This is a genomic window from Bacteroidota bacterium, from assembly GCA_039714315.1.
GTDB lineage: Bacteria > Bacteroidota > Bacteroidia > Flavobacteriales > JADGDT01 > JADGDT01.
This window is the reverse complement of record JBDLJM010000004.1, coordinates 1-57,671: the sequence shown is the minus strand read 5'-3', so window position 1 is coordinate 57,671 and position 57,671 is coordinate 1. Positions and strand designations below refer to the sequence as shown.

General features: G+C 35.9%; 47 protein-coding genes and 3 tRNA genes (1 of these 50 running past the window's edge). 30 read left to right on the top strand and 20 right to left on the bottom strand.

What is annotated here, in order from left to right:
- The 6 genes from ABFR62_01335 to ABFR62_01310 form a co-directional block, all read left to right on the top strand.
- Positions 1 to 638: the 3' portion of a SusF/SusE family outer membrane protein gene (locus ABFR62_01335; GenBank protein MEN8137053.1), read on the top strand. 847 nt of this gene lie to the left of the window's left edge; the window shows 638 of its 1,485 coding nt (coding positions 848-1,485); the start codon falls outside the window, past its left edge; it ends in the stop codon at positions 636 to 638.
- A 601-nt stretch (positions 639 to 1,239) separates the two neighbouring features.
- A complete protein-coding gene (locus tag ABFR62_01330; GenBank protein ID MEN8137052.1) occupies positions 1,240 to 1,866 on the top strand; it encodes a hypothetical protein in 627 nt (208 codons plus the stop codon).
- Between the two features lie 175 nt (positions 1,867 to 2,041).
- Positions 2,042 to 2,668: a hypothetical protein gene (locus tag ABFR62_01325; GenBank protein MEN8137051.1), complete on the top strand. Its 627-nt coding sequence runs from the start codon at positions 2,042 to 2,044 to the stop codon at positions 2,666 to 2,668.
- A gap of 231 nt (positions 2,669 to 2,899) precedes the next feature.
- Positions 2,900 to 4,690: a long-chain fatty acid--CoA ligase gene (locus ABFR62_01320; protein MEN8137050.1), complete on the top strand. Its 1,791-nt coding sequence runs from the start codon at positions 2,900 to 2,902 to the stop codon at positions 4,688 to 4,690.
- 415 nt (positions 4,691 to 5,105) lie between these two features.
- Positions 5,106 to 5,762 carry a fructose-6-phosphate aldolase gene (gene fsa / locus ABFR62_01315; protein ID MEN8137049.1) on the top strand — a complete coding sequence of 219 codons (657 nt, stop codon included), beginning with the start codon at positions 5,106 to 5,108 and terminating at the stop codon, positions 5,760 to 5,762.
- A 172-nt stretch (positions 5,763 to 5,934) separates the two neighbouring features.
- Positions 5,935 to 6,558, top strand: coding sequence for an L-threonylcarbamoyladenylate synthase (locus tag ABFR62_01310; protein ID MEN8137048.1), 624 nt, complete (start codon positions 5,935 to 5,937; stop codon positions 6,556 to 6,558).
- 23 nt (positions 6,559 to 6,581) lie between these two features.
- On the opposite strand, the gene ABFR62_01305 is transcribed toward ABFR62_01310, so the two are convergent.
- Positions 6,582 to 7,565: a phosphatase domain-containing protein gene (locus ABFR62_01305; protein MEN8137047.1), complete on the bottom strand. Its 984-nt coding sequence runs from the start codon at positions 7,563 to 7,565 to the stop codon at positions 6,582 to 6,584.
- A 151-nt stretch (positions 7,566 to 7,716) separates the two neighbouring features.
- Between ABFR62_01305 and ABFR62_01300 the strand changes: the two genes are divergently transcribed.
- Positions 7,717 to 8,586, top strand: coding sequence for a diacylglycerol kinase family protein (locus ABFR62_01300; protein MEN8137046.1), 870 nt, complete (start codon positions 7,717 to 7,719; stop codon positions 8,584 to 8,586).
- Between the two features lie 122 nt (positions 8,587 to 8,708).
- On the top strand, positions 8,709 to 10,346 hold the full coding sequence (locus ABFR62_01295; protein MEN8137045.1) for an ABC-F family ATP-binding cassette domain-containing protein: 1,638 nt from the start codon (positions 8,709 to 8,711) through the stop codon (positions 10,344 to 10,346).
- A gap of 98 nt (positions 10,347 to 10,444) precedes the next feature.
- On the opposite strand, the gene ABFR62_01290 is transcribed toward ABFR62_01295, so the two are convergent.
- The 9 genes from ABFR62_01290 to miaB all read right to left on the bottom strand — a co-directional run bounded on the left by ABFR62_01290 (position 10,445) and on the right by miaB (position 18,661).
- Positions 10,445 to 10,819, bottom strand: a complete 375-nt coding sequence (locus tag ABFR62_01290; GenBank protein ID MEN8137044.1) for a diacylglycerol kinase family protein — start codon at positions 10,817 to 10,819, stop codon at positions 10,445 to 10,447.
- A gap of 81 nt (positions 10,820 to 10,900) precedes the next feature.
- Positions 10,901 to 11,566 carry a porin family protein gene (locus tag ABFR62_01285; GenBank protein ID MEN8137043.1) on the bottom strand — a complete coding sequence of 222 codons (666 nt, stop codon included), beginning with the start codon at positions 11,564 to 11,566 and terminating at the stop codon, positions 10,901 to 10,903.
- Positions 11,567 to 11,893: 327 nt separating this feature from the next.
- The gene (gene groL, locus ABFR62_01280) at positions 11,894 to 13,528 is read right to left on the bottom strand and encodes a chaperonin GroEL (protein MEN8137042.1); all 1,635 of its coding nucleotides are present in this window, start codon (positions 13,526 to 13,528) and stop codon (positions 11,894 to 11,896) included.
- A gap of 89 nt (positions 13,529 to 13,617) precedes the next feature.
- On the bottom strand, positions 13,618 to 13,884 hold the full coding sequence (locus ABFR62_01275; GenBank protein ID MEN8137041.1) for a co-chaperone GroES: 267 nt from the start codon (positions 13,882 to 13,884) through the stop codon (positions 13,618 to 13,620).
- Positions 13,885 to 14,017: 133 nt separating this feature from the next.
- Positions 14,018 to 14,368, bottom strand: coding sequence for a preprotein translocase subunit SecG (gene secG / locus ABFR62_01270; protein MEN8137040.1), 351 nt, complete (start codon positions 14,366 to 14,368; stop codon positions 14,018 to 14,020).
- 33 nt (positions 14,369 to 14,401) lie between these two features.
- Positions 14,402 to 15,202: a hypothetical protein gene (locus tag ABFR62_01265; protein ID MEN8137039.1), complete on the bottom strand. Its 801-nt coding sequence runs from the start codon at positions 15,200 to 15,202 to the stop codon at positions 14,402 to 14,404.
- Complete coding sequence (locus ABFR62_01260; protein MEN8137038.1) at positions 15,202 to 15,726, bottom strand: LptE family protein; 525 nt, start codon at positions 15,724 to 15,726, stop codon at positions 15,202 to 15,204. Before ABFR62_01260 ends, ABFR62_01265 begins: the two co-directional genes overlap by 1 nt.
- A gap of 131 nt (positions 15,727 to 15,857) precedes the next feature.
- Positions 15,858 to 17,126 carry a sigma-54 dependent transcriptional regulator gene (locus tag ABFR62_01255; protein MEN8137037.1) on the bottom strand — a complete coding sequence of 423 codons (1,269 nt, stop codon included), beginning with the start codon at positions 17,124 to 17,126 and terminating at the stop codon, positions 15,858 to 15,860.
- Positions 17,127 to 17,215: 89 nt separating this feature from the next.
- Complete coding sequence (gene miaB / locus ABFR62_01250) at positions 17,216 to 18,661, bottom strand: tRNA (N6-isopentenyl adenosine(37)-C2)-methylthiotransferase MiaB (GenBank protein ID MEN8137036.1); 1,446 nt, start codon at positions 18,659 to 18,661, stop codon at positions 17,216 to 17,218.
- 590 nt (positions 18,662 to 19,251) lie between these two features.
- Between miaB and topA the strand changes: the two genes are divergently transcribed.
- The 14 genes from topA to der all read left to right on the top strand — a co-directional run bounded on the left by topA (position 19,252) and on the right by der (position 35,067).
- Positions 19,252 to 21,621: a type I DNA topoisomerase gene (gene topA / locus ABFR62_01245; GenBank protein MEN8137035.1), complete on the top strand. Its 2,370-nt coding sequence runs from the start codon at positions 19,252 to 19,254 to the stop codon at positions 21,619 to 21,621.
- Positions 21,621 to 22,784 carry a formimidoylglutamase gene (locus ABFR62_01240; protein MEN8137034.1) on the top strand — a complete coding sequence of 388 codons (1,164 nt, stop codon included), beginning with the start codon at positions 21,621 to 21,623 and terminating at the stop codon, positions 22,782 to 22,784. Before topA ends, ABFR62_01240 begins: the two co-directional genes overlap by 1 nt.
- A 74-nt stretch (positions 22,785 to 22,858) precedes the next feature.
- A complete protein-coding gene (locus tag ABFR62_01235; protein ID MEN8137033.1) occupies positions 22,859 to 23,797 on the top strand; it encodes a PorP/SprF family type IX secretion system membrane protein in 939 nt (312 codons plus the stop codon).
- Positions 23,798 to 23,890: 93 nt separating this feature from the next.
- Positions 23,891 to 25,237 carry a gliding motility lipoprotein GldK gene (gene gldK / locus ABFR62_01230; GenBank protein ID MEN8137032.1) on the top strand — a complete coding sequence of 449 codons (1,347 nt, stop codon included), beginning with the start codon at positions 23,891 to 23,893 and terminating at the stop codon, positions 25,235 to 25,237.
- 56 nt (positions 25,238 to 25,293) lie between these two features.
- The gene (gene gldL, locus ABFR62_01225; GenBank protein ID MEN8137031.1) at positions 25,294 to 26,115 is read left to right on the top strand and encodes a gliding motility protein GldL; all 822 of its coding nucleotides are present in this window, start codon (positions 25,294 to 25,296) and stop codon (positions 26,113 to 26,115) included.
- A 21-nt stretch (positions 26,116 to 26,136) separates the two neighbouring features.
- Entirely contained in the window at positions 26,137 to 27,720 is a 1,584-nt protein-coding gene (gldM, locus tag ABFR62_01220; protein ID MEN8137030.1) for a gliding motility protein GldM, read from the top strand.
- Between the two features lie 34 nt (positions 27,721 to 27,754).
- The gene (gldN, locus tag ABFR62_01215; protein MEN8137029.1) at positions 27,755 to 28,654 is read left to right on the top strand and encodes a gliding motility protein GldN; all 900 of its coding nucleotides are present in this window, start codon (positions 27,755 to 27,757) and stop codon (positions 28,652 to 28,654) included.
- A gap of 109 nt (positions 28,655 to 28,763) precedes the next feature.
- A complete protein-coding gene (locus tag ABFR62_01210) occupies positions 28,764 to 30,707 on the top strand; it encodes an ABC-F family ATP-binding cassette domain-containing protein (GenBank protein ID MEN8137028.1) in 1,944 nt (647 codons plus the stop codon).
- 115 nt (positions 30,708 to 30,822) lie between these two features.
- On the top strand, positions 30,823 to 32,178 hold the full coding sequence (locus tag ABFR62_01205) for an FAD/NAD(P)-binding oxidoreductase (protein ID MEN8137027.1): 1,356 nt from the start codon (positions 30,823 to 30,825) through the stop codon (positions 32,176 to 32,178).
- Between the two features lie 106 nt (positions 32,179 to 32,284).
- A tRNA-Met gene (locus ABFR62_01200) sits at positions 32,285 to 32,357 on the top strand.
- Positions 32,358 to 32,446: 89 nt separating this feature from the next.
- Positions 32,447 to 32,519, top strand: a tRNA-Met gene (locus tag ABFR62_01195).
- A gap of 89 nt (positions 32,520 to 32,608) precedes the next feature.
- Positions 32,609 to 32,681 (top strand) — tRNA-Met (locus tag ABFR62_01190).
- A 129-nt stretch (positions 32,682 to 32,810) separates the two neighbouring features.
- Positions 32,811 to 33,692: a GTPase Era gene (era, locus tag ABFR62_01185; GenBank protein ID MEN8137026.1), complete on the top strand. Its 882-nt coding sequence runs from the start codon at positions 32,811 to 32,813 to the stop codon at positions 33,690 to 33,692.
- Positions 33,693 to 33,759: 67 nt separating this feature from the next.
- On the top strand, positions 33,760 to 35,067 hold the full coding sequence (der, locus tag ABFR62_01180) for a ribosome biogenesis GTPase Der (protein MEN8137025.1): 1,308 nt from the start codon (positions 33,760 to 33,762) through the stop codon (positions 35,065 to 35,067).
- A 14-nt stretch (positions 35,068 to 35,081) separates the two neighbouring features.
- Here the strand turns inward: der and ABFR62_01175 are convergent, their stop codons facing one another.
- The 7 genes from ABFR62_01175 to ABFR62_01145 all read right to left on the bottom strand — a co-directional run bounded on the left by ABFR62_01175 (position 35,082) and on the right by ABFR62_01145 (position 42,780).
- Entirely contained in the window at positions 35,082 to 35,789 is a 708-nt protein-coding gene (locus ABFR62_01175) for a DUF6089 family protein (GenBank protein ID MEN8137024.1), read from the bottom strand.
- A gap of 98 nt (positions 35,790 to 35,887) precedes the next feature.
- Complete coding sequence (locus ABFR62_01170; GenBank protein ID MEN8137023.1) at positions 35,888 to 36,574, bottom strand: DUF6089 family protein; 687 nt, start codon at positions 36,572 to 36,574, stop codon at positions 35,888 to 35,890.
- A gap of 116 nt (positions 36,575 to 36,690) precedes the next feature.
- The gene (pyrF, locus tag ABFR62_01165) at positions 36,691 to 37,503 is read right to left on the bottom strand and encodes an orotidine-5'-phosphate decarboxylase (GenBank protein ID MEN8137022.1); all 813 of its coding nucleotides are present in this window, start codon (positions 37,501 to 37,503) and stop codon (positions 36,691 to 36,693) included.
- A gap of 66 nt (positions 37,504 to 37,569) precedes the next feature.
- Entirely contained in the window at positions 37,570 to 38,649 is a 1,080-nt protein-coding gene (gene prfA, locus ABFR62_01160) for a peptide chain release factor 1 (protein MEN8137021.1), read from the bottom strand.
- A 119-nt stretch (positions 38,650 to 38,768) separates the two neighbouring features.
- Positions 38,769 to 39,944 carry an AIR synthase related protein gene (locus ABFR62_01155; GenBank protein MEN8137020.1) on the bottom strand — a complete coding sequence of 392 codons (1,176 nt, stop codon included), beginning with the start codon at positions 39,942 to 39,944 and terminating at the stop codon, positions 38,769 to 38,771.
- Between the two features lie 93 nt (positions 39,945 to 40,037).
- Complete coding sequence (locus ABFR62_01150) at positions 40,038 to 42,266, bottom strand: TonB-dependent receptor (GenBank protein ID MEN8137019.1); 2,229 nt, start codon at positions 42,264 to 42,266, stop codon at positions 40,038 to 40,040.
- 58 nt (positions 42,267 to 42,324) lie between these two features.
- Positions 42,325 to 42,780, bottom strand: coding sequence for a thioesterase family protein (locus tag ABFR62_01145; protein ID MEN8137018.1), 456 nt, complete (start codon positions 42,778 to 42,780; stop codon positions 42,325 to 42,327).
- Positions 42,781 to 42,901: 121 nt separating this feature from the next.
- On the opposite strand from ABFR62_01145, the gene ABFR62_01140 reads away from it, so the two are divergent.
- The 3 genes from ABFR62_01140 to ABFR62_01130 all read left to right on the top strand — a co-directional run bounded on the left by ABFR62_01140 (position 42,902) and on the right by ABFR62_01130 (position 46,829).
- Positions 42,902 to 43,849, top strand: a complete 948-nt coding sequence (locus ABFR62_01140) for a tRNA-dihydrouridine synthase family protein (protein MEN8137017.1) — start codon at positions 42,902 to 42,904, stop codon at positions 43,847 to 43,849.
- 128 nt (positions 43,850 to 43,977) lie between these two features.
- Entirely contained in the window at positions 43,978 to 45,951 is a 1,974-nt protein-coding gene (gene pulA / locus ABFR62_01135) for a type I pullulanase (GenBank protein ID MEN8137016.1), read from the top strand.
- 32 nt (positions 45,952 to 45,983) lie between these two features.
- The gene (locus tag ABFR62_01130; GenBank protein ID MEN8137015.1) at positions 45,984 to 46,829 is read left to right on the top strand and encodes an endonuclease/exonuclease/phosphatase family protein; all 846 of its coding nucleotides are present in this window, start codon (positions 45,984 to 45,986) and stop codon (positions 46,827 to 46,829) included.
- Between the two features lie 112 nt (positions 46,830 to 46,941).
- On the opposite strand, the gene ABFR62_01125 is transcribed toward ABFR62_01130, so the two are convergent.
- Together ABFR62_01125 and ABFR62_01120 are read right to left on the bottom strand one after the other, a co-directional pair.
- Positions 46,942 to 47,496, bottom strand: a complete 555-nt coding sequence (locus tag ABFR62_01125; protein ID MEN8137014.1) for an acetate uptake transporter — start codon at positions 47,494 to 47,496, stop codon at positions 46,942 to 46,944.
- A 185-nt stretch (positions 47,497 to 47,681) separates the two neighbouring features.
- Positions 47,682 to 49,190, bottom strand: coding sequence for an MFS transporter (locus ABFR62_01120; protein ID MEN8137013.1), 1,509 nt, complete (start codon positions 49,188 to 49,190; stop codon positions 47,682 to 47,684).
- A 127-nt stretch (positions 49,191 to 49,317) separates the two neighbouring features.
- Between ABFR62_01120 and ABFR62_01115 the strand changes: the two genes are divergently transcribed.
- The 5 genes from ABFR62_01115 to ABFR62_01095 all read left to right on the top strand — a co-directional run bounded on the left by ABFR62_01115 (position 49,318) and on the right by ABFR62_01095 (position 56,977).
- A complete protein-coding gene (locus ABFR62_01115) occupies positions 49,318 to 50,796 on the top strand; it encodes an acetyl-CoA carboxylase biotin carboxylase subunit (protein MEN8137012.1) in 1,479 nt (492 codons plus the stop codon).
- Positions 50,772 to 51,473, top strand: a complete 702-nt coding sequence (locus tag ABFR62_01110) for a DUF4294 domain-containing protein (GenBank protein ID MEN8137011.1) — start codon at positions 50,772 to 50,774, stop codon at positions 51,471 to 51,473. Before ABFR62_01115 ends, ABFR62_01110 begins: the two co-directional genes overlap by 25 nt.
- A gap of 96 nt (positions 51,474 to 51,569) precedes the next feature.
- On the top strand, positions 51,570 to 52,043 hold the full coding sequence (locus tag ABFR62_01105) for a DUF6495 family protein (protein ID MEN8137010.1): 474 nt from the start codon (positions 51,570 to 51,572) through the stop codon (positions 52,041 to 52,043).
- A 420-nt stretch (positions 52,044 to 52,463) separates the two neighbouring features.
- Positions 52,464 to 53,045, top strand: a complete 582-nt coding sequence (locus tag ABFR62_01100) for a TlpA disulfide reductase family protein (protein MEN8137009.1) — start codon at positions 52,464 to 52,466, stop codon at positions 53,043 to 53,045.
- A 551-nt stretch (positions 53,046 to 53,596) separates the two neighbouring features.
- Positions 53,597 to 56,977: a methylmalonyl-CoA mutase family protein gene (locus ABFR62_01095; protein ID MEN8137008.1), complete on the top strand. Its 3,381-nt coding sequence runs from the start codon at positions 53,597 to 53,599 to the stop codon at positions 56,975 to 56,977.
- A gap of 141 nt (positions 56,978 to 57,118) precedes the next feature.
- Here ABFR62_01095 and ABFR62_01090 read toward each other — a convergent pair.
- On the bottom strand, positions 57,119 to 57,671 hold a 553-nt coding region (locus ABFR62_01090), incomplete at its 5' end, for a DUF1349 domain-containing protein (GenBank protein ID MEN8137007.1).

Below are 57,671 nucleotides of genomic sequence, written 5' to 3'. Positions count from 1 at the left end.
TCCCTGATGTATTATATATGACAGGTGGTTCTGTTGGTTCTGGCGCATGGGGCTGGGCAGATGGACAATATATCGAAATGATTCCTGTACATAGTAATCCTCATTTATTTTATTCTATTCAGTGGGTTGATCCTGAGGCAACTGATCCAGGATTTAAATTCTCACCTGAATTAGATTGGGGTCCTTCATTTGGTATTGATCTTGCTGCTGGTGAAACTGATGGTGTTTATGGAAAAGGAGGAGACAATGGTACAGTTGCAGAAGCTGGTTACTATTCAATAGTTGTAAACCTTGAAACTGAAACTATTGAAATTAATGCTCCAAATATTCACGGTATTGGTGATGCTTTCGGTGGATGGGATGCTGCTCAGGAAGCTACTAAATTTACAGTTGACAATTCTGCTAAGGTGATTACTTCACCTTCACTAGTTGCTGATGCTAATGTACGTATGCATGTTGCTGCTGCTACTTTAACTAATGCTGATGGAAATGCAGTAGACTGGTGGCAAGCTGAATTTAATGTGATTGACGGAGTGATTGAGTACAGAGGTGCCGGTGATGACCAGGCTGCTGTAGCTGGGTCAACAGGTCAGGTTGTTACTCTTGATTTTGTTAACGGTACAGGTACAATTCAATAATATATTGAATCAAAATAATGAATAAGAAGGAAATGTAAACTACTTCTCATTCTCTGTAGGAAGCCCCGAATTTATTTCGGGGCTTTTTTCTTTATGAAAAGTTAAATTTTTAGAAAAGTTTAATATGTTCTGTAGTAGTAGATTAACATTAAATTATGACTACGGAAACTGTTTGTCTTATCGTGATTGCTTAACTTTGCTATTGGCAATGAAACCTTTATTACCTGATAATCTTCAAATCTGCTTAGGCATTAAGCGCTTAATCTTCATTTAAAGGTAGTGTGCTTAGTATAAATAATTCGTTTACATTATAGTACTAATACCCGCCTTGTTATTATTAATTTACCGATAATGCATTTGTGAATAACACATTTTAGGATGCTGATTTTTTTCAGTTTCTGATAAATTACCCTCTCACCTTTTAGTTTTATTAAATATTTAATTAGAGTTCTAGAATAGAATTTATGTCTCTAACATGTATTATCTGGTAATTTAATATGTTTAATAAATGATCTACTATAATATAATCTTTTGATATTGTTTTAGTAGGAGCAGATTCCGAAAAGCTAAAGAGTAGGAAGTTATTTTAATCTTGTAAAAAATGAAAACTTTAATTTTTAGAATGCTTGTATCTATAATAGTTATAAGTGTTTGCTCTTGTTCGAAGGATGACACTAAGGAACTGGAAGTATATCCTGATGAGGTTGTAGAACTCGTATCATCTACTATTTTAGAGGAATTGGAAGGATTGAAAATGACTATTAACAGAGGAGATGATCCTCCTGCGATAGAAGGTACTTATATAATTGGTCCTTGTGAATTTGATTGTAGTAATTTGGTTGAAAATATGGATGGTTGCTATCTACCTGATATAAAGGTTAGTTTTTATAATCATGTTGTTGGAGATAAATCTCTGGTTATTAGTCATAATTATTGCTTTGATAGTAATTATGAAGGAGGAAAATGTGATTCAAGCAAAGATACCTATATCATGGGAGAGGGGCGTAATTTCACTGTGTTTTCGCGTATTACAATGCATAAGGAAGTTAATCCGGCAGTCTTTGTATGTGTCATATCCGGAACAATAATAGAAGAAGGGATAGTTGATACTAAGGTAGCACGCTTCATGTATGACGATTTGGGTGACCCTTTGGGCAGTATGATGGAAGTAGGAAAAGGTATTATTTTCTTTGATTCTGACGGATTATCAGAAAGAATAGTTAATTGACGATTCTTAGTATTTATGCTATTGGTGTTGTACACTCAGTAGTACTGTGTTTACTGAGAATTAGATATTGTAATATCTCATTTCATGATAAGTCTAAATTATTAATTATAAAAAAATAGTAAAAAGCAGATACCGAAAAGCTAAAGAGTAGGTTAATACATAAAACCTTACTAAAATGAAAAAGTTAATTCAAATATTGTTTATTCCGATTCTGATAATTGGAATGAGTTTAGTGTCATGTACCAAAGATTCGGATGTAGTTGGAGGTTCTTCAGATGATCCGGAATACCCTCGCGAAGTAACTGATATTGTTCCTTTAGATTTTATACACAAAATGAAAGCTAATAATATGCACATTTTTAAAGGAGAGAACCCTCCTATGATAGAAGGTACATATAGAATTAGTCCGGTAGTACTGGAGTGTAGTAATGTAGAGGCTGACGTTGCGGGATGTGCATTCAATGATGTTGAAGTTACATTTAGTCAACAGGATAATATGCATTTAGCAGTAGATGTTAGCTATAAATGCGGGGATGTAACAGTAACATGTGCAGAAGCAAGTGTTATAGGCGATGAATTTAATTTCACTGTTTTTACGAAGATAACTATGTCTGTTGGTAATTCTCCGGCAGATTATGTTTGTTCTATTTCCGGTGAAATGGTTAATGGCGGCATATCAGGTTTGTATATAGCGCGATTTATGCACGATGATTATGGCGATCCGCTTGATTGCTTGATTGAATGTGGTAAGGGAAGAGTTCTTTATGATTTTGACGGATTCTCTGAAAGAGTAAGTGATTAAACCGAAACAATAGATCTAAATCAATTATAGCATATTATGTGTATAAATAAGCCCCGCACAATTGTGGGGCTTTTTGTTTAAATTAAATTATTGTTGAATTTTAGATAGTTGAATTATTAATCTTGCAATTTTTTAACATTAAAATTGATCGTTGTATATATAAAGGAGTTAAAATTTTATTTTTTTATTAAAAATCATTAAGTTTAATGACTAATTCATAATACTGATAAGATGGAAAATAAGATCTCTAGAATATTCCAGCTGGATAAAATAATTGCAGAACATAATTTAGATACTGTAATTGCAGGTAAAGAGAATGGCAAATGGCGTAAATACGGAGCACAGGAGTTTCGTGAAGTATCTACAAACATAGCCTATGGTTTGCTTGATTTGGGTATTGGCAAAGGAGATGTAGTTTCTGTTATTTCAGCAAACAGGAGCGAATGGATGTTAGTAGATATGGGGATTGCCAAAATTGGAGCGGTAAATGCGCCAATTTATCCGAACATCAATACAGAAGAATATGAATATATTATAAATGATTGTCAGTCGCAGGTGCTATTTGTTGGAGATCAGGAGATTTATGATAAAATAAAGGATATTCCTAAAGCTAACCCTCAGGTGAAAGCCGTGTATTCGTTCGATGACCTCGAAGGAGTTGAGTCGTGGAAAAAACTTGTGGAAAGAGGAGAGAATGCTGTTCTTCCGTCGAAAGTAAAAGATATTCAGATAGAAGTTAAAGAGGATGATTTATTTACTCTTATCTATACTTCCGGAACCACCGGAAAGCCAAAAGGAGTGATGTTGTCGCACAAAAATATTATTCACCAGTTAGCTGCTATTTCCGGAGGTTTTCCGAACGAGTTAGGTTGGAGAGCATTGAGTTTTTTGCCGCTTTGCCATGTTTTCGAAAGAGCTGTTTCGTACTATTATCTTTTTAATGGAATTAGTATTTGGTATGCCGAAAGTATCGAATTGGTTGGTGAAAATATGAAAGAAGTACAGCCTCATATGTTTACAACTGTTCCCCGTCTTTTGGAAAAAGTTTATGATAAAATTACCTCAAAAGGAGGTGAATTGAGCGGAATTACAAGATCATTGTTTTTTTGGGCTCTTAACCTTGGCTTAAAGCATGAGATGAATGGTAAAAACGGATGGTTCTATGAATTTCAGTTAAAACTTGCCAATAAGATTATTTTCAATAAGTGGCGTGAAGCTCTTGGCGGAAATATGGTTCAGATATTTGTTGGTGCTGCAGCTCTGCAGCCGCGTTTGGCTAAAGTATTTACCGCTGCAGAAATACCTGTTTATGAAGGGTATGGCTTGTCTGAAACTTCGCCTGTAGTAGCAGTGAATTTACCTAGTGATAACGGAAAATATTATGGTACTGTTGGGCCGCTTTTACCGGGAGTAGAAGTGAAAATAGCACCTGAGGAGGGGAAAGAAGAAGGAGAAGGAGAAATATTGGTTAAAGGAGCAAATGTGATGATGGGCTACTTTAATCTTCCTGAAAAAACTGCTGAAGTAATGGAGGATGGTTGGTTCCATACCGGAGATATTGGGAAAATGGTTGAAAGCAGGTTCCTTAAAATTACCGACCGTAAGAAAGAAATTTTCAAGACATCGGGAGGTAAGTATGTAGCTCCACAGGTGATGGAGAATAAATTCAAAGAATCAATCTTTATAGAGCAGGTTATGATAGTAGGAGAAGGACAAAAACATCCGGCTGCCTTTATAGTACCTTCATTTGTTACTTTACATGAGTGGTGTAGACGACATAATATTGGCTATACTTCAGATTCGGAGATGATTCAGGATCATAGAGTAATAAAAAAGTTTGAAGAGGAAGTAGATAAATACAACCAGGGATTTGCCGGTTATGAAAGAGTTAAAAAGTTTGAACTTTTCCCTAGTACATGGGGTGTAGATTCCGGAGAACTTACGGCTACTCTAAAGCTTAAAAGAAAGCCTATTATTGAAAAATATAAAGAACAATACAATAAAATATACAATATTGAATAAGTTGAGTTAAGAGATATTTTATCAAATTTTATTTTTACCCCGGGTAGATAGTTTAGAAACACTGCCCGGGGTAAATTGTTTTTAAAGTCAGGTAAAAATAAAGAGAGAGAATGTTATTATACCAAATGAATTTCAGAATGCTCTATTGAAATCAAAGTGTTTTCGGTTTTAAAAAGATAAAATTGAAAACCTGCCTGCCGTCAGTCAGGGACAAAGAATTGCGAAGCACATCATGAGGGCAATTGAAAATTGACTCTCCCGAATAATTTACAGGGCATTTTGATGTGCATTTGGTATTAATTGTTATTTTAGCCTGTCATTTCAAAAAATCTAATTAATTATTGATAATTACAATTATTAAAGATTAGTTTGAAATGAATAATTCAAAAATAATAACCAAACAAAATAAATTAAGATGAAGTTTTTCATAGACACAGCCAACTTAGAGCAAATAAAAGAAGCTGAAGAATTAGGGGTATTAGACGGTGTTACTACAAATCCTTCATTGATGGCGAAAGAAGGTATTACAGGAGCTGATAATATTATAAATCACTACAAGCAAATTTGCGAAATTGTAGATGGTGATGTTAGTGCTGAGGTAATTGCTACCGACTTTGAAGGTATGATTAGGGAAGGAGAGGAGCTGGCAAACCTTCATCCAAATATCGTAGTTAAAGTTCCAATGATTAAGGAAGGAATCAGAGCAATCAAATATTTTAGCTCGAAAGGAATAAGAACTAACTGTACATTGGTTTTTTCTGTAGGTCAGGCACTTTTAGCGGCAAAAGCGGGAGCAACTTATGTTTCGCCATTTATCGGTAGATTAGATGATATTTCAACAGATGGGTTACACCTGATTGAAGAAATCAGAATGGTTTATGATAACTATGGTTATGAAACTCAGATATTAGCTGCTTCTGTTCGTCATACAATGCATATTATTGAGTGTGCAAAAATTGGATCAGATGTTATAACTGCTCCGATAGGTGCAATTGTAGGTTTATTGAAGCATCCTTTAACTGATAGCGGTTTGGCTCAGTTTTTAGCGGATTATAGCAAAGGAAATAAATAAATGATATAGAAGAGTGCCGAAAGGCACTCTTTTTTACTTTTATCCAATTATTTTTTTAGATAGAAAAAAATTAATCCTCCTATAATTTTAATCTGTAATTGGTTTTAGTATTTTTTTGGTAAATTAGTGATGTTGTTACTGAAAAGGCGGGTAAACAAACTAACAAATTTTTATGGCTGAAATCGTTAAAATATATCCTGAAAACCCTAACCAACGGGAAATTGAAAAGGTTGTAAATGTATTGCGCAAAGGAGGAGTGATAATTTACCCTACTGATACAATTTATGGTTTAGGTTGCGATATTACCAAAAATAAAGCTATGGAGAGAGTTGCCCGGATTAGAGGTGTAAAACTTGCCAAATCAAATTTCTCTTTTGTATGTCACGATCTTAGTCATTTATCAGACTATACTAAACAAATAGATAATAGCACTTACAAACTTCTAAAAAGAACTCTTCCGGGGCCTTTTACTTATATTTTAGATGGGAATAATAACCTTCCGAAGGTCTTTAAAGCCAAAAAAACAGTTGGTATTCGTGTTCCTGATAATAATATTGCAAGGGAACTTGTAAGAGAGTTGGGCAATCCAATAGTTTCTACATCTATACACGATGAAGATGAGATTATTGAATATACAACAGACCCTGAACTGATAGCCGAAAAGTATGATAAGCTTGTAGATATAGTAATCGACGGAGGATATGGTATGAATGTGGCTTCAACAATTGTTGATTTAACAGGCGGAGAGATAGAGATTGTAAGGGAAGGTTTGGGAGATGTAGAGCTGCTTTATTAGAGGAAGTTTCTAATGGTCACATTTTAAAATTCAATAGTTTCTATAAAGTTTTTTACAGGTTTGTTTTCTGAGTAGTGCAGGAATGGAATTCCAGTTTTTTTCAGTTCATTTTCATATTTTATTAAAGTCTCTCTTCGTTTCGAATTAGTAATGTCTCTAATTAATACTGCAATTATTCGGTTTGGGTAAGTTGATGCAATTAGTCTGTAGATTTCCGGATCACCCTGACCGCTATCACCAACTAAAATGAATTTTTTCGTAGGGAATAACTCCAGGATATTTATTATACGCCCTATTTTATGTCTGTATTTAATTTCAAACTCTTTGTGATACCTCACTCTGAATATATTTTTGTAGTTCTTTATACGCTTTAAAAAAACAGGTCCGTTTGGAAGGTTATTTATCCTTAGCATCCATTTTATTAACAGATACAGGTTTGTTTCGGAGTTGGAAACATAAAAAAACTGACACCCCTTTGAATCAAGCGTTTCGAATAGTTCTTTTGTTTCTGTAACTATTTTTCTTGAATATGCATTTTTTAAGCCCACCAAGGCAGTTTTTTTTAGTTTGTTTGTTGAGTGGGAAACAATAATAGTATCGTCAATATCACTTAATACACCTGTTTCAAATTCTTTGTTATTGATTAGCAATGAGGACAGGCCAATGTCTCTGTTTATGTATATTTGGGAATTTCCAAGAAAGAATTTTACTTCATTTAATTTTTCAATATTTGTATCTCCAATTTCAATATCTATGTTGAAGTAACCGTATTTATCAAGGTGGGCTAAGTATTTGTTGTTATTTAGGATTATTTCTAAAACTCTATTTGTTTTTTTTATCTTAACAGGAGTGTATAGTTGGAAAGTCCTTTTTAAGTTTCTCCAAATACTATCTGTAGGTTTACTAATATTTCCCGAACCTGAAACATGAAGAATCTGTCCTTCGAAATATATTTTATCGGCAGTTCTTATGCCTTGAAATGGAAATATGTAAGGAGTTCTAGCCACTTATTGATAAGTTTTTTATCAAATTTACAAAAACTATAACAAGTAAAAAGCTTGTGATGTTGTATTTTTAAATATAGATATAGGCAAAAAAAAGTATCAGAATAATATATTAAATAATTAACTTGTAAACTGTGAAATATAAAATGTTGAAATGAAAATACTTTTTTTCATAAATCCAATATCAGGCGGAATTGATAAGTCGGAAGTTGTAGAGGATATTAAGTCTCTCTGCGAACTCCACCATATCAATTTTAAAACATATTTTACGAAAAAGGTTAACAATAGTGATTTATCTGTTTTATTGAGTGAATTTATTCCCGATAGAATTGTTGTAGTGGGAGGTGATGGTACAATGAATTGTGCCGTCCAAAAAATGGCTTATTTAGGGGTTCCTTTCGGACTAATATCGTTGGGGTCGGCAAATGGAACTGCAAAAGAAGTTTCGCTGTCAACAAATAGTTTAGATGCCCTTACGGATGCTGTTTTTTCCAATAAATTTATAAATTCGGATGTAATTAAAATAAATGGAAGATTATGTGTGCATTTGGCTGATATAGGAACCAATGCCGAAATAGTCAGTAATTTTGAACGTGAGCCGGAACGAGGATTTATGGCTTATGCAAAGCATCTGATAGCTGCTATGGTAGATAGTAAAGAAAAGGATTTTATAATCGAATCAAATGGCATAAAATATACCTGGAGGGGTTACATGCTTTCATTTGCAAATGCCTCAAAATATGGCTCAGGAATAATTATCAATCCGGGAGGAAGTATATCAGACGGATATTTCGAGCTATGTAATATAAAGGATTTTTCGATTGAAGCTATTTTGATGATGGGACTTAGCAAAATTTCGGAAGAGTTGCCTCTACTTGATTATATTCAACAGGTAAAAACAAAAGAAGCTATTGTAACAACTAATGAACCTTATTTGCTACAAATTGATGGCGAAATTATCGGTGAGTTTTCAAAGTTTGAAGTTCGTATATATGAGAACTATTTCAGATTTGTAGTTCCGTAGAATTTTTAATTCTTAAAAAGATCCGAATTATCTTTCTTCGTCATAAATTCATTTAGCTTCAGAATATTTCTTTGCAGTTATTGTGTTTTGTTTAGTTTTGCATTTTTAAAAATAGATGCAATATGATTTCTGTAGATGGGATAGGAGTAGAGTTTAGTGGTCATACTTTGTTTAGCGATGTTTCTTTTGCTATTAATGAGAATGACAAAATAGCCCTGATGGGTAAAAATGGTGCCGGAAAATCGACTATGATGAAAATTATAGCAGGTGCACAAAAGGCAACAAAGGGAAGTATAAGACACCCTCAGGACAGTGTAATTGCATATTTACCACAACATTTATTAACTGAAGATAATTGTACTGTTTTTGAGGAAGCATCAAAAGCCTATAGTCATATTTTTAAGCTGCGCGACGAAATAGACAGTCTAAATAAGGAGTTGGAAACCCGGACAGATTACGAGTCGGACACCTACATGTCTATTATTGAAAAAGTAAGTGATTTAGGCGAGAAGTATTACTCTATCGAAGAGATTAATTACGATGCGGAGGTAGAGAAAGCATTATTTGGTTTAGGTTTTAAAAGAGAGGATTTTAAACAGCAAACAAATGAGTTTAGCGGTGGATGGAGAATGAGAATTGAGTTGGCTAAAATTCTGTTGAGAAAGCCTGATTTAATTCTTTTGGATGAGCCTACAAATCACATCGATATTGAATCTGTAGTCTGGTTAGAAAACTTTCTTGTCAATAAAGCAAAGGCAGTAATTGTTATATCACACGACAGGGCATTTGTAGATAATATTACCAACAGAACTATTGAGGTAACGATGGGTAAGATCTACGACTATAAAGCTACCTATTCTCATTATCAGCAACTAAGAGCAGAACGTCGGGCACATCAGGTAAAAGCATATCAGGAGCAACAGAAGTTTATAGCCGATAATAAAGCATTTATTGAGCGTTTTAAAGGAACGTATTCTAAAACCAATCAGGTGACATCACGCGAACGTATGCTTGAAAAACTTCAGATAATTGAAATAGATGAAGTAGATAATTCATCTCTGAAACTTAGATTTCCCTCTGCCAGCAGGTCGGGCGATTATCCGGTAATTGCTAAAGAGCTGTCTAAGAGTTATGGAGAAAAAGAAGTGTTTAGAGAGGTGAATATGTCTATCGCCAGAGGTGAAAAAGTATCTTTTGTGGGTAGGAATGGTGAAGGTAAATCAACAATGATTAAAGCCATTATGGGAGAGATCGGGTTTGATGGTAATTGTACTTTAGGGCACAATGCTAAAGTGGGATATTTTGCTCAGAATCAGGCTTCGTTATTAGATCCGGAATTAACAGTTTTCCAGACAGTAGATGAGGTTGCAAAAGGAGATATTAGAACCCAGATAAAGAATATTCTGGGGCGATTTATGTTCGGAGGAGATGATATTGATAAGAAAGTCAGTGTGCTTTCAGGGGGAGAAAGAACCAGACTTGCAATGGTTAAGTTGCTTCTGGAACCGGTAAATGTGTTGATACTGGATGAGCCAACGAATCACCTCGACATGAAATCGAAAGATGTGTTGAAAGAGGCATTATTAGAGTTCGATGGTACGTTGATATTGGTATCTCACGATAGGGATTTTCTTCAGGGCTTATCACAAAAAGTTTTTGAATTCAAGGATGGAAGAGTTATAGAGCACTTCGAAACCATAGATGATTTTTTAGAGAGAAACAGGATGAAGAACCTGAAAGAGATTGATTTGAAAAAGTAGATTAGCAATAATAATCTTTTAGTTTAATAGAATTAATAACTTGGTGTTGCCTGAAAAAGCACCAAGTTTTTTTATTTCCTAATTTAAGCTGGTATTTCTTAACAAAGAGTCAGGATTTTTGGAATAAAAATAATTAGTCCTATAGTCAGTGCGGTAATTGAACTTACTAATACCGCTGCTGCCGACAGATCTTTTATTTTCTTAATAGAACTATTTTTTTCGGGAGATATAAAGTCAGATAAATTTTCAATTACCGAATTAATCAATTCCAGTGTTATTACGAGGCCGATAGCAAAAGTTATAGCAATCCATTCCGGAGTAGAGATGTTAAATAAAAATCCGGCGATTACTATTCCCACAGCAGCTAATAGGTGAATCCGGGAATTGTGTTCCTCTTTTAGTAAAATCTTCAATCCGTTGAATGCAAATCCAAAGCTTTTTATTCTTTTTGATATTGAGAATTTTTGTTTCATATATCGGCTGTTTTTGTTTGGTATTTGCCTATTTCATGCTTAGAGTTAATGCTTATATATTACTTTGGAAGTTTAGATTAATTATTTTTTACGGGATTTAAGGTTCAACAGATATGATAGTGTTACTTCCAGTGTTTGGTTTTTGGAAGCCGAAAAAGGATACTCCTGCGAATTAACTTCGTATTTGAATATATTATTTAAGCTCTGATTAAATCTGGCTTCAATCTGGAAAGTTCCTATGGATGTTTTTCTTACAATTCCAAGTCCGCCGGTGAATCCAAACTCTGTATTATTGCTTAAGGGTTCGTTGTAGTATTTTAACACCTCTTCTTCAACTATAAAGTTTATCTCATCACTTTCAGAAATAAGAAAAGAAACGTAAGTTCCTAGGTTAAATATTAGATTCGTTTTTCCTTCACCAATGTTTATATGGGTCATAATCGGTACCTGAATATAATTTAAGCGTCTTATATAAGTATTTATAGTGTCAAGTTTCTCATTCCATCCGGCTTGCATATAGTTCAACTCCAGCTGAATGCCCAGCTTTCTTTCCGATTTATGTTTGAAAACTATGCCGCCGAGGTATCCGTAATTTAAATTTTGTTCTATTGGCAGATCAAATGCCACCCTGGATATGTTACCTCCTAATTTTATGCCGATACTGCTTTCCGGTTTAAAAGAATTTTGGGCGTTTACTGCTGTGGTAATTGTGAAAAATATAATAGCAAGTATGAAATATTGTTTCATTTTAGTTTTTCAAGTTTGTGTTAATTAATGGAATTAGGAGTACAAAGTTAAGTAAATATTGTAATGATTATTTAAAGAAGAAAGATAAAAGAGGAAAGAAAAAAGAGGAAAGAAAAAAGATACCTGCCTGCGTGACTCAGTCAGGCAGGAAAGAGGAGAGATAAAAGAAGAAGGATATCTGCCTGCGTGACGCAGTCAGGCAGGAAAGAGATAAAAGCCTGTCGCACTCTGAGTGGAAAAAAATAGAGTCGTAAAAAAGCCGGAACATCTTTCGATATTCCGGCTTCATTTTTTATGAACACATTAACTCATTTTATCATTTTCTGATTACATCATTCCCGGCATACCGCCACCACCCATTGGAGGCATTGGCATTGGCTCGTCTGATTTTATATCTGAGATTGTGGCTTCTGTAGTAAGAATCATTCCCGAAACTGAAGCTGCATTTTGCAATGCTATACGTGTCACTTTAGTAGGGTCGATAATTCCTGCCTCAAGCATGTTTACGTATTTATCAGTTTTAGCATTGAAACCGAAATTACCTTCACCTTCCGAAATTTTATTCACAACAACCGATCCTTCACCACCTGCATTGCTTACAATTTGGCGTAGAGGTTCTTCAATTGCTCTGTTGATAATAGCAACACCTGTAGCTTCATCGTCGTTTTCGGTTTTGATATTTTCTAGAGAAACTTTCGTTCTAACTAATGCAACACCACCTCCGGCAACAATACCTTCTTCAACGGCTGCTCTAGTAGCGTGTAGTGCGTCGTCTACACGGTCTTTTTTCTCTTTCATCTCTATTTCCGAAGCAGCACCAACATATAGCACAGCAACACCTCCGGCTAGTTTAGCCAAACGTTCCTGAAGTTTTTCTCTGTCGTAATCAGAAGTTGTAGATTCTATTTGAGCTTTAATCTGATTTACTCTTGTTTGAATCTGTTCTTCTTTACCGTTACCGTTTACAATAGTAGTGTTGTCTTTGTCGATAGTGATTTTTTCGGCAGTACCAAGCATTTCAATTGTAGCGTTTTCTAAAGTGAAACCTCTTTCTTCAGAAATAACTGTACCACCTGTAAGAGTAGCTATATCTTCTAGCATAGCTTTTCTTCTGTCGCCAAATCCCGGAGCTTTTACAGCTGCAATTTTAAGCGAACCGCGTATTTTATTTACTACCAGTGTAGATAATGCTTCTCCATCAATATCCTCAGCAATTAACAGAAGAGGTTTTCCTGTTTGAGCAACCGGTTCAAGAATTGGCATAAGTTCTTTCATGGTCGAAATTTTCTTGTCGTACAGTAAAATGAACGGATTGTCCAGGTCAGCTTCCATTTTGTCTGCATTAGTAACAAAGTATGGTGAAAGATATCCTCTGTCGAACTGCATACCTTCAACAACATCAACATGAGTTTCTGTTCCTTTAGCTTCTTCAACAGTGATTACACCTTCTTTGCCAACTTTACCCATCGCTTCGGCAATAAGTTTACCAACAGAGTTATCGTTGTTAGCAGAGATTGAAGCAACCTGCTCAATTTTATCAGATGAAGAACCAACTTCTTCAGACTGGTTTTCAAGGTTTTTTACAATTGCAGAAACAGCTTTGTCTATGCCTCTTTTTAGATCCATCGGATTAGCTCCTGCAGCTACGTTTTTCAAACCTTCTTTTACGATAGCCTGAGCCAAAACAGTAGCGGTTGTAGTTCCGTCACCTGCTTCGTCGTTAGTTTTTGAAGCAACTTCTTTTACCATTTGAGCGCCCATATCCTCAATAGGATCTTCTAACTCAATTTCTTTAGCTACAGAAACACCATCTTTTGTAATTGTAGGTCCTCCAAACGATTTAGCTATAACAACATTTCTACCTTTTGGTCCTAATGTAACTTTTACAGCATTTGCCAGAGCATCAACACCTCTTTTGAGTCCGTCTCTTGCTTCGATATCAAATTTTATTTCTTTTGCCATGATCTTATCTTTTATCTTTTGTCTTTTGTCTTTTGTCTTTCCTGCCTGACTGAGTCACGCAGGCAGGCATCTTTTGTCTTTCCCTTTTCCTATATAATCGCCAATATTTCCGATTCCTGCATTATCAGATATTCAGTACTTTCGTGAGTTACTTCTGTACCTGCAAATTTTGCATAAATTACGGTATCACCAACCTTAACCGTTAAATTTTCATCGTTTCCTATGGCAATAACTTTACCCTGTGAAGGTTTTTCTTTTGCATTATCGGGAATAAATATTCCTGAAGCAGTTTTTGTTTCAGCTGCAGTAGGCTCTATAAGCACTCTGTCAGCAAGTGGTTTTATACTCATGTAAATTAGTTTTAACTTTGCTACAAATGCATTGTTGACAGAAATTGTGCCAATTATTTTTTGTCAGATTTAATACAAAAAATAATGCCGACTTGTCATTAAGTCGGCATTTAATTAAGATATTTTGTCAGGTTCGAAATTATTTCGATTCCTCTGTCTTCTCTTGTTCAACTGGTTCAGCAACAGGAGTGTTTACCTGTGGAGCATCATCAAGTACATTTTTAAGCTCTGTCTGATCCTGAATGTTTGTATTGTTTCTTGGAATTACAAAATTCGAAACCAGAATAAATGCAACAAGAGCAGCAGCTAGTGTCCATGTACTTTTTTCAAGGAAATCGTTAGTTTGCTTAACTCCTCCAAGCATTTGACCTCCGCCACCGCCGAAAGAAGAACTTAGTCCTCCTCCTTTAGGGTTTTGAACCATGATAACAAGGATTAAAAGTAATGATACAATTAGTATCAAAATCGCAAATAGTGTATAAGCATTCATAAGTTAATAAAATTTTCTTTTTCTAATATCGCTCTAATATTCGGACAATTTTTTTATTGACCTTATACGGTCGGCAAAGAAACCACTTTTTTCCGGATATTTCAAGCCTAAAATCTTATAAGCTTTAATAGCCTTAGAATATTTTTTTTGTTCAACATAAACCTGGGCTAAAGTCTCGGTCATCCAACCGTCATTTTCCTTAGTGCTCGATAGTGCTATATTACCCGAAACAGCTTCATCCTTTGGTACTGGCCTAAGTTTTGGATTACTGTCGATGAATTTGTCTATAAGGTCAAAATTTGACTTTTTATCACTGTCAATTTTTTTATTCTGTTTAGATAATTCATGTTTTTCAGCTATTTTTTCATCAATAGTTCTATGGATTTGACGAACATTTGACAGTTGTAACCATTCGTTAAACGAAAATTTGTCATCCTCTGAGAAGTTTAAAGTGTCATGAACAGGTTTCGGTTCGGTTTCAATTTTCTTCTCCTCTTTTTTATTGATGCTAATATTTTCGGAAGCTTTAATGGCTTCCTGCAACTTATCTTTCTTTTCTGTTTTTTGAGAGCTTTCTGCTTCCTGAAGGATGTTTTCTTCAGGCTCTTTTGTAATGTATTCAAACAGTACCGTTCTGTCGCTTACATAGGCCGCTGTTGTTTTTAAATACGAGTTGAATCGAAAATTATTGTTTAATTTCAGGTTTTTCAGATACAACATTCTTGCGCTTTGGAAATAGGGGAAGTTTTCCAATACGGTATCCAGCTGTTTCAAATCTATGTTTGCCACAGCCTTTTCGTTAGAAAGTAGTTGTATGAAATCTTTTGTGTTCATTACCAGTTTGCCACCGATTCGTTAAATATATTTTCAAAAATTCGTTCCAGTATCAAATTTACCAATTCATCTTCGAACGATCCCGAAAGCTGCTCGTTTGCACTAAAGTCTTCGTAGTGCGAAAATGATTTTTCAAAATTCTGTTCTTCGTCCTTATTGTTGTAAAACCTAACTTTTACTGCAATTGTTAAACGGTTTTGTGCTGCTTTTGATTCTGCTGTAGTAGCCGATGGAGTTATCCTGTATTCTGTAATTTCACCTTCAAACTGCAAATCTCCATCATTGTTAGCTAAGCTTAAATTTGTTTGATTCAAAAACAAATCCTGTAAACCCTGAGTGAATGTCTGCGATAAAGCCGGATTAACCAATTGTGCATAATTAGGGAATTCATCAATCTGAACAGTTTTAACATCAGGAGAAATAGAGGCCCCTGTGAAAGAATATATTCCGCATGATTGCAATGAAGTAAGTAATATTATTACTGCTATTATTGTTTTGGGAATATTAGGTATTATTTTTTTCACTATTTTATTTTTTTCGAATGTAGTAAATTATAATGTATATATAATGAAATATTTAGTCTGTTTAGAGCTAGGGTTAAAAGTGCCTAGAGTTAAAAGTATTCAAAACTCCAAGTATTCATAACTCCATTAACTTACAAATCAAATTGTTTAATTTTTCGATACAATGTTCGTTCCGAAATCCCCAGTTCTCTTGCCGCATCCTTTCTTTTGCCTTTATGTTTTTCGAGAGATCTTTTAATAAGTTCAATTTCTTTGTCTACAAGCGATAAGCTATCCGATTCTTCTATATCTATGATATGTTGTGTTTCGTCGTAGAACTCATTATCATTTTTATTTTCATATTCAATCGGTAATGTGTTTGCCACATGGATTAAAGCTGTAGATTTCGAGGAATCACTTTCTTCTTTTTCTTCTTTAAAGAGTTTGGTTATCAGTTCATGGTTTTTTTCGTAAAAAGCCGGATTTTGATTCTCTTTTAAAAATTCAAGAGTTAATTGTTTTAGGTCGTCTATTTGCGATCTTAATTCGAAAAGAATATTGTAAAGCATATTCCTTTCGTTGGAGAAAGCATCATTTTTTTCTTCAGAACCGGTTACTGTAGGATAATTGTGTTGTTTTGTTTCAGGTAAATAATGGATTAGAATTTCCGGTGTTATCAGCCGGCTTTTTTCTACAACCGATATTTGTTCTGCAAAATTTCTAAGTTGCCTGATGTTTCCAGGCCATCTAAATTCTTCGAGAACCTTAACAGCATCCGGGTCGAGTCTTAATATTGGCATTCTGTATTTTTCGGCAAAATCAACAGCGAATTTTCTGAACAATAAATGAATGTCTTCTTTTCGTTCCCTTAAAGGAGGAAGATGAATTTCTATCGTATTAAGTCTGTAAAAAAGATCTTCTCTGAATTTCTGTTTGTGTACAGCTTCTGCCATGTTAAGGTTTGTAGCTGCAATAATTCTAACGTTGGTTTTTTGAATGTTTGAAGAGCCAACTTTCATAAATTCGCCCGTTTCTAATATTCGCAGAAGTCTAACCTGCGTAGTGAGCGGCAATTCTCCAACTTCATCCAGAAATATAGTCCCGCTGTCTGCGACTTCAAAATACCCTTTTCTGGTGGTTGTAGCACCCGTAAATGCACCCTTTTCATGTCCAAATAGTTCACTGTCGATAGTTCCTTCGGGGATTGCTCCACAGTTTACGGCTATGTAGGGCCCGTGTTTACGGTGCGAAAGTTGGTGTATTATTTTCGGGATACTTTCCTTACCAACACCACTTTCTCCGGTTATTAATACCGATATATCCGTAGGCGAAATTTGTATGGCTTTATCGATGGCCCTGTTCATGCCATAGTTATTGCCGATAATTTCAAATCGTCTTTTTATTTCCTGTATTGTTGGCATATTATGAGTTCAAAGTCTGCTGCGTTTTGTGTGGTTCAAAGTTCATAGGGTTTGTTCTATGAACTTTGAACAGAAATATATGAACTAAGTTAGTTATTTTCCGAATATCCTACAGCAACACCTTTTAAGGTTGCAGTAGTAGCTTCTTTTATCTCAACATTTACAAAATCACCAACTTTGTAATTTTCTTTTGGGAAAACCACAACAGAGTTTTGTGAAGTTCTGCCCTGCCATTCTTTATCGGAACGTTTAGAGTCGTTTTCTATTAAAACTTCATGAACTTTACCAATTTGTTGTTGATGCCTGTAATGCGAGTGTTTATTTTGTAAATCTATAACTTCAGCTAATCTACGTTTTTTTACTTCCAGTGGAATATCATCTTCCATAGTTTTAGCAGCGCCGGTTCCAGGACGTTCAGAGTATGCAAACATATATCCGAATCCGTATTTTACATATTCCATCAGGCTCAATGTATCCTTGTGATCTTCTTCGGTCTCTGTTGGAAAACCGCTAATCAAATCATGAGAGATAACACAGTCGGGAATCAATTCCTTTATTTTGTCGATCTTCTCCATATACTCTTCACGAGAATGTTGACGATTCATCGCTTTTAAAATCCGTGTACTACCCGATTGAACCGGAAGGTGAATGTAATTACAGATATTGCGGTGTTTTGCTATAGCGTGAATAACATCCATCGACATATCGTGCGGGTTTGAGGTAGCAAACCTTATTCTCATTTTAGGTACTGCATTAGCTACCATGTCTAACAGTTGACCAAAGCGAAGAGCTTCTTTTTGTGCTTTATCATCAGCTTTGTGGAAGTCTTTTTTTGCTCCTCCGCCATACCATAAGTAAGAGTCTACATTCTGCCCTAAAAGAGTAATTTCTTTGTACCCCTGATGCCAAAGACCTTTTATTTCCTTCAAAATAGTTTCAGGATCTCTACTTCTTTCACGTCCTCTTGTATAAGGTACTACACAGAATGTGCACATGTTGTCGCAGCCTCTTGTAATAGAAACAAAGGCCGTTACGCCATTTCCTCCCAATCTGATTGGTTTAATGTCAGCATACGTTTCTTCCAAAGAAAGTTGAACATTAACCGCATCTCTACCACTTTGTACTTCTTTAACAAGATTTGGCAAATCTTTATAGGCATCAGGTCCTACTACCATGTCTACAATTTTCTCTTCTTCCAGAAACTGTACTTTCAAACGTTCGGCCATACATCCCATAACACCTACTTTCATGTTGGGGTTATATTTTTTCTGTACAGTTTTGTATTGTCCAAGTCGTTTTCTGATAGTCTGCTCTGCTTTATCTCTAACCGAACATGTATTTACCAAAACCAAATCGGCATCTTCGAGATTCTGGGTTGTGGAATAACCTTCTTCCTCCATTATAGAAGCTACAATTTCTGAGTCAGAGAAATTCATCTGACAACCGTAACTTTCTATAAATAACTTCTTTTCTCCATTGAGTTTAGAGGTTTTTAAGACCTCGCCCTGCTTGGATTCATCAATCACTTTTTCCATCAAAATTCTATATGTATAATTAACAGTTGGCAAAAATACAATATAAAAGCATAATATGTCAAATTGTCAGGGTCTATTTATTATGTATAATGAATATAAGCTGTTAAGCCGGAAGATAGAATGTTTTCTATGCCTAAAAAACGATTAACTTACTTCTGTAGTTATGGATAATTAAAATATAGTGTAAATTTAGATTTCTAATTTTATTGTTATTGGTGAGTTTTTTATGAATTAAAGTAAGTTCATGTATAGTGCAATATAATTGAAGGTAAAGTAACTTAATAATTGAACTGTCATCTAAAATTGGTCATCATAGTCTCTTTGTGCTTAGGTAAATGACCTATTTTCCCTTCAATATAGTGTGTGGGTAAATTTAATTTTGGAAAAATATAACTTAAAAATAAGTGGTGTTAGATTGATGTTTTTTGTTGTTATAGGCTGAGTGTTAATGAGTAGGTGATGTAATAAAAAATTTCACAGACGAAAAAAAACTATTAATTTAGCAAGAGTTAAAAAAAATTTTGGAAACCAAAAATGGTTTTTTGTTACTTTGTAACCCCAAATATGGGGAAGCTCAAATTACATTTAATATGGCAAAGAATTTAGTGATAGTCGAGTCACCTGCTAAGGCGAAGACAATAGAAGGATTTTTAGGGGAAGATTTTCAGGTAGAATCGAGTTTTGGACATATTAGTGATCTTGTGTCGAAAGACATGGGGATTGATATAGAAAATAATTTCAAACCTATATATGAAATCTCGAAGGATAAGAAGGAGGTTGTAAAAAAACTAAAGAAGTTATCTAAAGCAGCTGATACTGTTTGGTTAGCATCCGATGAGGATCGTGAAGGAGAAGCTATTGCCTGGCATCTGTTTGAGAATTTAAAACTCAAGGAAGATCAAACAAAACGTATTGTTTTTCATGAGATTACAAAGAAGGCCATTACCAGAGCCATCGATAATCCACGTGATATAGATTATAATCTTGTAAATGCACAACAGGCCCGCAGGGTACTGGATAGGTTAGTTGGTTTTGAAATTTCACCTGTGTTATGGCGAAAGATTAAAGCCGGACTTTCGGCAGGTAGAGTACAAAGTGTTGCAGTAAGGCTGATTGTTGAAAGAGAAGAAGGGATAAAAAACTTTAAAGCAGTTTCATCATATAAAGTTGTAGGAGAGTTTTATAATTCAGATAAAAAATTAGTTAAGGCCGAGTACGCATCGAAATTCAATAGTAAAGATGAGGCCTTGAAATTTCTGGAAGGGGCTAATATGAGTGATTTTAAGGTTGATGAGGTTGTTAAAAAACCTGCAAAACGTTCGCCTTCTGCACCATTTACCACCTCAACCCTGCAACAGGAAGCATCCAGGAAATTAGGTTTTGGAGTTTCGAAAACAATGGTTGTTGCACAGCGTTTATACGAATCGGGGTTAATAACCTATATGAGAACTGATAGTTTGAATCTTTCTGATGATGCTATTAATGCTGCTGCTGATAGTATCAGTGAGTTATATGGTTCAGAGTATTCAAATCCACGAAGGTTTGCTACAAAAAATAAAGGAGCACAGGAAGCTCACGAAGCCATCAGACCAACAAGCCTGATGCGTCAGGATGCAGGTGCTGACAGTGATCAGAAACGTTTATACGAACTTATTTGGAAACGTACTATTGCGTCACAAATGAGTGAAGCACAGATAGAGCGTACCACTGCAAAAATATCAGGGACTAAAATTGATAGCGACTTCAATGCAAAAGGAGAGGTTATTAAGTTTGACGGATTTTTAAAAGTTTATCTTGAAGGAACTGATGATGAAGATCAGGAAGAACAAAAAGGAGTATTGCCAAAACTTACGGTTGACGAAATAATGCAGGTAAAAGAAATAGTTGCAAATCAACGATTTTCAAGACCGCCATCAAGATTTACCGAAGCTTCTTTGGTAAAGAAACTTGAAGAACTGGGTATTGGACGTCCGTCAACATATGCACCAACGATTTCTACCATTCAGCGCAGGGAGTATATAGAAAAACTTTTTACTGAAGGAAATCAGCGTGAAGTTGACAGACTAGTACTGAAGGATTCTAAAATTGAGGTTAAGAAGATAAGTGAAGGCTTTGGAGCTGAAAAAGGAAAGCTGGCACCAACCGATATTGGAACTGTAGTAAACGGTTTTTTGGTAGAAAATTTTGAAGATGTTCTGGATTACGGATTCACAAGAAGGGTAGAAGAGGAGTTCGATTCAATTTCTGAAGGTAAGGCACCATGGACAAAGATGATTGGTGAGTTCTATTCAGGGTTTCATAACCAGGTTGAAGATGTAAAAGAAAACTCAGAAAGAGCTTCAGGAGAGAGGATACTTGGAGTAGACAAGGCTTCCGGTAATACAATTCTTGTGCGTATAGGTCGTTATGGACCAATGGCTCAAATAGGGACAACAGAAGAAGTAGAGAAACCAAAATTCGCAAGTTTAAGAAAAGATCAGTCTATATCCACAATTACGGTTGAAGAAGTGATGGATCTGTTTAAACTGCCACGCGATATGGGAACATATGAAGAGAAGAAGGTTGTTGTTGCTATAGGACGTTTTGGACCATATGTTCGTCACGATAGTAAGTTTGTTTCTATAAAAGAAAAAGATGGGGATGATCCTCTAACTATCGAATTATCCCGTTGTATTGAGCTGATAGAAGAGAAACGTCAGGCTGACAGAGAGAAGTTTATTAAGGCTTTTGATGAAGAAGAACCTTTGATTGAGATTTTAAAGGGACGTTGGGGACCATATATCAAAATTGAAAAGAAAAACGTTAAAATTCCTAAAGATACAGATCCTTTAACTTTAACAAGAGAAGACTGTTTGAAATTGGAAAAGGAGTCTGATAAAACAAAAAAAGCCGGAAAAAAAGGAACTAAGAAAGCAGCTCCAAAGAAAGCAACAACCAGTAAAACTGCTAAGAAGAAATAATGATAGAAGATTTTCTTACACCTATTGATGATTCCATTCTTGATTTTTCAAATACTTTACCTGAAACAAGTATTGGACAACATGTTTTGAAGCATACAGCATCAGGCATACCTGATTTACAAAATGTAAAACTTGCTCTTGTGTTTGTTAACGAGGGAAGGTCGGCTGTTGGAAATAATGAAACCGGCCACGGTTTTGATACTGTCAGGAAGTATTTTTACAAGCTGTTTATGGGATCATGGGATGTGAAAATTGCAGATTTAGGTGATTTGTATCCGGGATTTGAAGTTGCTGATACTTATTCGGCCCTCAGAGAAGTGTCTGTATTTCTTTTGAAAAAACAAATTATTCCAATAGTAATAGGAGGGGGACAGGACTTAACTTATGCATCTTATAGAGCGTATGACAGTCTGGAACAAACCGTAAATTTAGTCAGTGTGGATTCCAGATTTAATCTTGGGAATGTTGATGGAAAACTGGATTCAAATTCTTATTTGAGTCATATTATTTTAGGTCAACCCGGTAATCTGTTTAATTATTCAAATATTGGCTATCAAACATACTTCAATTCGCAGGAGGAAATTGATTTAATGGATCAGTTGTATTTCGATGCTATTCGTTTGGGAAATGTAGCTAAAGATATCAGTACTGTTGAGCCTATTTTAAGGGATGCTGATATTGTTAGTGTTGACCTGGGGGCAATAAGACGTAGTGATGCACCTGCAAACAGAAATTCTTCACCAAATGGATTTTATGGGGAGGATTTATGTGCTATTACCCGCTATGCCGGAATCAGTGATAAAGTTTCTTCATTTGGGATTTATGAATATAATGCAGTGTTGGATAGGGAAGGCCAGACCGCTCACTTGATTGCACAGATGATATGGTATTTTGTTGAAGGAGTTGCTTTTAGAGCTGATGATTATCCTTATTGTACAAAAGAAGAATATTATAAATATATCGTTCCTGTAGATAATGAGGAGCTATATTTCTATAAATCTAACAAAACTGACAGGTGGTGGCTGGATGTTCCATTTCCGGATAGTGCAAATTCCAATTATACCAGACATGCCCTAATACCTTGTTCGCATGAGGATTACCTGAAAGCGGCAGACCAGGAGATTCCTGATAGGTGGTGGAAAGCTTATAGAAAATTATTGTAGAAAATAGCTTGTAGGAAAAGAAAAACATTTTATTTATCTTGCTCAGGAAATAGAACTTAACCAATTCTTAAGATTTGAAGCTGAGACTACTTTTAAATGTTGCTTTGTTAATGTTTTTAAACATTAGCATCTTTGCACAACAATCGCCTAATTTAACTCATTTTATGTTTAATAAAAATGTGTTTAATCCATCGACTATTGCCGATGGGGATGAATTGTGTGTTTCTGCATTTTACAGATCGCAGTGGACGGGAATAGATGGAGCACCTGTTTTGATGGGAGTGAATGCAGCAATGCCAAAGCTGACAAAGAATATGGGGGTAGGTTTAGCGGTATATAATGATAAATTAGGGAAATATAATCGTATCCAGATAGAGGGGAATTATGCATATTCGATCTATTTAAAGGATGCGATTTTTAGTATGGGGTTAAAAGTAGGAGTACTGAATATGTCATTGAGCGATTTAAATTTTGTGACTCCGGAAACCGAAGCGGGAAATGACCCGGATATTTTTTACGGAAAAACCAGTTCATGGGCTCCGAATTTCGGTATAGGATTCCAATATATGGCAAAGAAATGGTACGTTGGTTTTTCAATTTTGAACCTTTTAGAACAAAATAATTCGTTTGATGAAGTAATAATCTCTCAAAAAAGACAGTATTACTTTACATCAGGATATACGATAAGATTAAATTCTGCGTTTAAAATAATACCAAATATAATGTTGCGAACTGATATGAGTGCATATCAATTTGATTTAAATGTTAATGCTGAAATATATGAAAACTTGATAGTAGGCAGTACTTATAGATGGCAGGATTCTGCTTCTATCTTGTTAGGGTATAGTCTGTTGGAAGATTTGAAATTGTATTATTCATATGATTTTGGCGTTAATAAAATAGGATCGTTTTCACAAAGTGGCGGTTCGCATGAGTTAAGTGTGAAGTATTGTTTTTCGTTTGCAGAAAAAGTAAAAAAAAGTAAGAAGAATAGGAATGTAAGATTTTTGTAAACTTTTTTTAAATTATGTTGAAAAAGGCAAAAAATATTATAGGTTTACGATTCTTATGGTATCTAACTTAAATAAGGATAAAATCCATTATTCATGAAAAGAATATTTGTATTAGGAATAGCCGCGCTTAGTTTGATAGGTTGTAGTAAAAATCATCGAGGTGAGTTAGTAGGGGCTGAAACAGGAAAGTCTTGGATTCCGGAACAACCATATGGTATGTCATATATACCTGCCGGGTCATTCACAATGGGAGCCGCAGACTACGATGTAGCGTCAACTATGACAGCTCCATCTAAAACGGTATCAGTTGCTTCATTTTATATGGATGAAACTGAAATAACAAATAATGAGTACAGACAATTTGTTCATTGGGTAAGAGACTCATTGGTGAGATATAATCTGGCTATGAGGGCTTATGAAGAAAACCTTACCGACGATGAAGGGTTGGGGTACTATAGGTTTAAAGATGTTGATACGTCTGAAAGTCCGTATTATCAATACTTAATTGATAAGAACGCCAGTGCTATTGATGAATCGGATATGCTTGAAGGCCGTTATTTAGATTGGTCTAAAGAGATTGTTTGGGATGTGAATAGATATCCTAGCATTGAGTATGCAGAGATAATGGACTCAATGTATCTGCCAATGGAAGAGAGGTTCTATGGTGATAGAAATCTTGATTCCAGAAAACTCAAGTATAGATATTACTGGGTAGACCTTCAAAAGGCTATCAAAAAAGGAGGAAATAGAAAAGATTTTGTTCATCAGAAGGAATTAGAGATATATCCCGATACAACTGTATGGGTTAGAGATTTCTCGTATTCTTATAATGAGCCGATGCAAAGAGATTATTTCTGGCATGCTGCCTATAATGATTACCCTGTTGTGGGTGTTTCATTTGATCAGGCTAAGGCTTTTTGTGCCTGGAGAACAAAGTATAAGAACGATTTCTTAAAATCGAATAAGGAGGCTACAATTAATCCTTTCAGACTTCCTACTGAAGCTGAATGGGAGTATGCAGCCAGAGGTGGTCTTGAATATGCAACTTATCCTTGGGGAGGACCTTATGCCGAAGACGACAGAGGTTGCTTCATGGCTAATTTTAAGCCTATGAGAGGTGATTATCTTGCTGATGGGGCTCTTTATACTGTACAGGCAGATGCATATTTCCCTAATGATTACGGTTTGTATAATATGGCCGGTAATGTTTCTGAATGGACAAATACAGCTTATGATGTATCGGCTTATTACTTTGTGTCAACAATGAATCCAAATTACGAAGACACGAACAATAAGAGAAAAGTTATACGAGGTGGATCCTGGAAAGATGTTGCTTACTATTTGCAGGTAAGTACAAGAGATTACGAGTATAAAGATACGGCAAGATCGTTTATAGGCTTCAGAACTGTTCAGAGTTACCAGGGAACAGGAATGCCTTAATAATAAAAAAGAATACACTAAAACAATAATCATTAATACTAAAAAAAACGAATACCATGGCATTTATTGACTTTGATACATTGCAGGGAAAGAAAAGAATGAACTACATCTATAGTTTAGGTGCGGCAGTTGTAATTTTTGGAGCAATGTTTAAAATTCTGCACCTTCCTTATGGAGATTTTATAATTGGAGCAGGACTGTTAACAGAGACATTTATATTTATTGTTTCTGCTTTTGAACCTCAGCACGTTGAATTGAATTGGGAAAGAGTATATCCTGAGTTGGCAGAGAATGCTGATCCAAGTACTTTTGCTAAAAGTAGTGCAAAAGCATCAAGCAATGGAGATATAGAAAAAGCTTTTTCTGATAAATTAGACAGAATATTCGATGATGCTAAGTTTAATGCCGATAAGGTTGAGAAACTTGGAGCTGGAATTGATAAGTTTTCTGAAGCGACAAGAGGTTTAGTAACTGTTGTCGATGCAAACAGAAATGCACAATCATATTCTGATCAGTTGGCTATTGCTGCTAATCATATGAGTACACTTAATACTTATTACGAAACTCATGCTGCGCAGACTTCTGCTCAGGCTGATATTAATAGGTCGTTTATGAAAGCTGCAGAATCTTCAGTAAATTATGGAGATGAGCTTAATAGAGCTGCTGATCAGGTAAAATCGATGAATCAAATGTATAGTGACCAGATCAGTAATATGACCGATCAGGTATCTGCAAGTGGCGATATGGTTAAAAATATTGCTGTATCGGTAGAAGATGCAAAGAAAATGCATGTTCAGGTTAAAGAATTGACAGAAAATCTTTCCTCTCTTAATAATGTATATGGAGGTATGTTATCTGCCATGAATGTTAATAAGTAATAAATAAAGTTACTAAGAAAAATGGCAGCAGGAAAATTAAGTAATAGGCAGAAGATGATTAACATGATGTATCTCGTGTTAATGGCTATGCTGGCTTTGAATGTATCGAAAGAAGTTCTTTTGGCATTCGGAAATATTAATGATAGTATAAATTCTACTACAAAGCAGTTAGTTTATAGTAGTGATTTTATATATAATGATTTAAAATCAAAAAATCAAAATAACCCGGAGAAGTATAGCGTTATTTATGAGCGCGCTACAGAGGTTAAAATTGAATCTAATAAGGTGGTAGCTTTGTTAGATGATATTACTAAAGAATTCGAGAATAGAGCAGGCGAGCGCGATGAAGATGGTAATTTGCCATGGGGCGACATGGATTCTAAAGCCGGAGATGAAATATTATTTCCCGGAGGTGATCCAAAAAGAGGAAGGGGTGCAGAATTAGAAAATGCTGTTTCTGATTATAGAGAGTTATTGTTAACAATGACTAAAAATCCTGCGGTTAAGCAGCAAATCGAAACTTCTTTAAATACTGATCCTATTATTACTCCGGATGGTGCTAAAATTCCTTGGGTTAAACAAAGGTTTGAGCATTATCCTTTGGCAGCAGCAATGACCTTCATCTCTCAAATTAAAGCAGATGTAAGAAATGCACAGTCAAGTGTTATGCAGAAAGTTGCAGATGAGGCACTTGGAGAGCAAATTACTGTTAATAAAATGACAGCTTTGCCAATTGCCAGTTCAACAACTGTAATGAAAGGTGCTAAATTCGAGGCAAAGTTAATGTTGGCTGCATACGACTCTACGTTAGAGCCCGACATGTACTTGTGGAAAGTAGATGCAAACGGAAACAGACTTGATAATTCAGAGAAAAAACTTTCTCTTAAAGGAGGAGCAGGTATTGTTGAAATCCCAACTTCATCAACAGGAGAATTTAGTTGGGGAGGAGTTATCAGAGTTAAATCTGAAGATGGATCTGAACCAAAAGAATATCCGTTTATAAGTAGATATAATGTAAACGAGCCTGCAGTTGTTATTTCTGCCGACAAGATGAATGTACTTTATCGCGGTGTTTCGAACCCGATATCTGTTTCTGTTCCTGGTGTACCTGCTAACAAACTTAAAGTTACTGGTCCAGGTTTAAGACAAAAGAGTGCAGGAAAATACATTGCTAACGTAACTACTGTTAGGGGACGTGAGGCAAACATAGTTGTAACTGCGACTATGGCTGATGGTTCTACCAAAACATTCCCGGCTCAAAAATATCGTATTAAAGATATTCCTATGCCGATGGGAGCTATTGGAGGAAAACCGGAAATTAAGCTGCCTGTAACTAACCTTACAAAATTGCCAATTGAAGCTAGACTTCCAAACTTTGAGTTTGATTTGAAACTTAAGGTGGTATCTTTTAATCTTAAAATACCTGGGAAACCAACTTTTAAGGTTAGGGGTAATAAAACTGACCGCAGGGTAAATGATGCATTAAAACGTGTGCCAATTGGATCAGAAATTACAATACGTGATATAAAAGTACAAATACCGGGTAATGCTAGTTATAAAATTGCTAGAGTTTCACCGATAGTTGTTACAATTACAGGACGTTAATATTATATTTAAGGAATCATAAAGGATAGAACCCATGATTAGAAAATATTTATTACTAATTTTTGCTGTTGCTTTTACAGGTATTGTAAATGCACAAAATTTACTGAATGCAAAAACTCCGGACGAAATTACCAAAAATAATGTAGTGAAGAATGATGAAGGAGAACTCGTTGAGGAAAAAGATAGTCCGATGGATTATGGATATATTGACGACAGGGATATTATGTGGTCAACAACTGTATGGGAGATACTAGATCTTAATGAGAAATTAAACCTTGCTTATTATTACCCTATCGATACTATGAATATTGGTAATGAGCGTAGATCATTATTTGACGCATTGTTGAGGGGTATAAAAAATGGTGAGATAACAGAAGTTTATTCTGATGATTATTTTACAGCACGAAAATCACTGAATGAAATTAATGAGTCATTGGTCAGAGTTGATACCTTAGATGTTGGAATTGAACAGTATAATGCCGGAGAGCCTGTATCTCCTGAGTATATTGTGAGAACTTCATTGACGTCAAGAGATATTACTCAGATTAAGACGAAAGGAATTTGGTATTTCGACAAACGTAATGGAGAGATGAAATACCGATTACTGGCGCTTGCTCCGGTTTCACCTGACGTGAACGAAATGGATAGTGAAAACCCTGATATGGTTGAGCTATTTTGGGTTTGGTATCCTGATACACGTGAGGTTATGAGCAAGACAAAGGTATTTAATCCTAAAAATACATCATTCTCTTTATCTTATGATAACCTTTTAAATGCTCGTCGTTTTCTCGGTGTTATTTACAAGGAAGATAATGTTTATGGAGATAGAAAAGTATCGGAATATATAAAGGAAAACGCCATGTTCCAGCTTCTTGAAGCCGGTAAGGTGAAATCAAGAATAAGAGATTTCGAAATGGATTTGTGGAATTATTAATATCCATTATTTCTAATAAAATTGAAAGCCTTCACTTAGTTGTGGAGGCTTTTTTTTTATAAACTCATTAAAAAACACCATTTTTGCAGAATATTTCAAAATTTATAACATGGTATCAGTAAATAATCTCACTGTTGAATTTGTAGGAAGACCTTTGTTCGATTCAATTAATTTCACAATTGACAAAGGTAATAGAATAGGACTTGTTGGTAGAAATGGAGCCGGTAAATCAACTTTGCTAAAGATTATTTCTAAAAAGCAGGAACCTACTAAAGGAAATGTGGTTGTAATTAGAGATGTGAGAGTTGGATATTTAGAGCAGGATATTGATTTTGTTGACGGATTTACAGTAAAGGAAGAGGCAGAAAAAGCTTTTGCAGAGCTCAATGCAGTAGAGGAGAAAATAGCTGTAATTAATAAGCAGTTGGAAGAGCGTAGCGATTATGAGAGTGATTCATATATGGATCTTATTCATGATCTTAACGATCTGAATGATAAAATTGAGCTTTTGGGAGGTCATCAAATTCAGGGCGACATCGAGAAGGTTTTAAAAGGTTTGGGTTTTGTAAAGGAAGATTTTGACAGGCAGTCTAATGAATTTTCAGGAGGTTGGAGAATGCGTATCGAACTTGCGAAGCTCTTACTTAGTAAACCAGATGTTTTATTGCTCGATGAGCCAACTAACCACCTCGACATAGAGTCTATAATATGGCTTGAAACATTTTTAAAAAATTACAAAGGGTCTGTGGTGCTGGTGTCGCATGATAAAATGTTTTTGGACAACGTTTGTAATCGTACAATTGAGATTTCATTAGGCAAGATATTTGATTATAAATCATCCTATTCACAGTATTTGATACTTCGTGAAGAACGTTATGAGAAACAACTTCAATCAAAACAAAATCAGGATAAAGAAATAAAGCATACTGAAGAGCTCATAGAAAAATTTAGATATAAAGCTTCTAAAGCGGCATTTGCACAGTCTTTGATAAAGAAGTTAGACAAAATGGAAAGGATCGAAGTAGAAGGCTTTGAGAATCAAACAATGAATCTCAAGTTCGAAACGGGAGTTCAATCCGGAAAGATTGTTTGTGAAGCAAATAATTTGTCAAAGTCATACGGTGAAAAAAACGTTCTTTCTAATCTGGAATTTATGATTGAAAGAGGATCAAAAATTGCATTTGTCGGGCAAAATGGACAGGGTAAAACAACTTTGGCCAGAATGATTACTGGTGAATTGGATTTTGACGGTGAATTAAAAATAGGTCACAATGTTGATATAGGATATTTTGCTCAAAATCAGTCCGGTCTTTTTGATGATAATATCACTGTTCTACAGACTCTCGAAGATGCTGCAGATGAGAGAAGCAGAACTAAGGTTAGAGATATTTTAGGTGCATTTTTATTTAAGGGAGAGGATGTAGATAAGAAAGTGAAAGTTTTGTCAGGGGGTGAAAGAGGTAGGTTGTCTCTGGCTAAGTTATTGTTAAAACCTCATAATGTACTTATTCTTGATGAGCCTACTAACCATTTGGATATCAACTCTAAAGAGGTTTTAAAAGAAGCATTGCGAAGATATACCGGAACTTTGATATTGGTTTCGCATGATAGAGATTTTCTACAGGGGCTTTCGGATGTAGTGTATGAGTTTAGGGATGGTGTGATAAAAGAACATTTAGGCGATATTAATTTCTTTTTGGATCAAAAAAAGATCGAAGATATGCGACTTTTGGAGTTAAAAGATGATGAAGTTGTTCATAACCCTGAAAATGTCGGCAAATCAAAAAATAAATTTGAGTGGAAGAATAATCGGGAAAATGAAAAGAAGATTAAACGTATAAAAAATCAAATTAATAATTTAGAAAAGAAGATTGCTGAATTAGAGGAGAAAATTGCTGTTTTCGATAAAGAGCTTTCGGAGCCAGGTGGTTATGAAAGAATTGTTAGCCAGGATGGTAAGTTTGAAACCTATGAAAGTGATAAGTCAAAACTCGATGATTTGTTAGGGAATTGGGAGAACCTGGAAAATGAACTTGATAATTTGGATAGATGATTTGTTTATGATAAATTAGCAAAACATGACGTAGATCATCGTTTTACCGGTCAATATGTCATTCTTTTGTTATGTCAACACAATTATATATAAAGATTATTAAATATATTCTAAAATGAGTTCAACAAAGCATCAAATTGTTTTTATTGGAGGAGGTACTGGTACAATGATGACCGCTTCTCAATTATTTCGTTACGGAGGAAAAGACTTCGATGTGGCAATAATTGAGCCTTCCGATACACACTATTATCAACCTGAATGGACATTAGTTGGGGCAGGAGTAGTTCCTAAGTCTCATACTGCCCGACCGATGGATGAAATTCTTCCTTCAAAAGCTAAACGCATTAAGGATTATGTTGTAGATATAGATCCTGATAAAAATATTATTACATTAAAAAACGGGGATACAATTGAGTATGAGTATTTAGTTGTTTCTCCGGGTATTGAAATGAGACTTGACCTTATTGAAGGTTTAGAGGATGCAATGGGGAAAAATGGAGTTTGTTCAAATTATATTGATCCTGATTACACTTGGGAAGTATTACAAAAGTTTAAAAAGGGAGTTGGTTTGTTTACTCAGGCAGCGACTCCGATTAAATGTCCGGGAGCTCCGCAAAAAATCATGTATCTTACTGCTGATTACATGAGAAAGCATAATTTAGATAAAGAAACACATTTAGTATTTGCTACTCCCGGTACAATGATATTTGGTGTTGAGCCATTTAAGACGGAATTGAAAAGGATAGCTAACGAAAAGTATGATATTGCTCAGCGATATGGATATAAGTTAGTTAAGGTTGACGGGGAGAAAAAAGAAGCACATTACGAACGTCTTGAATTACCAAGTGTTCATGGGGTTTCTAATTATGTAGTGAATGATGAGCGTAATGCTGCGGGATGTATTGGCTATGTATGGGATGAAGAAGGTGAACAATATGAAGTTGAAGAAGCAAACCACAAGTTAGATGAGAAGCATGTTGGAGCTCGTTATGTAATAAATTACGATATGCTTCACTTAGCTCCTCCTATGTCGGCTCCTCGTTGGTTTCAAAAGACAAAATTGGCTAATCAGGAAGGACCAAACAAAGGCTGGATGGAAATTGATCAATATTCATTACAGCACAAGCGTTATCCAAATGTATTTGGAGTAGGTGATGTTACCGATTTACCGACAGCCCGTACAGGAGCAGGTATACGTAAACAAGCACCTGTTGTTGTGACTAATATTGTTAACCTGGTAAATGGCAAGCCTATCTCTGATATGAAATATTCGGGATATGCATCTTGTCCTCTTGTAACATCTTATCATACTATGCTTTTGGCCGAATTTGGTTATGACGGTGTTCGTATGACAGATCCAATGTTACCTAACTGGCTTACAGCAAAAGAAAGATGGGTAATGTGGATGATGAAGCGTTACGGATTATCTTTCTTATACTGGAATTTAATGCGAAGAGGAATTAGATTCTAAAAGCTTTTCAAATCATATATTTTATGGTCGCTACAGAGATGTAGCGACTTTTTTATTTTATATTAGGATGTAATGAAAATATTATTACCTTTGCAGTCGCAAATATCGCGGGGTAGAGCAGTAGGTAGCTCGTCGGGCTCATAACCCGAAGGTCGCTGGTTCGAGTCCAGTCCCCGCTACTAAGTTTTTATTCGTTTTTGTCTTTAATTATTTAAGGAAATAGATAAACAATTAATCTTGTAAACGGATAAACAATCATAAGGTATATCGCGGGGTAGAGCAGTAGGTAGCTCGTCGGGCTCATAACCCGAAGGTCGCTGGTTCGAGTCCAGTCCCCGCTACTAGAATTGTTTAAAGTTAAATTGTTTGAAGTTTGGTGTTGTTAAGCTCAAGCTCTAAACAGTTAAGCCTCAAACAACAGAAGATACATCGCGGGGTAGAGCAGTAGGTAGCTCGTCGGGCTCATAACCCGAAGGTCGCTGGTTCGAGTCCAGTCCCCGCTACTAAGAAATTCAAAAGGCTGATTTTCAGCCTTTTTTTGTATTTCAAAATTATAGCGTTATTTATTTGTTGTAAATTTATACCAATTTTATATTGGTATTAGCTAACTATTATTTTAAAATAGATAGAATATGAAGCACAGGGCTGGTTATGTGAATATTATCGGAAACCCGAATGTAGGAAAATCTACATTGATGAATGCTTTGGTTGGTGAGAAGCTTTCAATTATTACTTCAAAAGCTCAAACCACACGTCATAGAATACTCGGTATTCTTAATGGTGACGATTTCCAAATATTGTTTTCCGATACACCCGGGATTATTAAACCTGCATATGGTTTACAGGAGTCTATGATGGACTTTGTTAAGTCTGCATTTCAAGATGCCGATATACTTGTGTATATGGTAGAAATTGGAGAAAAGGAGCTGAAGGATGAAGCATTTTTTAATAAAATTAGAAATGCTGAAGTTCCGGTATTATTATTGGTTAACAAGATTGATACTGCAGAACAGGATAGTGTAGAAGAAAAAATATCTTATTGGAAAGAGAAAGTTTCAAATGCAATGGTATTACCTATATCTGCTAAGGAAGGTTTTAATGTTGATGTTGTATTCAATAAAATATTGGAGCTTTTACCTGAGTCACCTGCATTTTATCCCAAAGATCAATTAACCGATAAGCCGGAGAAGTTTTTTGTTAATGAAATAGTAAGGGAGAAAATTCTTATGCATTATAAGAAAGAAATACCCTATGCTGTAGAAGTTGTAACAGAAGAGTTTTTTGAGGAGGAGAAAATTATCAGGATGAGAACAGTCATTTATGTTGAACGGGAAACCCAGAAAGGGATTCTTATCGGACATAAGGGAAATATGCTTAAAAGAGTTGGAACCGAAGCGCGAAAAGATCTTCAAAAATTCTTCGAAAAGCATGTTCATATCGAATTGGTTGTGAAAATTGATAAAAATTGGAGAAGTAATGACCGTCAACTTAAAAAATACGGGTACAATTCTTAAATAATTTGTGTAATAGCTAAAGCTAGATAAATATTAATACGTCGGGAGACGAAAAAAAATAGTTGTAATGGGAAATATAGTTGCGATAGTAGGAAGACCAAATGTTGGAAAATCAACGCTTTTCAATAGACTGACACAGCGCAGACAAGCGATAGTTGATTCGGTTAGCGGAGTTACCCGCGACCGTCATTATGGTAAATCGGAGTGGAACGGAAAAGAATTTTCAATAATCGATACCGGAGGTTATATTGTTGGTTCGGATGATATTTTCGAGGCAGAAATAAGAAAGCAGGTAGACCTGGCTGTAGATGAAGCTAATGCTATAATTTTTGTTGTAGATGTCGAAGCAGGAGTAACTTCTATGGATATGGAGGTGGCGAACTTGTTGCGAAAGTCAAAGAAGCCGGTTTTTTTAATGGTTAACAAAGTTGATAATTCATCAAGGCATGCCGATGCCGTAGAGTTTTATTCTTTAGGACTTGGCGAATATTATTCAGTAGCCGCAATTAGTGGAAGTGGAACAGGAGATTTGTTGGATGCAGTTGTGGAATCTTTTGAACCGGAAGAAGAGAAAGATGAGAATGAATTGCCCCGTTTTGCCGTGATAGGTCGACCAAATGCAGGGAAGTCATCTCTTATTAATGTTTTACTTGGTGAGGAGCGAAATATTGTTACGGATATAGCCGGAACTACACGCGATTCTCTTGATTCGAATTATAACAGATATGGTCAGGAATTCACTCTTGTCGATACTGCCGGACTCAGGAAGAAAAGTAAGGTTCATGAAGATCTGGAATTTTACTCGGTGATGCGATCTATTAGGGCTATAGAAAACGCCGATGTTTGTTTGATGATGATTGATGCTACACGTGGAATTGAATCGCAGGATTTAAGTATTTTCCACCTGGCTGAGAAAAATAAGAAAGGAATTGTTGTATTGGTGAATAAGTGGGATTTAGTCGAGGATAAAGATAGTAATACACCTAAGAAGTACGAAGCTGCAATTCGTGCACGTACTGCACCTTTCACAGATTATCCAATAGTTTTTGTGTCAGCTTTAACAAAGCAGCGTGTGTTTAAAGCTGTTGAAACAGCAATGGAAGTACACGAAAACAGAAAGAAAAGAATAGCTACCAGCAAATTTAATGAAGTTATGCTGGAAATAGTTCAGGATAATCCGCCACCGGGAATTAAAGGTAAATTTGTAAAGATTAAATTCTGTACCCAACTGCCGACATATACTCCTCAGTTTGCATTTTTTGCGAACTTACCACAGTATATTAAAGATCCTTATAAGAGGTATGTAGAAAACCAGCTTAGGGAGAATTTTGATTTTACCGGAGTTCCGATACAGATTTACTTTAGGAAAAAGTAGAAATAATAAGAGGTCTAAAAAGGCCTCTTATTTTTTTTGAATAAATTATCGCTCCAGGGAAGTCTGGGGTATCTGACTCTTTTATGAATTACATAGGTAATCCCGATTAAGAAATGCGCAGTATGATCATATCTGAGAAAATCCGGATATACTGAAGGGTGCTCTTCAATGTTACGGTTCTTGTTATCCAGCATATCACTAAAATCATACTCTAAATATCCTTCAACATTCATTACAAAAAATTCGTTAATCCGGTATTTTATCCCAAGGCTGCCTTTTATTGTGAAATAAATACCTCTGCTGGCTTTTCTATTGGCGTAATCTCCGGTAAATCTTAAAATTGTATTTATTCCTCCTCCAATGTATGGGGTCCAGTGTCTTATACTGTGGTAATGTAGTTGGCCAAACCTCAAAAAATTGTATTCGGCCATAGCATCAAGCATCCAGTGGTAATCGAGGGCCTTATTTATTTCTTTTTCTCCATCCAGAGGTTTTCTACCGTATGTAGTAAGTCCAAAAGAGTTTTTTAAGACAAACTTTGAACCTGCAAAGTTAATTCTGTTATCTATTTTTCCACCACCGCCCGGAATGACCCCCAGGCTTGAGGTGCCCATAATTGAGAAATTTCCGCTAAACCCTGATTCAATGACAATGTTATTTTGAGCATATGAATTAAAGGTAAACAGTAGAAAAATAGGAATAAAAGTTAATACTTTATTCATGTTTAAGAGTTTGTCTCATTAGTTATTATATAAATTTAATGATTTTTCTCTAAAAAATAAGTGTATTTGGTCTTTAATTGATTGAATGTAAGTGTGTTCTATAGATTGTCACTCCATGGGAGATTGTGCTTGTTCATTTTTGTTCTTCTGTCTATAATATAGGTGAAGCCTATTGAGAAGTGTACCGAATGGTCATATCGCAATAGTTCTGGAGTGTCGGACGGGATTTCCAGAGTGTGTCTGAGGTTGTCATTGTCCAGCTTATCGCTAAAATCCCATTCTAAATATCCTTCAAGGTTAATTATAAGAGTTTCGTTTACTCTGTATTTCAAACCCAGACTGCTTTTAAGTGTAAGGTATAATCCATCGCTTCCAGCTCTGCTGCCATAGTCTTTAGTACTTCTGTAGATAGTGTTAACCCCTGCCCCTACGTAGGGAGTAAAACTCGTTGATCTATTATAGCGTATTCCGCCAAACTCAAAGAAATTATATTCTAGCATAGCGTCTAGCATCCAATGGTAATCGTAAGCTTTGTTTTTGTACTCGCTCTTAACAGGTTTTTGCCCATAGGTAGTTATTCCTGCGCTGTTTTTTAATACAAATTTTGTTTCTGTAAAATTTATTCTGTTTACAATCTTTCCTCCTGCACCCGGAATCATACCTAAATTAGATCCTCCCATTAAAGAAGCGTTAACACTTCCTCCTGTTTCAACTATAATATTTTGAGAAAATATATTGAGGTTAAATAAAGTTAGCAGAGTAGTGGATAGCAGTAGTTTATTCATAAAGGTTTGAAATGTTGATTGTTGAAAACAAAAATACCTTTTTTAGAATAAAAAAAGCCTGAAACAAGTATGTATCAGGCTTGGATAAATTTTTTAATTTATTGAGAAATAAAATCTTAGAGATATTGTTCCATTTCTCTTTGAATATCAGAGGCTTTCATTCTTGCGGTCGATGCGAAGTTTTCGGTTTTATCAGCGTAAATTATGCCTCTTGATGAGTTTATAAGTAACCCTACATCTTCGTTTTTACCGAATTTGACTACATCAGACAGACTGCCGCCCTGTGCACCAACTCCGGGAACAAGTAAAAAATGCTTCGGAATAGTTTTTCTAATTTCAGATAAGTATTCTGCTTTTGTAGCACCTACAACAAACATTAACTGTTCATCGTTTGCCCATTCAGATGCTTTTTCCATCACGTGTTGATTCAATTCTTTTCCTTCAGAGTCTTTTATGAACTGAAAGTCGAATGCTCCCTGATTTGAGGTTAAGCCAAGTAGGATTACCCATTTGTTTTTAAACTCCAAAAAAGGTTTAACAGAATCACTTCCCATGTATGGTGCTACAGTTACGGAGTCAAAATCCAGGTCTTCTAAAAAAGCTTTAGCATACATTTTTGAGGTGTTTCCAATATCTCCACGTTTTGCATCGGCGATAGTGAAGATTTCGGGGTAATTCTCGTTAATATAGTTTATTGTTTTTTCAAGAGAAATCCATCCTTTTACACCATGTGCTTCATAAAAAGCTGTATTGGGTTTGTAGGCAACGGCTAAATCATGTGTAGCATCGATAATTTCTTTATTAAAGGCGAAAATTGGATCCTCCTCACTTAATAAGTGTTTAGGTATTTTTGTAACATCAGTATCTAAACCAATACACAAAAATGATTTCTTTCTTTTTATTTCCGATACTAGTTGTTTTCTGTTCATATTGTTTGGTGTTTGAAGTTTGAGGTTTGTGGTTGACAACATCAAACCTCAAACTTCAAACAGATTTTAAAGTTCTTCTCCTGCCTTAAGTTTAGCAGTATTATCAGCAATTGTAAGTTCGTCGATTATTTTTTGGATATCACCATTTATAATATCGTTCAGACTGTAAAGAGTCAGGTTTATACGGTGATCAGTTACACGTCCCTGAGGGTAGTTGTATGTTCTGATCTTTGCAGATCTGTCACCGGAAGACACCATTGATGCACGACGTTCAGAGTCTGCTTCATTTCTTTTGGCAAGCTCCATTTCGTATAGACGGGAACGAAGTACTTTTAATGCCTTTTCAAGGTTCTTGTGTTGCGATTTCTGATCCTGACATTGTGCTACAATACCGGTAGGTTCGTGAGTAAGACGAACAGCCGAATATGTGGTGTTTACCGATTGCCCACCCGGACCTGACGAACAGAAGAAGTCTTTACGAACTTCATTCATGTTTATTTCTACATCAAATTCTTCAGCTTCAGGACTAACCATTACTGTTGCTGCCGATGTATGTACACGTCCTTGAGTTTCGGTTTGTGGAACTCGTTGTACACGGTGTACACCTGCCTCATATTTCATGGTTCCATAAACATCGTTTCCTGCTACGTTGAAGATCATTTCTTTGAAACCTCCAGACGTTCCTTCATTGTAGTCTACAATATCGACCTTCCAGCCTCTGGAGTCACAATATTTTGTATACATACGATATAGGTCTCCTGCAAATATACTTGCTTCATCGCCACCTGCTCCTGCTCTAACTTCTACTACAACGTTTTTACTGTCTTCAGGGTCTTTTGGGATCAACAAAAAGCGGATATTCTCTTCTATAGAAGGAATTTGTTCTTGTGCTTCCTCCAACTCCATCTTCGCCATTTCTACCATTTCGGCATCACTGCCATCGGCAATAATTTCTTTTGCTTCCTCGATGTTGTCAAGTAGGCTTTTGTATTTGTTGTAAGCCTCAACAACAACTTCAAGGTCTTTGTATTCTTTATTTAGCTGAACATATCTTTTTTGATCAGAAATAATATCCGGTTGGATAATTAAGTCTGCAACCTCGTCGAAACGGGTTTTTATATGATGTAATTGATCTATTAATGCCATTGTCTTGTGTTTGGTGTTTGGTGTTTGGTGTTTGGTGTTTGAGGTTTTATAAAGGTTAAAGTTAACCTCAAACAAATCTGCCGACAGGCAGATGCAAACTTCAAACCTCAAACAATTTATTAATATTCGAAAGTACCAAATTCTGATTTGATAGTCAATTTCTTGCCTTTATGAGTTTCAACCTTACCTACTATTTTGGCTTCGATATTGAAACTTTCAGATATTTCTATAATACTTTGAGCTAATTCTGCCGGAACATAAATTTCCATTCTGTGTCCCATATTAAACACCTGATACATTTCTTTCCAGTCGGTTCCTGATTGTTCTTGTATTAATTTGAATAATGGAGGAACATCGAACATGTTGTCTTTGATAACGTGAACGTCATTAACAAAGTGAAGAACTTTTGTTTGTGCACCACCACTATTGTGAACCATTCCGTTAATTTCACTTCTGTGTTTTTCAAGAATTTTTTTGATTACAGGAGCGTAGGTTCTGGTTGGCGATAAAACTAATTTTCCGGCATCAATCGGCGATCCGTCAACATTATCAGTTAATTTTACTTTTCCTGAGTAAACTAATTCTTCCGGTACGGCTGAGTCGAAACTTTCAGGAAATTTTTCTGCTAAATACTTATCAAACACATCGTGTCTGGCAGATGTTAATCCATTACTTCCCATGCCACCGTTGTATTCTTTTTCGTAAGTAGCCTGTCCCGATGATGATAATCCAACAATAACATCGCCACCCTGTATGTTGTGATTAGAAATTACATCGCTTCTTTTCATTCGGGCTGTAACTGTTGAATCTACAATTATTGTACGAACCAGATCGCCTACATCGGCAGTTTCCCCGCCCGTAGAGTAAATACTAACACCGTGTTCTTTCAGATCGGCTAATAGCTCTTCGGTTCCGTTAATTATTTCAGAAATTACTTCTCCCGGAATAAGGTTTTTATTTCTTCCTATAGTTGAAGATAGCATTATGTTGTCAGTAGCTCCAACACAGAGAAGATCATCTACATTCATGATCAATGCGTCCTGGGCAATTCCTTTCCAAACCGAAATATCACCGGTTTCTTTCCAGTACATGTATGCAAGTGAGGATTTTGTGCCGGCTCCATCAGCATGCATAACCAGACAGTAGTCTTCATCACCCGTAAGGTGATCCGGAACAATTTTACAAAATGCCTGAGGGAATAGTCCCTTGTCAACATTTTTTATAGCATTGTGTACATCTTCTTTCGAAGCAGAAACACCCCTTTGTGCATATCGTTTACTTACTGATGAACTCATCTGAATATAAATTATTTTAACCTAAAAAAATTTGTGCAAAAGTAGTTATATTATTTTAAATTAAGGAGCAATATGTTAAAACATAAATGTTGGTTATTTTGTTGTATTTAACCGTGTTTCTATATTGAATTTAATGCCCATATAAAAATTGATTCCCTGTCCTTCAATATCCATATATTTCAACCTCGAAAGGTGGTCGATATACTTAGTGTTCAAGAGGTTTTTAACTCCTGTATCGATTAAGAAGGAGTAATTTTTTAACCTTATTTCTAATTCTGCACCTGCATTAATGAGGTTGTAACTTTGGGTTTCTGTTTCGAACTGCCCTATTCTGTTTTGGTCAAACTTGTAGATGTCCTGAATGAAAATATTTTTTATTCTGAAAACATCCCCTTTGGAAAGCATTACTTTTAAGGTGTTGTTTATCCTTGTAGCCGGAATAAGTGGCAGCGGGTTGCCATTTTTGTCTTCTGCAAATACCGTTGAAATATCACTGCGAATATGTAGCCAGTGCACTCCATGAGGGTGAATGTGAATTCCCATTTCGCCACCGTATAGTATCGCATCTTTTTGTTTGTATTCGTAAACCGGAATATTGTTAATTAACTCACCTTTTGGAGCCAGGAATATGTAGTTGTTTATGTTGTTGAAAAATGGATTTACCGAAAAGTTTAAGTGGTCGTTTGTATAATTTAATCCTATATCGAACTGATTGGAGAATTCACTGACCAGATTTTGATTTCCTTTTACGTATCTGTTAACACTTCCTAAGCTACCATTGGAAAGTAATTCGGCAGAGTTTGGAGCTCTAAAACCTGAAGATAAATTAGCTCTGATATATGCTTTATTTAATTTATATACCGAACCTATAGAGTAGTTAATGCTTTTGTAGTCATTTGTAAATTCGGGAAACTTCACAAAGTCCCCAACTTTCTTTTCTTCAGAATTAATCAACCTGTAATCTGCTCTTAATCCGCCCTGAATGTCAAAATTTCCACTGCTATAATTTACCAGCGAGAATAGCCCTATGTCTCTTGTTACATAATCTGGTATAACCATTCCCAATCCGGAATTTTTGTTGCTTTGATGCATTCCCTGAGAGCCCAAAATGATTGAAAATTTATTGTTTATTTTAGTTGAATACCATTTTAAATTATAAGTAAATGTTTCCAGTCCCATATTTATATTCGCATTGTTGAAGTCAACTTTATGGGCTTTACGTACATCGTTTGAGTATCCTAAAATCAAATTTAATTTTGAATCACCCGTAAAAACAGTATTGTCGAAACTCAGGCTGTTAGTTGTTAGGCTTACGAAAGGAATTTCTATTTTATTAATACTATTTCCATCATAAATAGAGTCTTGCGCAATTCCATACGAGTTTTCGAAGTATGAATATCTGAGGTTGGAAATCCAACTTTTGCCGGCATAGCCCAGAGAGAGCTTTAGATTTTGGTCTTCGAAACGAGTATTATATACGTTCTCATTAGAGGGTAATTTATAATCACTTGCTTTGTTTAATCCTCCAAAAGCATTGAGACTGAATTTACCTTTATTAATTTTTAAGCCAAGCTGATTTTGGGTTTGTTTATTGTTGAAAAAATATTTTGTTTGAGCAGAACCTTCAATGCTATTTTGTTTTGCATAGCGTTCATCAACAAAGTATATAACACCTGCTAATGCGTCAGAGCCGTAAAGTAGTGATGCAGGCCCTTTAATAACTTCAACTGACTCTATTCCAATATCGCTTATTCCCAAACCGTGATCGGCACCCCATTGTTGATTTTCAACTCTTATACCCTGCGAATATGTAAGTATCCTGTTTCCTGTAAGTCCCCTGATTATCGGTTTACCTACACTGGCACCAACCGAAATTTGATCAACTCCCGGAATTTCTGCAATTGCTCCGCTTAAATTTATAGGCGAAGATGTGTAAAGTTCATTTAGCTTGCGATTTTCGATAGCCACAATGTTTTCACTTTGTAGTTTTCCACCCGGAACAGCTACAATCACGTCTTCTAAGGTTATATGACTTTTTTCCATCTCTAAAACTATGTCGTCTTCGGATGTGTAGATAGTTGTTGACAGTGTTTTGTAACCTATAAACGAAATTAGGACTTTTAATTGATGCGAAGCAAAATCCTGTGCGTGAAAATATCCTTCTTCATCGGTTGATGTTCCTGTTTTAGACTCGTAAAAAAACACATCAGCATAAGAAATTGGTTCTCTGCTGACTTTATCAATTACTTTCACTTTTAAACTCTGTGCAAATGATAGGGAGCTCCAAATGATAAATACAGATAAAAGTATTTTTCTAAACATAATGTATCGGTTTGTAGGTTATTAATTGTAATGTGGAAAATGGGCTTTTTAACAGATCTTAAGATTTTAACTTATTTTCTATCCATTTAAAATCATCGGATTTGAATTTTTCCAGGAAGTATTTGTTTAATTCTTCCGGTGGAGCAGTCAGTTTTCTTCGCTTTATATCGATCCATGCTCCTTCAACTGTTATTATTGCTACTAAAGTATCTTCATTTTTATAGATATGATGTAGCATGTTCCATCTGTGACCACTTTCGGAAAGTCCGATTACTTCAACATGAACTCTTATGTTTTCACCTATATGAACCTCTTTAATAAATTTTGTTTCTTCCCTAAGTAAAACCGGCCCCAGTCCTAATTTTGTTATTCTTTTCATGTCGAAATTACTTTCAACTAAAAGATCGAGACGTAATTGTGCAGCACAGTCATTATACACTGTATGTCGCATATGGTGGTTTGCATCGAAATCGCTCCATCGGGTTTCGAATATTTTACTGAATTTATTCTTCATTTTAGAATGTTTATAAATAAGCGAAATTAAGTATAATTAATCTAAAAGGAGAGGTCTTATAATAAAAAGTTATTTGCTATAAAGAATTAAGTCTTCGTATTTTTGTAACAAAACAGAAAGAATGTATAAAATCCATTTTGGACCTTTACAGGGGTTTACAAATCATACATACCGACGATTACATAAAAAATATTTTGGAGGGGTTGATAAATACTACTCCCCTTATTTGCGTTTCGAAAAAAACAAGGATTTTAAAAAGTCTTCATTTAGAGATTTATTACCGGAGAACAATATAGATATTCCATTTGTGCCACAGGTACTGGGGAGTAATGCTGATATTTTTATCGATGTGGCAAAGCAAATTGAGGAATGGGGCTATAAAGAGCTTAACTGGAATTTGGGTTGTCCGTACCCGATGGTTACCAAAAGAGGGTTTGGTTCTGCTTTGGTAGCTAAACCTGATGAAGTTAGAGATATACTGGAAAAAGTATTTCCCAAATTAACTGTTGGCTTATCTGTTAAATGCAGGCTTGGTTTAAGCGATGAAAATGAAATATATAAACTGATAGAAGTTTTAAACGATTTCGAAATAAAAGAACTTACAGTACATACGCGAATTGCCAAACAGCTTTATAAAGGAAAGGCGGATCCACTGAAATTTGTACCTCTGATTGAAAAATCCAGGCATAAGTTGATTTATAACGGAGATATTACGAGTGTAGAGGAAATAGATAAGTTAAATAAAGTGTTTGGCGGAAAACAAGATGATTTTATGATCGGGCGAGGATTGTTGATGAATCCATTTTTGGCTGCGGAGATTAAAGGGCGGAATTTCAATGATGTTGAGAAGAAAAAAATAATAACAAATTTTCACAGTGAATTATTTCAAAGTTATAGAGACAGTTTGCAGGCATCTCATTTACTTGTTACGATGAAATCACAGTGGGAATATTTGTCCTTTTTGTTTGAAGATCAGCGAAAGAGCTATAAAAGAATAAAAAAAGCTCAAACAATAGAGCATTATAACGATTCGGTTGAGGAGGTTTTGAATTCAAAATTACGGGGTTAAGATAGTACCAGTTTAGAGTAATAATTTTTACTTTTGGGAATTGAAAACTAAATAACAGAATATAAATTTAGATTATGAATTTTTATATAATTAGAAGTTTTTTTAAAATATTGATACTGTTTAGTGTTATGATATCAGTAATAGCCTGTTCAGAGGAAAAAAAAGAGGAATATAGTAGTTATGAATCGTACCCTGTTTATGAAGGGAAAGATTTAGGAGTAATTTACTCGAAAGAAAAAACAACTTTCAAGCTTTGGTCTCCCAATGCTGAAGAAGTTGTTATCAGGTTGTATGATGAAAGCATTGGAGGAAGTTCCACAGATGAAATTTCGTTGGAAAAAGCCGACAAAGGTGTTTGGACAACTGATATAAAAGATGATATTAAAAATAAGTATTATACTTTTCAAATAAAAGGCGACGGAAAGTGGAATTCCGAAGAGGCTGATCCCTATGCCAAAGCCGTAGGAGTGAATGGTAAACGGGGAATGGTTATTGACCTTAGGGATACTGATCCGGAAGGCTGGGACGAAGATAAACGTCCTGAATTAAATGGAGTTGAGGATATTATTCTTTATGAAATTCAGGTTCGCGATATGTCGATTGATGAGAGTTCGGGGATAAGTAACAAAGGTAAGTTTACAGGACTTTCGGAATTCGGCACAAAAAACGGAGACGGATTAAGTACGGGGATAGACCATATTAAAGAAATGGGAGTTACACATGTGCATATACTACCTGCATTCGACTTCAGATCTATCGATGAAACCAAACCGGAGTTGAATAAGTATAATTGGGGCTATGATCCACAGAATTACAATGTTCCTGAGGGATCGTTTTCTACAAATCCTTATGACGGGAAGGTTAGGGTGAAAGAGTTTAAGGAAATGGTTAAGGCTTTTCATGAAGCCGGTTTACGTGTGGTTCTGGATGTAGTTTACAATCATACCGGATATACTCATGAATCAAATTTCGATCAGCTTGTACCGGGGTATTATTATCGTCAGTGGAAAGACGGAAAATACAGTGATGCTTCGGCATGTGGAAATGAAACTGCTTCGGACCGTGAGATGATGAGAAAGTTTATTGTTGAGTCTGTAGTATACTGGGCTGAGGAGTATCATCTTGACGGATTTAGGTTTGACCTGATGGGTATTCACGATATAGAAACAATGAACGATATTGATAAGGCTGTGAAGGAGGTAGATTCAAGTATTTTTGTATACGGAGAGGGCTGGACTGCAGGAGATTCGCCCCTGCCGGTTGCAGATAGAGCTATAAAAGCCAATGCATCAAAACTGACTACTATTGCTGTTTTCTCTGACGACATCAGGGATGGAATAAAAGGAAGCTGGAACAATCACGAAAGTAAGGGCTATGTTAGCGGTAACCTTGAAAAAAGAGAAGATGTGAGGTTTGGAATAATAGCTTCTACTCAACATCCCGATTTAGATTATTCGAAAGTTGATTATGTGAAAGAAGCATATTCTAAATCACCATTACAAACAATAAGTTACGTTTCCTGTCATGATAACCATACTCTTTACGATAAGTTGAAAGCTTCTAATAAAGAGGCTTCTGAAGAAGAAATAATTAAGATGTCTAAACTGTCGAATACTATTGTTTTAACCTCTCAGGGAATTCCGTTTTTACATGCCGGAGTTGAAATGGGAAGGACAAAGCAGGGAGTTGAGAACTCTTACGAATCGCATGACAGTATTAATAAGATTGACTGGTCGTTGAAGACAAAAAATTCGGAGCTTGTTAATTATTACAAAGGTCTTATCAAATTGAGAAATGATCATCCTGCCTTTAAGATGACATCATCGGAGTTGATCCAGAAAAATTTGAAGTTCGACAACAACGATGACAAGGAAGTAATTTCATATACAATAAACGGTGAAGCTGTAAATGACAAATGGAAACAGATAAAAGTAATTTTAAACGTTTCTAAAGAAATAAAAAATATTGAAGTTGGAGAAGGTTGGAAACTGGCTTTAGATGGAGATAAGGTATTGTTGGATGGTTCTGAAAATGAAAATATTTATTCAAAAGGGAAGGCTGATATTCCCGGTGTGTCGGCTGTTATTTTGTTTAAGGAATAGAACTTAACCTGGAATAATTACATACAATAGCTATGCGTAATCTAATTATTTTAATGCTGATAGTTTTTTTGCCGGGTATTATAATTTCCCAGGAGATTACGTTGATGAGCTATAATATAAGATACGATAATGAGGAGGATGGAGTAAATGTTTGGTTCAACAGGCGCGATGATGTACTGGCTGTAATAAAAAAGAATAATCCGGAGGTATTGGGTATTCAGGAGGCATTGGTACATCAGCTTAAATATTTAGTAGACAATACAAAATATTCGTATGTAGGCCGGGGGCGAGATGACGGAAAGGAAGCGGGGGAGTTTGTTCCGATTCTTTTTGATACTACCAGGGTGAAATTGCTTGATTCCGGTATGTTTTGGCTTTCGGAAACACCTGATAAGCCATCATTAGGCTGGGATGCATGTTGTAAAAGGGTAGTTACATGGGCTGAGTTTGAGTCTGCCGGCAAACAATTTTTTTATTTCAATACACACTTTGATCATAAAGGGGAAGTAGCTGTAAAAATGAGCAGTGAATTATTGTTGAAAAAAGTAAACGAAGTAGTAAAAAATTCAGCTGTATTTATTGGTGGCGATTTTAATTCAACTATTGAAGGTTGCAGTTATCAGTATTTTGTAGATCCTGAGTTTTCATTGAGGGTAATGGACAGTTATACAAAAGCAGGTGAATTAGATTACGACAGACCGACAACTTATAGAGGTTTTGATATTTCTAATGCGGAAAACGGTGTGATGATTGATTACATCTTTTTTAAAAACGGGATAGAAATACTGTCCTATAAGATTGACTCTTCCAATAACAGTATTTTTTATTTTTCGGATCACATGCCAATAGTGATAAGGGCAAATTTTTTAAGAAAATAATAAGTAATAAAAAAATGGTCAGACTCAAAAGAGGCTGACCATTTTAGCGTTCAATAATTATTCAAAATAAATACAAGCTAAGCTCGTATTATCTTTTTTATATAGAAATAGTTTATCCCAGAGGAACTACTTCTTTTTTATATTCCTGATTGATTACCTGTCCTAATGAAGCATAAATAGCTGACAGACCTGTGAAAATACCTTCGTATCCTGCGATAGTTTTTATCGTAGTGCTATGTGTAAAATCAGCTGCTGCCAATAAGAAGAACAGTAGTGTTAAGCTTCCAAATATTACCTGAGTAGCTCTGTTGTGCTTTAAAGATGCGATAAACATTCCTCCTGTGAAGATTCCCCACATGATCAGGTAGTATCCCATAGATTCTTTTGTCGGTCCTTCTCCGATTCCAAGTACCGGTAATGCCCAGATAGCAACAAGCGAAAGCCAGAAAAATCCGTAAGAGGTAAATGCTGTCAAGCCAAAAGTGTTATCTTTCTTTTCTTCCAGTATACCGGCTACAACCTGTGCCAGACCACCAACAAAAATTCCCATACCCATAACCGTTGTGTCAAGAGCAGTAATTCCTGCGTTATGAATATTTAACAACACAGTTGTCATTCCGAAACCTATCAGTCCTAACGGAGCCGGATTTGCAGTATTATTTCCCATCTAAAATTTTATTTTTTCAGCCGGCAAAAGTAGTATATTTTTCCGGATAGCTATAGTTTTTGTTATATTTTAGACAAACAGGTATATAGAGCTTATGATTAGTTGAGAATATAGGATGAATATCAAAAAAAAAACGCTCCAAATCAAGCCTGATTCAGAGCGTTTTTTTTTGATAAATACCAGATTTATGCTTCAGCTTTTTTAGATAGTGGTTCTTTTACAAAAATCCATAAAACAGCAGAAATTGTCAATGTAACTGTTGTAATAATGAACAGTACATTTTTATTTTCGGCATGTTTTACAATTTCTCCCATTTTAAAACTTGCAACAAGCTGTGGTAAAACCACTGAAAGATTAAAGAGGCCCATGAAAAGTCCCATTTTAGCCTGATCTACTCTTTCCGACATAATTGCAAAAGGAAGAGATATGGTTGATGCCCATCCAATACCTACTACAGCCATCATTACGTAAAGTATAAATTTATGCCCGTCGCCAAAGAAAAGTATTCCTGCGTAGCCAATGGCCATTATTGCTATTGATATCATGTGTACTTTCACACGACTGTACTTTTTTGCTAAGGGTCCTAATACCAGTGCGGGTAAAATTGCACCAACAAGATTTAGGACCAAAAAAGAAATTGATATTACAACTCCTATTTGGTTGTTTGCTTCGGTTGCCAGTTCGGCATCGGGGCTATGTCCCAGAATATTACTTTTTACGTAGGCAAACATGTAAACAAACATACTTTGTACTCCCCACCATGTGAAAGCATGAGCAAGCAGTATTTTTTGAAATTCATTTTTATCATTTTCATTATTCCTGCCGCCTGTAATTATCTTCAATCCAAGAATGACGGTTAAACCAATTGCAAAGTATTCTACTATGTTTCCGGAAACATTAAAGTCAGTAAGTTGTTTAATAATCACATAAACTCCATATAGTAGGAATCCGAATAAGGGTAAAATGGATTCAAATATTTCTTTGTAATCAGTTTTTGTATTAGTGTTCTCTTTGTCCGTAACATCGTTGTGGCTCTGTATCTCTTTTGGCTCTTCGATAAAGAACGGAGGGATCAGAGAGAATAAAAGCACAAGTATAACCCCAAAATATATTAAAAAGTAATTATTGAAATAAGCACCGATCGCATATGCCAATACTCCGAATGTTCCTGATATTGTTTGCATCCATGTATAGCCGTTGGTTCTTTTGTTACCTTCGGGTGTTACATCGGCAATTATTGATCTCGTTGGATTAAACGAAATATTGATCGATAAATCCAGGGTAATAGCAACAGCGATAGCAATTCCAAGGGTAGCACCGTCAAAACCTAAAGAGTGGCCTATTACATCAATGTTTGGAAGAGCCAAAAGCATTAATGCAGCCAAAAAACCACCAATAAGAATAAATGGTCTTCTTCGTCCGTTTAGAAACCAAACGTTATCAGAAATTGCTCCTACAATTGGTTGGGCAATAATTCCCGCTAAGGGACCAGCTGCCCATACAATTCCCACTTCGTGTATGTCGAATCCGTATTTTGTAGATAAAATCCAGCTTAAGGCTGCAATTTGAACAGACAATGCAAATCCCATTGCAGTGGCCGGTAATGACAATAATGCATAAAAAGCATTATTTAGTTTTTGTTGTGCTTTAATCATTTCCTCATTTTTTATGGCCGTAAATATAGTGTATTTCATACACTATGAAAACGTTTTTTTATTTTTTACCACATATATACATCTCTAAATTAGTTGAATTTAATAATAATTTTTACTTTCATAAATCCTTAGTAATAATATAGATGGATTAATTAAATAAATATTCATGAAACGATTACTTGTCGCTAATAGGGGAGAGATTGCCATCAGGGTAATGTCGACCGCGAAGAAAATGGGAATAACAACAGTAGCTATTTATTCAAAGGCAGATAAAGATGCTCCTTTTACTAAATATGCAGATGAAGCATACTATATTGGTGAGTCGCCATCAGCCAAATCATACTTAAATCAGGAGAGAATTATTGAGTTGTGTTTGGATAAAAAGATTGATGCAATTCATCCCGGCTATGGTTTTTTATCCGAAAACGCTGATTTTGCGTTATTGGTGGAGCAATCCGGTATCATATTTGTAGGTCCTGAATCGGGCAGTATGCGTTTGATGGGGGACAAGCTGAGGGCAAAAGAAGCTGTAGAGAATTATGGAATACCTCTATTGCCGGGGACTGAAGGGGCTGTGAAGGATATAAATGAGGCAAAAGCTTTGTGTGAGAGTATAGGATATCCGGTTCTGATAAAGGCATCGGCAGGAGGAGGAGGAAAAGGGATGCGGATTGTTGAAAACAAGGAGGAATTTGAAGAACAGATGAAGCTTGCAGTTTCGGAGGCAAAATCAGCATTTGGAAACGGTGAAGTGTTTATAGAAAAATATATTACCTCTCCAAGGCATATTGAATTTCAGGTGTTGGCCGATAAACATGGAAACATTATTCACCTGTTCGACAGGGAGTGTTCTATTCAACGCCGGCATCAAAAGGTTATTGAAGAGGCACCGTCTTCGGTATTGGATGATAAACTGAGAGAAGAAATGGGAAAAGCTGCTGTGGATGTAGCTAAATCCTGTAATTATGTTGGAGCCGGAACAGTTGAGTTTTTACTCGATGAGAATAAAAAGTTCTATTTCATGGAGATGAATACCCGTTTACAGGTAGAGCATCCGGTAACCGAGTACATTACAGGAGTTGATCTGGTTGAGCAGCAAATAAAGGTGGCCAGAGGTGAAAAGCTTTCTATATTGCAAAATGATCTTTCAATAAACGGTCATGCAGTAGAATTACGTGTTTATGCTGAAGATCCAAGAAATAATTTCCTGCCCGATATTGGGGCGTTGAGGTATTATAAACATCCTGAAGGAGAAAATATAAGAGTTGACGACGGTTATGAGGAAGGAATGAAAATTCCGATATATTATGATCCCATGCTTTCAAAGCTAATTACCTATGGTAGTAACAGAGAGGAAGCTATTGATAAAATGATTGAGGCATGTCAGAAGTATAAGGTTGTTGGACCTAAAACAACGCTGGGATTTGGCAGATATGTTATGAAGCATGAAGCTTTCAGAAGCGGGGATTTTGATACGCATTTTATAAAAAATCATTTTTCAGTTGAAAAATATGATGAATCCTATCGTCAGGAAGAGAAAATGGGCATTATATTTGCTGCATCTTATTTGGCCAGGCTAAAAAGTAAAAAGCTTGTCACTCAAATTAACTTAGAGAGCAATTGGAAAAGAAATCGAATGTTATAGTATTAGTTTTGCTTCTTTTGAGCGGATTTATTTCTGCTCAGAATATATCTGTTGATTCTACCCAAACGGATAGTTTAATTGCTAATCCAATAATTAGCTTGGATTATGATTTAGAGGAAATGCAGGTTTTTATGCTGAAGGAAGTAATGGTGTTTAACAGACCTGAATTTAATTCATGGGAGGAGAAAAAAAGGTATTATATTTTAAGAAGGAGAACAAAAAAAGTTTACCCATACGCAATTTTAGCGGCGGAAAGATTAGAGCAGTTGGATGTCAGACTGTCGAGAATTAAAAGTAAATCAGCCAAAAAAAAATACATAAAAATAGTAAACGATTATCTCGAAGGAGAATTTGCACCCACTCTTAAAAAGTTTACACAATCGGAAGGGCGAATTTTACTAAAGCTTCTTTACCGCCAATCAGGAAGAACAGCTTTTAATATAATTAAAGATTATAAAAGCGGATGGAATGCATTTTGGTCTAATACTACCGCGAAGATGTTCAACCTTTCGCTAAAGGCTGAATATAATCCATTCAAGTATAAACAGGATTTAGCTATTGAAAGCGTTCTTAGGGAATCATTCGAAAACGGGTCTCTGGAGTATGAATCTGCATTTTGGGAGAGTCTGGATATGAATGACCCTTATTTTGATCCGCCTGTTTCCGAAGAAAAATAATTTTGCGTTATTTGCACGCAGTTACCTGCCTGTCGGATGACAGCTTTGGAGTTCGATGATGAGTTGAACTACAAACAATAAACCTCAAACATAATTATGAAATATACAAGGTTAACAAAAGAACAATTTGAGATTTTTCATGAAAAATTTGCCGAGTTTTTAGCAAGCCAGCAGATAGATAATGATGAATGGAAGAAGATAGTTGAAACCAATCCGAAGATGACAGAAGAGCAACTGGATTTGTTCAGCGATATAGTGTGGGAAGATGCTTTGGGAAATGCCGAATATCTGGAGCATGTCGGTCCTAAAGATTTGAAGGTCTTTTATTTTATGAAGAATAAGGTCAGAATGATTTCTGTGAAAATAAACGAGGGATTGGAGATAGACCTCACGGCAAATGACGGGATAAGAAAACTTTTCGAAAATATTATGGACGAAAGGATAGAGCTGTATAAAGGGGAGAAAAAGTTTGATGAAAAACGTAATGAGGAAATGTTTCAGTTGATAACCGAAGGCTGTATGATAACTGATGACAGAATTTATAAGGCTTTGAGTGAGGCTGTAGGTTAAGTTTAAAGATAAAAGGCTAAAGATACCTGCCTGCGTGACTCAGTCAGGCAGGAAAGATAAAAGATAAAAGATAAAAGATAAAAGGGTAAAGATAAAAGATTAAAGATACCTGCCTGCGTGACTCAGTCAGGCAGGAAAGATAAAAGGCTAAAGATACCTGCCTGCGTGACTCAGTCAGGCAGGAAAGATAAAAGATAAAAGGCTAAAGTCTAAATCGATGTCAGGAGATTTACCGGGTACTGTGTTTAGGCTTAGCCTATGAAATGCTGAATAATATCACAGAGTAACAGCTGAATTTTATCACCGAGCTTTGGGGATTAGAGTACCAGCGAGGTAAAGCGAAAGTACCGGCGAGGTAAAGCAGATCCTGAATTTATTTCAGGGTAAAAAGTTAATAGTGAAAAGAAAATAAGGTAAATAATGAAAATATTAAAGTCAAAAGAGTTTTATAAGAATGTAGCGTTTCTAGCGTTTTTAGCCATAATACTGGTGCCTAACCCTGTTGGGAAAGAAATTAAAGTTCTTGTTTCTAAGTTAAGGGTTTTGGTTTTGAATCCATCTGTTGAAAATGCAGAGAATCAAGAGCAGCTATCTAAATTCGATTATGAATGGCAGTTGATGGATGCCGGAGGTAATGCCGTTTCTCTGGCTCAGTTTCAGGGAAAGGTTATTCTTGTAAATCACTGGGCTACATGGTGTCCGCCATGTGTTGCCGAGATGCCAAGTTTTCAGAAGCTGTATAATGATTACGGAGATAAAGTTGCTTTTCTTTTCGTAACCAGTGATGACAGAAGTAAAACTGAAGCATTTTTGAAAAAGAAAGACCTTAGTTTACCTGTTTACCAGCAGGTATCGCAGGCACCGGCAAAACTTTTCACAAATACATTGCCAACAACTTTTCTAATAGATCAGAATGGAAAAATTCTGATTGATGAAACCGGAGCCAGCGACTGGAACGGTAAGAGTATGAGAGGGATTTTGGATAAGCTTTTGGCGGAGTGAGTTTTAAAGAGGAAAGAGGAAAAAGATAAAAGATAAAAGAGAGAAAAAAGATAAAAGATAAAAGAGATACCTGCCTGCGTGACTCAGTCAGGCAGGAAAGAGGAAAAAGATAAAAGATAAAAGATACCTGCCTGCGTGACTCAGTCAGGCAGGAAAGAGGAAAGATAAAAGGAAAAGTTCAAGGTTCAAAGGGTTTTCGGTTTACAGCTTGAGTTGGATTATGTGTATACTGCGGCAGGGATAATAGTGGCAGCTTTTGCCCGGCAATTGTATTGAGATATTCTGTTTAAGAGTGATTGGAGGAACTCCTTAAACGGAATTTAGCGAAAACAATTGCCGGGCAAAACTATAACGGATAGCCCGTTTGCCGCCCAAATAGAAAATAATTAAAAAAACACTTATTTCAAATTAATATAGAAATAGGTGTTTTTAGTTTATAGGGGTAAGTTATTTTCCGGTTAAGGTTTGCTATTTTGATATAGTCTCTGAGGCTGTATCTCCTGTAAATATTTTATATTGCAGTGCAAAAATAAAACAAGCAGACATTAACAATGAATGATATAGAGGTTTATAAGCCAAAAAACAAAATTAGGATTGTTACGGCAGCTTCATTGTTCGACGGGCACGATGCATCGATCAATATAATGAGGCGGATTATACAAAATACCGGAGTGGAAGTTATTCATTTGGGGCATGACAGATCGGTTGAAGAGGTGGTGTATACTGCCATTCATGAAGATGCAAATGCAATTGCAATGACTTCTTATCAGGGAGGACATATGGAGTACTTTAAGTATATGTATGATCTTTTAAAGGAGAATAATTCAGAGCACATCAGGATTTATGGAGGAGGAGGAGGAGTAATTCTTCCGGAGGAGATTGAAGAACTGATGAATTACGGTATTGCCAGAATCTATTCGCCTGACGATGGCAGGGAAATGGGGCTGCAGGGAATGATTAACGATATAGTTAAAAATTCTGATTATGCAAGCGGTGAAGATATAAATGGAGAGTTAAAAGATTTTCTTAAAAAGGATGCCCGGGCAATAGCAAGGTTGATTTCTTCGGTAGAGAATTTTCCTGTTGAATCGAAGGATTTTCTCAATGATATTCACTTAATAGCACAAAAATCTACTACACCTGTATTGGGGATTACAGGTACCGGAGGAGCCGGAAAATCGTCGTTGGTCGATGAGTTGGTACGCAGATTTTTAATGGACTTTGACGATAAGGATATTGCGGTTATTTCTGTTGATCCGTCAAAAAGAAGAACCGGAGGAGCTTTGTTGGGAGATAGAATACGCATGAATTCTATTAATAATTCAAGGGTTTATATGCGTTCTCTGGCTACACGACAGGCTAATTTGGCACTTTCGCAACACGTACATGAAGCTATACAAATACTGAAGGCAGCTAAATATGACCTGATTATTTTAGAAACTTCGGGTATCGGACAGTCTGATACGGAGATCTTAGATCATTCTGATGTTTCGTTGTATGTAATGACACCCGAGTACGGTGCGGCAACTCAATTGGAGAAAATTGATATGCTAGATTTTGCCGATGTTATAGCTCTTAACAAGTTCGACAAGAGAGGTGCTTTGGATGCACTTAGGGATGTTCAGAAACAATATCAGCGCAATCACAATGCATTTGATAAAGCCGTTGATCAGATGCCGGTTTACGGAACAATAGCATCTCAGTTTAACGATCCGGGAATGAACAGGCTTTATCTGAAAATGATGAACTTAATTTCAGAGAAAAGTGAGGTTTCTTTTAAATCAGAACTTTTATCGGATAGTGAAGAATCGGAAAAAGTTTATATTATTCCGCCTAACAGAATACGTTATCTTTCGGAAATTGCCGAAAGCAACCGTAACTACGACAAATGGACCAGAGATCAAAAGGAAATTGCGCAGAAACTGTTCGCTCTTCAAAAAACTATTGAGACTCTTCGGGAGTCGGAAGTTGAAGATAAAGACAGGCTGATAAAGCAGCTGGAAGAAAGTTTTAATAAGATCCAACTCGATTTGGATCCTCATAATTTAGAGATAATTAAATCCTGGGAAGGCAAGAAGAAGAAATACAAGGATGAAGTTTATAAATTCAAAGTTCGCGATAAAGAACTTTCTATAAAAACTCATTCCGAAAGTTTATCTCACACCCAAATTCCAAAGATTTCCTTACCTAAATATTCCGCCTGGGGCGATTTGCTCTACTGGAATTTGCAGGAAAATGTTCCAGGTGAATTTCCTTATACAGCCGGACTTTTCCCTTTTAAAAGAGAAGGAGAAGATCCTACAAGAATGTTTGCCGGAGAAGGCGGACCTGAGCGTACAAACCGTCGTTTCCACTACGTGAGTAAGGGCATGCCGGCAAAGCGACTTTCCACTGCTTTTGATAGTGCTACTCTTTATGGCAGTAATCCTGATACACGTCCTGATATTTACGGGAAAATTGGAAATTCAGGAGTCTCAATTGCAAGTTTAGATGATGCTAAGAAACTGTATTCAGGTTTTGATCTATGTGCGGCTACAACTTCGGTAAGTATGACTATTAATGGTCCTGCTCCGATAATGTTGGCTTTCTTTATGAATGCGGCAATTGATCAGCAATGTGAACTTTACATAAAAGAAAATGGCTTAGAAGCGGAAGTTGAGAAAAAAATCAACGAAATATATAAGGCTAAAGGTGTTGACCGGCCGGTTTATAGGGGTGAATTACCTGAAGGTAACGATGGTTTAGGACTGATGTTACTTGGAGTTACAGGTGATTTAGTACTCGACGCTGCTGTTTACAATAAAATTAAAACAGAGACTGTTACTAAAGTCAGGGGAACTGTACAGGCCGATATCCTTAAGGAGGATCAGGCGCAGAATACATGTATTTTTTCTACGGAATTTGCCTTGAGACTGATGGGAGATGTTCAGGAGCATTTTATCCAAAACGGGGTTAGGAACTTTTATTCGGTTTCAATATCGGGATACCATATAGCCGAGGCGGGAGCAAATCCAATAACACAGTTGGCTCTTACCCTGGCAAATGGCTTTACATATGTAGAGTACTATTTGAGCAGGGGTATGGATATCAATAAATTCGGGCCAAACCTGTCGTTCTTTTTCTCGAATGGGATTGATGCCGAATACGCTGTAATCGGACGCGTTGCAAGAAGAATCTGGTCAAAAGCATTGAAGCATAAATACGGAGCTAATTCAAGGGCTCAAATGTTGAAGTACCATATTCAAACTTCGGGCAGGTCGTTGCATGCGCAGGAGATAGATTTTAATGACATCAGAACTACTCTTCAGGCACTTTATGCGATTTATGACAATACAAATTCGCTGCATACTAATGCTTATGATGAAGCTATAACAACACCTACCGAAGAGTCGGTACGAAGGGCTATGGCCATTCAGTTGATTATTAACAGAGAATTAGGGCTGGCTAAGAATGAAAACCCTATGCAGGGTTCTTTCATCACAGAAGAACTTACTGATTTGGTTGAAGAGGCTGTTTTGGCTGAATTTGACAGGATTACCGAAAGGGGAGGTGTTTTAGGTGCTATGGAAACAATGTACCAGCGTTCTAAAATTCAGGAAGAATCACTGTATTACGAAACATTGAAACACAGTGGAGAGTTCCCGATCATTGGAGTAAATACTTTCTTAAGTGCTAAAGGTTCGCCAACTGTTCTTCCACGTGAGGTAATAAGGGCTACAGAGGAGGAGAAACAAAATCAGATTAATAACCTCAACAATCTTCACGAGGGTTATTCGGAAGAGAGTAAGAGAATGCTTAATAAGGTTCAGCAGGCAGCGGTGCACAACGAAAATGTCTTTGAAGTACTTATGGAGGCAGGGAAAGTGTGTTCTATCGGGCAGATTACTCAGGCATTGTTCGAAGTAGGAGGTCAGTACAGGAGAAATATGTAATTTCTATTCTCCCCGGCTATGTTTGGGAACTGCGATCAGAAATTAATGCTTATAAATTGAAAAAAAAGCTGTCTCAGGATTGAAAATATCAAAAAAATGAGACAGCTTTATATATAACTTTTAATAAAAAAATACCTGAATCTAGTTCGAGAGTCCGGTTATTTTAAATTCCTCGAAAGTTGCTTCAAATCCTTTACCTTTTGGACTTGCAGCCATCATACCAGCCATAATGTTTTTTTGTTTTGGAAGGTATGATATGTTACTCATTATGTATATTTCACCATCTAATGAGTAGTATATTTCAACAGCATCTGTTTTTCGTATTGCTTTTATCCATATTTGTTTCAGGTTACTCCTTAGGGGGATTATATTCCAGCTGCTGTGTTTGTTTGTGGTTACGGTACTTAGATTATAAACACCATCAACATATTCAACTCCTGTTTTAATCCAGTGTTCTTCATCCAGTCTCAGCATTAATCCCATCTGATCGTAGAGAGTGTTGTAATTTCCTTTGATTTTAACACTTACCTCAAAATCTCCTTCTATGTTTGTATAGTAAAAAGGTCCATTATCCTGTATAAATCCGTAATGGGTTATGCGCCAGTAATCAGATTTTTGAGTGACGAACATTGATAGGGTATCATTTTCGTAGTCCCATTTTACAGGCTCATTATACCATTTCATATGTATATAA

Bases quoted from the DNA above. Each gene is read 5' to 3' on its own strand.
- ABFR62_01330 (MEN8137052.1), top strand. From the start codon at position 1,240: ATGAAAACTTTAATTTTTAGAATGCTTGTATCTATAATAGTTATAAGT.
- ABFR62_01325 (MEN8137051.1), top strand. From the start codon at position 2,042: ATGAAAAAGTTAATTCAAATATTGTTTATTCCGATTCTGATAATTGGA.
- ABFR62_01320 (MEN8137050.1), top strand. From the start codon at position 2,900: ATGGAAAATAAGATCTCTAGAATATTCCAGCTGGATAAAATAATTGCA.
- fsa (MEN8137049.1), top strand. From the start codon at position 5,106: ATGAAGTTTTTCATAGACACAGCCAACTTAGAGCAAATAAAAGAAGCT.
- ABFR62_01310 (MEN8137048.1), top strand. From the start codon at position 5,935: ATGGCTGAAATCGTTAAAATATATCCTGAAAACCCTAACCAACGGGAA.
- ABFR62_01300 (MEN8137046.1), top strand. From the start codon at position 7,717: ATGAAAATACTTTTTTTCATAAATCCAATATCAGGCGGAATTGATAAG.
- ABFR62_01295 (MEN8137045.1), top strand. From the start codon at position 8,709: ATGATTTCTGTAGATGGGATAGGAGTAGAGTTTAGTGGTCATACTTTG.
- ABFR62_01290 (MEN8137044.1), bottom strand. From the start codon at position 10,819: ATGAAACAAAAATTCTCAATATCAAAAAGAATAAAAAGCTTTGGATTT.
- ABFR62_01285 (MEN8137043.1), bottom strand. From the start codon at position 11,566: ATGAAACAATATTTCATACTTGCTATTATATTTTTCACAATTACCACA.
- groL (MEN8137042.1), bottom strand. From the start codon at position 13,528: ATGGCAAAAGAAATAAAATTTGATATCGAAGCAAGAGACGGACTCAAA.
- secG (MEN8137040.1), bottom strand. From the start codon at position 14,368: ATGAATGCTTATACACTATTTGCGATTTTGATACTAATTGTATCATTA.
- ABFR62_01265 (MEN8137039.1), bottom strand. From the start codon at position 15,202: ATGAACACAAAAGATTTCATACAACTACTTTCTAACGAAAAGGCTGTG.
- ABFR62_01255 (MEN8137037.1), bottom strand. From the start codon at position 17,126: ATGCCAACAATACAGGAAATAAAAAGACGATTTGAAATTATCGGCAAT.
- miaB (MEN8137036.1), bottom strand. From the start codon at position 18,661: ATGGAAAAAGTGATTGATGAATCCAAGCAGGGCGAGGTCTTAAAAACC.
- topA (MEN8137035.1), top strand. From the start codon at position 19,252: ATGGCAAAGAATTTAGTGATAGTCGAGTCACCTGCTAAGGCGAAGACA.
- ABFR62_01240 (MEN8137034.1), top strand. From the start codon at position 21,621: ATGATAGAAGATTTTCTTACACCTATTGATGATTCCATTCTTGATTTT.
- gldK (MEN8137032.1), top strand. From the start codon at position 23,891: ATGAAAAGAATATTTGTATTAGGAATAGCCGCGCTTAGTTTGATAGGT.
- gldL (MEN8137031.1), top strand. From the start codon at position 25,294: ATGGCATTTATTGACTTTGATACATTGCAGGGAAAGAAAAGAATGAAC.
- gldM (MEN8137030.1), top strand. From the start codon at position 26,137: ATGGCAGCAGGAAAATTAAGTAATAGGCAGAAGATGATTAACATGATG.
- gldN (MEN8137029.1), top strand. From the start codon at position 27,755: ATGATTAGAAAATATTTATTACTAATTTTTGCTGTTGCTTTTACAGGT.
- ABFR62_01210 (MEN8137028.1), top strand. From the start codon at position 28,764: ATGGTATCAGTAAATAATCTCACTGTTGAATTTGTAGGAAGACCTTTG.
- ABFR62_01205 (MEN8137027.1), top strand. From the start codon at position 30,823: ATGAGTTCAACAAAGCATCAAATTGTTTTTATTGGAGGAGGTACTGGT.
- era (MEN8137026.1), top strand. From the start codon at position 32,811: ATGAAGCACAGGGCTGGTTATGTGAATATTATCGGAAACCCGAATGTA.
- der (MEN8137025.1), top strand. From the start codon at position 33,760: ATGGGAAATATAGTTGCGATAGTAGGAAGACCAAATGTTGGAAAATCA.
- ABFR62_01175 (MEN8137024.1), bottom strand. From the start codon at position 35,789: ATGAATAAAGTATTAACTTTTATTCCTATTTTTCTACTGTTTACCTTT.
- ABFR62_01170 (MEN8137023.1), bottom strand. From the start codon at position 36,574: ATGAATAAACTACTGCTATCCACTACTCTGCTAACTTTATTTAACCTC.
- pyrF (MEN8137022.1), bottom strand. From the start codon at position 37,503: ATGAACAGAAAACAACTAGTATCGGAAATAAAAAGAAAGAAATCATTT.
- prfA (MEN8137021.1), bottom strand. From the start codon at position 38,649: ATGGCATTAATAGATCAATTACATCATATAAAAACCCGTTTCGACGAG.
- ABFR62_01155 (MEN8137020.1), bottom strand. From the start codon at position 39,944: ATGAGTTCATCAGTAAGTAAACGATATGCACAAAGGGGTGTTTCTGCT.
- ABFR62_01150 (MEN8137019.1), bottom strand. From the start codon at position 42,266: ATGTTTAGAAAAATACTTTTATCTGTATTTATCATTTGGAGCTCCCTA.
- ABFR62_01145 (MEN8137018.1), bottom strand. From the start codon at position 42,780: ATGAAGAATAAATTCAGTAAAATATTCGAAACCCGATGGAGCGATTTC.
- ABFR62_01140 (MEN8137017.1), top strand. From the start codon at position 42,902: ATGTATAAAATCCATTTTGGACCTTTACAGGGGTTTACAAATCATACA.
- pulA (MEN8137016.1), top strand. From the start codon at position 43,978: ATGATATCAGTAATAGCCTGTTCAGAGGAAAAAAAAGAGGAATATAGT.
- ABFR62_01130 (MEN8137015.1), top strand. From the start codon at position 45,984: ATGCGTAATCTAATTATTTTAATGCTGATAGTTTTTTTGCCGGGTATT.
- ABFR62_01125 (MEN8137014.1), bottom strand. From the start codon at position 47,496: ATGGGAAATAATACTGCAAATCCGGCTCCGTTAGGACTGATAGGTTTC.
- ABFR62_01120 (MEN8137013.1), bottom strand. From the start codon at position 49,190: ATGAAATACACTATATTTACGGCCATAAAAAATGAGGAAATGATTAAA.
- ABFR62_01115 (MEN8137012.1), top strand. From the start codon at position 49,318: ATGAAACGATTACTTGTCGCTAATAGGGGAGAGATTGCCATCAGGGTA.
- ABFR62_01105 (MEN8137010.1), top strand. From the start codon at position 51,570: ATGAAATATACAAGGTTAACAAAAGAACAATTTGAGATTTTTCATGAA.
- ABFR62_01100 (MEN8137009.1), top strand. From the start codon at position 52,464: ATGAAAATATTAAAGTCAAAAGAGTTTTATAAGAATGTAGCGTTTCTA.
- ABFR62_01095 (MEN8137008.1), top strand. From the start codon at position 53,597: ATGAATGATATAGAGGTTTATAAGCCAAAAAACAAAATTAGGATTGTT.